Origin of the sequence: Nocardiopsis sp. NPDC007018 (genome assembly GCF_040635075.1) — a bacterium.
GTDB lineage: Bacteria > Actinomycetota > Actinomycetes > Streptosporangiales > Streptosporangiaceae > Nocardiopsis.
In genome coordinates, this window is sequence record NZ_JBEYHA010000041.1 from 1 (window position 1) to 48,198 (window position 48,198).

A 48,198-nucleotide genomic window follows, 5' to 3' on the forward strand; every position below is an offset into this window, starting at 1 on the left:
CTTGGGCGAGGGAGTTCAGGTGTTGCGTCACAACAAGACCATGGGCTCCCTCGCCTCATGCTCAGACCACGCACCCCTGGGAATTACTCATCTAGTGCGCGCCCTCGTAGGTGTGGAGCGACTCGCTGATCTTCTCGGCGGCGGACACCACGGCCTGGGAGTGCATGCGGCCCGGGGAGCGGGTGAGGCGTTCTATCGGTCCGGAGACGGACACGGCGGCGATCACGCGGCCGCCGGGTCCGGACACCGGGGCCGACACCGAGGCCACCCCCTGTTCGCGCTCGGCGACGCTCTGGGCCCAGCGGCGGCGGCGCACCTGCGCGAGGCTGGCGGCCGTGAAACGCGCGCCCACGAGAGAGCGCCGGATGCGGTCGGAGTCCTCCCAGGCCAGCAGGACCTGGGCGGCCGATCCGGCGTTCATCGGGAGTTCGCTGCCCACGGGGACGGTGTCGCGCAGGCCGCTGCTGCGTTCGGAGGCGGCCACGCACACCCGGAGATCGCCCTGGCGGCGGTAGAGCTGGGCGCTCTCGCCGGTGAGGTCGCGCAGCTGCACCAGGACCGGAGCGGCCACGGCCAGCAGGCGGTCCTCGCCCGTGGCGATCGACAGCTCTCCCAGGCGCGGTCCGAGTACGAACCTGCCCTGGCTGTCCCTGGTGACCATGCGGTGCCGTTCCAGGGCGACGGCGAGACGGTGGGCGGTGGGGCGGGCCAGACCGGTGATCTGGACCAGCTGGGCCAGCGACGCGGGCCCCGACTCCAGGGCGTCGAGGACGGACATCGTCTTGTCCAGGACACCGACACCGCTGGATGAGCTAGAGTTGTCCATGGCTTGATATTGCCGTCTCGAAATATGGAATGCAAGTCGGCCGCACATCCGTGCGCGAGGCCCGCGGCCCAGGCGAAGCACCCCGTGACGAGGCGAGCACGAGACGCGACACACGAGAGGGGCGATCGCCCATGGCACGCACGATGGCCGAGAAGGTCTGGGAGGAGCACGTCGTCAGGCGTGCCGACGGCGAGCCGGACCTGCTCTACATCGACCTCCACCTCGTCCACGAGGTGACCAGCCCGCAGGCCTTCGAGGGCCTGCGCCTGGCGGGTCGCGGCGTGCGCCGTCCGGACCTGACCATCGCCACCGAGGACCACAACGTCCCCACCACGGACCTCCTGGCCCCGATCGCCGACCCGGTCTCCCGCAAGCAGGTCGAGACCCTGCGCAAGAACTGCTCCGACTTCGGCGTGCGCCTGCACCCCATGGGCGACATCGACCAGGGCGTCGTGCACGTGGTCGGCCCGCAGCTCGGCCTCACCCAGCCCGGTATGACCGTGGTCTGCGGCGACAGCCACACGAGCACCCACGGCGCGTTCGGCGCGCTGGCCTTCGGTATCGGCACCAGCCAGGTCGAGCACGTCCTGGCCACCCAGACCCTGCCGATGCAGCCGTTCAAGACCATGGCCGTCACCGTCAACGGAACGCTCCGGCCCGGGGTGTCAGCCAAGGACATCATCCTCGCCGTGATCGCGAAGATCGGTACCGGCGGGGGCCAGGGCTACGTCATCGAGTACCGGGGCGAGGCCATCGAGGCCCTGTCTATGGAGGCGCGTATGACGGTGTGCAACATGTCGATCGAGGCGGGCGCCCGAGCCGGGATGATCGCCCCGGACCAGACCACCTTCGACTACGTCCAGGGCCGCCCGCACGCACCCCGGGGTGCCGACTTCGACGCCGCGGTCGAACACTGGAAGGGCCTGCGCACCGACGAGGGCGCCGAGTTCGACGCGGAGGTGGTCCTGGACGCCGACGAGCTCAGCCCGTTCGTCACCTGGGGCACCAACCCGGGCCAGGGAGTGCCGCTGGACGCATCCGTGCCCGACCCCGCGTCCTACGAGGACCCCTCGGCGCGCGCCGCCGCCGAGAAGGCCCTCGCGTACATGGACCTGCGCGCCGGCACGCCCATGCGCGAGGTGCGGGTGGACACCGTCTTCCTCGGCTCCTGCACCAACGGACGGATCGAGGACCTGCGCGCCGCCGCCGAGGTCGTGCGCGGCCGCAGGGTCGCCGACGGCGTCCGGATGCTCGTGGTCCCCGGTTCCATGCGGGTCAAGGAGCAGGCCAACGAGGAGGGCCTGGGGCAGGTCTTCCTGGACGCGGGCGCCGAGTGGCGCGAGGCGGGCTGCTCCATGTGCCTGGGCATGAACCCCGACCAGCTCAAGCCGGGCGAGCGCAGCGCCTCCACCTCCAACCGCAACTTCGAGGGCCGTCAGGGCCGGGGCGGCCGTACGCACCTGGTCTCGCCGCAGGTCGCCGCCGCCACCGCCGTGCGCGGCACCCTGTCCTCGCCCGCCGACCTGGACCCGCAGTAGTCCCCGACCCCGTCAGGAGAGTCCTCCCATGGAGAAGTTCGACGTCCACACCGGTCGGGCCGTCCCGCTGCGCGCCAGCAACGTCGACACCGACCAGATCATCCCCGCCGTCTACCTCAAGCGGGTCAGCCGCACCGGGTTCGAGGACGGCCTGTTCGCCGAGTGGCGCAGGAACGACCCCGACTTCGTGCTCAACCGCCCCGAGTACCAGGGTGCGTCCGTCCTGGTGGCCGGGCCCGACTTCGGTACCGGCTCCTCCCGCGAGCACGCGGTGTGGGCGCTCCAGGACTACGGCTTCAGGGCGGTGCTGTCCCCGCGCTTCGCCGACATCTTCCGGGGCAACTCGCTCAAGGGCGGTCTGCTGACGGTCCTGCTGCCGCAGGAGGTCATCGACCGCGTGTGGGCGGCGGTCGAGGCCGACCCTTCGGTCGAGGTGACCGTGGACCTGGTGGCCCGCGAGGTGCGGGTTCCGGCTATCGACGTGCGGGAGCCGTTCGAGCTCGACGACTACACCCGGTGGAGGTTGTTGGAGGGTCTGGACGACATCGCCCTGACGCTCCGTCACACGGACGAGATCGGTGCGTTCGAGGCCACCCGCGAGCCCTGGAAGCCGGTCACGCTCTAGCTCCGCAACGCCGCTCCGACACGGGATCGGGGGTCGCTGTGACTCAGCGCACCCCCGGTCCCGAATAATTTTACCTTTACTTGACGTGAGCGCTCGCTTACCGGCTTTGTGCCCTTAAGCTCGGCGCGTCCGAAGCCCGGAATCCGGTTATACGTAGGCTTTTGAGGGCCGCAGAAGGGGGCAAAAGGGGCCGGTTCGCCACCCCCGTCCCTTGCGTACCGTTCGTCGCGGAGGGTGACCTCGCAGGTAGGAAGGGGCCCGACACGCCTTGCCCGTGGGCGTTTGTATTTGTGTAAGGGCCTCTGCTTCCCCTAATTTCGTGCGAGCAAGGGGGAACCGGAGGAACCTTATGAACAAGCGTGACCTGATCGACGCGATCTCCGACCGTCTCGGAGACAAGAAGACCGCGACCGAAGCGGTCAACGCTGTGCTTGAGACCATTCAGGCCACCGTGGCGTCGGGCGACAAGGTCGCCATCACGGGCTTCGGCGTTTTCGAGAAGTCCGAGCGTGCGGCTCGCACCGCCCGCAACCCCGCCACTGGCGCCACGATCAACGTCCCCGCGAGCTTCGTTCCGAAGTTCCGCGCTGGCGCTGACTTCAAGGCTCTCGTCAACGGCGACAAGAAGTAGCCTCGCCGCCGTCAGGCGGACAGGCCGTACCCGCCCGGGCTCCCCAGAGGGGGTCCGGGCGGAGTGCTGTCCGCTCCAGCAGCGCGTGCGTGCGGGGTCCCACCCCCAGCGCCCGCGCGGCCGCCAGGTCCTCGGGGGTGTCCACGTCCCGCCGCACCGTGTCGGAGCCGGGGACGACGAGCTCCCGCGCCCCGCCCGCCAGATGGCGGGCGCGCGAGGCCCCCTCGAACGCGGGGGCCAGCCGACTCCCGGGCGCCGCGGCCAGGAGCGTGGTGCCCACGCCGGGCGTGTCCGGCAGGAACGACCGCCCGTGGGCCGAGGCGGCCGCCAGGACGCGCTCCAGCTCCTCGGGGCGCAGCGCGGGCAGGTCGGCCGAGAGGGCGCACACTCCCAGACCCGGCGTCCGCTCCGCCGCCACCCGGGCCCCGTGCTCCAGGGCGGGGTTGAGGCCGCCGCCCGGTTCGCCGCCGACCACCACCGCGCCCAGGGGCGCCAGCTCGGCCCGCGCTCGGGGGTCCTCGGTCACCACGAACACGGCCGCCACGTCCGCGCACGACCGCGCTGCGGCCACCGTGTCGCAGGCGATGGCCAGCGCCAGTTCCTCCCGCCGATCCCCAGCGGCCCGGGTCAGTCGTGTCTTGGCGGCGCCGAGGTGCTTGACTGGGACGATCAGGGACCAGCGCGACCCGGCGCGCATGCCCCCGTCACGCTCTCCTGAGCCGGTCACGGTTCCCCCGGGACGTAGATGCGGCCACGACAGTGACGAGGGTAGGCGTTCGGGGTACGGCGCGGCGCGGGAACCCTGGCCGTGTCCGACGGGACCGGAAACGGCGTCACCCGGAACCTCGGTACACGTCCTAGACTGAGTCGGTTGTGCTTCCGTGGTCCGGACCGGGCCGGGAGCGAGAAGTGAGGAGTCCCCCGTGGCCAAGCAACGAGAATCGCGATGGGTCAAGTGGGTCGTGTCCCGCATCGTCCGGTTCGTCCTGTGGTTCGTGACCAAGCCCGAATGGAGGGGCACCGAGAACGTGCCCGCCCAGGGCGGGGTGATCATCGCGGCCAACCACCTGTCCGTGACCGACCCCCTCACCGTCGCGCACTTCCTCTACATCGGTGCCCGCCGCTGGCCGACCTTCACCATGAAGGACGGGGTTATGAAGATCCCCGTGGTCCGCTCGGTGGCCCGGAGCACCGGCCAGATCCCGATCAAGCGCGGCAGCGCCGACGCGGTCAAGGCCCTGGGCGAGGCCGAGAAGGCGCTGGTCCAGGACGGATCGTCGGTGATCTTCTACCCCGAGGGCACCTGCACCCGCGACCCGCAGCTGTGGCCGATGACCGCCAAGAACGGCGTGGCCCGGCTGGCCCTGACCACCGGTGTCCCCGTCGTCCCGGTCGCGCACTGGGGAGAGCAGGACATCCTCCCCTACGGCGAGAAGAAGCCGCGGCTGCTGCCCCCGCGCAAGCGAATCCAGTTCAACGCCGGTCCGCCGGTGGACCTGTCCGCCTTCCAGGGGCAGCCGCTCACCGCGACCGTCCTCGACGGCGCCACCCGCGCGATCATGGCCGACATCACCGCGCTCCAGGCGCAGATCCGGGGCGAGCGCCCGCCGGCCGAGCCCTTCGACTACCGCAAGGCCCGCCAGGAGCAGGCCGAGGCCAGGCGCGCGGAGCGCGGCGAGGGCACCGGAGAGGCGGAGACCGGGGGCGACGAGAGCCCTGGGGGCACCGCCGACAGCGACAACGGCAAGAACAGCACGGGGGCATGACCGACCAGATGGGCGCTGACAACGTGAAGGTCGCGGTTCTGGGCAGCGGGTCCTGGGGGACCGCGTTCGCGAACATCGTCGCCGACGCCGCGGACCTCGCGCGCAAGAACGGTGAGGGACCCGTGGCCGACGTGGTCCTGTGGGGCCGCCGGGCCGAGGTGGTCGACACGATCAACGAGTCCTCGGAGAACCCCGACTACTTCCCGGGGATCACGCTCAACGGGGGGCTGCGGGCCACCACCGACCCGGCGGAGGCGCTGAGCGGCGCCCGGGTCGTGGTGCTGGCCGTCCCCTCGCAGACCCTGCGGGGGAACCTCGCCTCCTGGCGCGAGCACATCGCGGAGGACGCCGTGGTCGTCAGCCTCATGAAGGGTGTCGAGCTCGGCACCCTCATGCGGATGAGCCAGGTCGTCGGTGAGGTGCTGGACCTGCCCCGTGAGCGGATCGCCGTGGTGTCCGGGCCCAACCTGGCCCGGGAGATCATGGAGCGCCAGCCCGCCACCGCCGTGGTCGCCTGCCCGCACGAGGAGACGGCCGTGCTCCTTCAGGGGCTGTGCCGGTCCGCCTACTTCCGCCCCTACACCAGCACGGACCTGGTGGGCGTGGAGATCGGCGGCGCCATGAAGAACGTGATCGGCCTGGCGGTCGGCGTCGCCGAGGGCATGGGCTTCGGCGACAACACCAAGGCCTCGCTGATCACCCGGGGCCTGGCCGAGACCACGCGTCTGGCGGTCACCCTCGGCGCGGACGAGCACACCCTGTCCGGACTGGCCGGGATGGGCGACCTGGTGGCGACGTGCTCGTCCCCGCTGTCGCGGAACCGGACCTTCGGTGAGAAACTGGGCGCGGGCAAGACCCTCGAACAGGTCGTCGCGGAGACCAGGCAGACGGCGGAGGGGGTCAAGTCCTCCGAGTCGATCCTCGAACTCGGGTGGACCCACGGGGTCGACATGCCCATCACCGAGGCCGTCGTCAAGATGATGCACCACGACATGAGCCCGGCGCAGGCGCTGCTGGCGTTCATGTCACGCAGCACCAAGCCGGAGCGCTACGGCGTCTGAGAGCGAGCACGATGACACACACACCCGGTCCCGGGAGCGCGGGGGAGCACACGCGGGCGGTACGGGCCCCGGAGGCCCCCGTCCCCACCGAACGCCCCATGCGGATGCCCGTCCACCGTGCCACCACCTACGCGTTCGAGACCTCGCAGGGGTTCGCGGACGTGCTGGCCGGTACGCGTGACGGCTACTCCTACGCCCGCATCGACAGCCCCACCGTGGACGCCTTCGCCGACGCGGTCGCGGCGCTGGAGGGCGCGGGACTCCCGGGCCGGGTGCGCGGCCAGGCCTTCTCCTCCGGCATGGCGGCCATCAGCACCGTGCTGATGGCCTTCACGGAGGCCGGCGCGCACGTGGTGGCCTCCCGCTCGATCTACGGCAACACGTACTCGCTGCTGGACCGGCTGCTGCGCCGGTTCGGCGTGCGGACCGACTTCGTGGACGTCACCGACCTGGACGCCGTGCGCGCGGCGGTCACCCCCGAGACCCGGGTGGTGTTCACCGAGACGCTCTCCAACCCGTCCATGACCGTCTCCGACCTGCCCGGCCTGGCGCGCGTCGCCCGTGAGGCGGGGGCCGCGCTGGTGGTGGACTCCACGTTCGCCTCCCCTGCGGTCTGCCGTCCCCTGGAGCACGGCGCGGACGTGGTCGTGCACTCGGCCACCAAGTACCTGGGCGGGCACAGCGACACCACCGGCGGTGTCGCTGTGGCCGCGCCGGAGCTGATCGACCGCGTCCGTTCGGCGCGGATTGACCTCGGTCCGTGCCTGGCACCGGACGAGGCCTACCTGCTGCACCGGGGCCTGGAGACCCTTCCGCTGCGGGTCGAGCGCCAGTGCGCGACCGCCGCGGTCTTCGCCGAGGCCCTGGAGGGGCACCCGCTGGTGGAGCGGGTCGACCACCCCTCGCTGGCCTCGCACCGCGGGCACGCGCTGGCACGGGAACTGTTCGACGCCGGGCGCCACGGCGCGGTCGTCACCGTCCACCCGCGCGGCGGCCGCGACGAGGGCATGGCCTTCGCCGACCGGCTGAGGGTGGCCACCATCGCCGCCTCACTGGGCGGCACGCACACACTGGCCGGACACGTGGCCTCCACCTCGCACCGGAACATGAGCGCGGACGAACTGGCCGCCGCCGGCGTCACCCCGGGCGCCGTCCGGTTCTCCATCGGTCTGGAGGACCCCCACGACCTCGTCGAGGACGCCCTCGCGGCGCTCGACGGGACAACGTGACACACGGGTGCAATCCACCCGTACCGGATTCATCAGCAGGCGAGATAGGGTCAGGCAGCATGTCGTCCGAGCAGCGCAAGATTCGGGTCGCCGTCGTCTTCGGCGGTCGTAGTTCCGAGCACGAGATCTCCTGCGTCACGGCGGGCAGCGTCCTGTCCGTGATCGACCAGGACCGTTACGAGGTCGTTCCCGTGGGCATCACGCCCACCGGAAACTGGGTCCTGGCCTCGGGCGATCCCGAGAGCCTGCGCATCGACGCGGCGACCAAGACCCTGCCGACCGTCTCGGAGGAGGGCACGGACATCGCCCTGCCCTTCGACACGGCGGGCCAGCTCATGACCGTCAGCCCCGACCAGGGCACGCGGCGGCTGGCGGAGGTCGACGTGGTCCTGCCGCTGCTCCACGGCCCCTTCGGCGAGGACGGCACCATTCAGGGCCTCTTCGAGATGATGGGCGTGCGCTACGCGGGCGCCGGGGTGTTCTCCAGCGCCGCCGCCATGGACAAGGTCTTCATGAAGGCCCTGCTGGTCGGCAACTCCATTCCCACCAGCGACTACGTCGCCATCACCGACCGCAGCTGGCGCACCGAGCGCAAGAAGGTCCTGGACGACGTCGCGGAGCTGGGCCGGACGGTGTTCGTCAAGCCCGCCCGCGCCGGGAGCAGCGTCGGCATCAGCAAGGTGAGGGACTCCTCGGACACCGACGCCGTGGTCGCCGCCGTCGAGGCCGCCCGCGAGCACGACCCCAAGGTGCTGGTCGAGGCGCAGGTCATCGGCCGCGAGATCGAGTGCGGGGTGCTGGAGTCCGAGGACGGCGGCACCCCCGACGTCTCGTTCCCCGCCGAGGTGCACGTGGCCGAGGGCTTCGACTTCTACGACTTCGAGGCCAAGTACCTGTCCACGAGCGGCCTCACCATCCCCGCCGAGATCCCCGAGGAGGCCACCGCCCGCCTGCGCGCGATGGCCGCCGACGTCTTCGAGGCCATGGGCTGCGAGGGGCTGGCCCGGGTGGACTTCTTCTACACCGAGGACGGCCGAATCCTCGTCAACGAGCTCAACACGATGCCCGGTTTCACGCCATCGTCGGCCTTCCCGCAGATGTGGGGCGCCACCGGCCTGGACTACGCAGCCCTCGTCGAGCGCATGATCACCACGGCGCTGCGCCGTGACCCCGGCCTGCGCTGACCGCACGGGAACGAGAGGAGGGGGCGGACGACCCGGAGTCGTCCGCCCCCTCGTGTGTCGAGGTCCCACGGAGGCCTGAGGTGGCTACTGGGGCTTCTGCGGTGTCTCGGGCAGGTTCGGGTCGGAGTCCGGCGACGTGCTCGGCTCCTGGGGCGTCTCGGGCAGCAGCTCGCGCGCGAGGATGGTGCCGCCGGCGGTCGCCGCCGGGAACACCGCCACGGCGACGAACGGGATCGCGAGCAGGAAGTAGGTGGGGACCGCGAAGCCCAGGGCGCGCCAGCGCCGGGTCCCCATGAAGCGGCGCCGGTCGCGGACGAGCAGCAGGCCACGGCGGTCGAAGGCGCTGGCAGTCAGTTCGATGCACAGGAGCCAGCCGCCCATCACGGCGGTCAGGACCGGTCCGATCAGCCAGCCGACCAGCGGGATCAGGCCCAGCAGGAACGCGCAGACGGTCACCACGAGGGAGACCAGCACGATCCCCAGGGACTGCCGGATCGCCCGGGCCACCCCGGCGGCCAGGGACTCGTCCTGCGCCTCGGGCGCCCCGCCCAGCTCCTGTTCGACCAGCTCCGCGATCCGGTCGTAGACGGGCGCGCCCAGGGTCAGGGTGACGGTCGTGAACGCCACCACCATGACCAGGACCGCCCCGGCGAGCAGACCCACGGACAGGGCGCCGCGCAGCAGCCCCTGCCAGACGGTGTCCCACTCCCGGGCGAACGGCGTCGCCCACGCGACCAGGTCCGTCAGGTTCACCGCGAGCGTGATCAGCGCCGCCAGGAACAGCAGGGACGTCACGAGCGCGGGCAGCGCGCCCAACAGGAACAGGCGTGGTTTGCGCAGCACGATCGCCAGACCGCGCAGCAGAACGCCGAAACCACCGAAGACCTCACGTACGGGATTCACGGGCGAACACTAGCGCTCCGGAAGGACCGGTTCCACCCGTTGCCCGCCACCGCCCTCAACGGAGGCTGGCGGCGCGGTACCGCCCGCCCGTCGCCCGCCACCACCCTCAACGGACGCCTACGGCGCGATACCACCCTTCTTGCTCCATCAGCTCCGCGTGCGTTCCGGACTGGATCACCCGGCCGTCGCGGATCACGTACACGCGGTCCACCCGGTCCAGCCCGGTGAGGTCGTGGGTGATGAGCAGGGTCGAGAACCCCTCTGCCGCGTCGAGCAGGTCGTCCACCACCGCGTCGCGGGTGTCCGGGTCCAGGTGCGCGGTCGGCTCGTCCAACACCAGCACGCGCGGCGCGGCCAGCACCGCGCGGGCGAGCGCCAGCCGCTGCCGCATCCCGCCGCTCAGGCCCATGCCGTGCGACCCCACCTGGGTGTCCAGGCCCTTGGGCATCGCCTCGACCTCACCGGCCAGCCGCACCCTGCGCAGCGCCGCCCACAGCTCCTCGTCCCCGGCTCCCGGGCTCGCCAGGCGCAGGTTCTCCCGGAGCGTGGAAGCGAACACGTGCGGGTCCTGCGGGACCCCGCTCACCAACCGGCGGACCTCGTCGGCCGGGTAGTCGGTCACGTCCACCCCGCCGATCTCCACGCGGCCGCCGTCCGGGTCCCGGAAGCGCAGCAGCACCGACGCGAGCGTGCTCTTGCCCGCGCCGCTCGGCCCCACCACCGCCACCGTCGCCCCTGCGGGAATCTCCAGGTCCACACCGTCCAGCGCCCACGGTTCGTCGGGACCGTAGCGCACGCGCAGTCCGCGAACGCGCACGGTCGCGTCGTCGTCCGGGTCGATCTCCAGCCCCTCCCGAGCGGGAGGGGCCACGCCGGGAGGTGTGTCCAGAACCCCGAACAGCCGCTCGCCACTGGCCCGGATCGCACCCAGCCGGGCCGCGACGGCGGGCAGCGGGGCGACGATCTCGAAGGCGGCCAGCGTCGTCAGCACCAGCACCGCCAGCGCGGTCGGGCCGATCGTCCCCTCCTCCACGGCGAGCACGCCCAAGAACAGCGCGCCCCACACGGTCAGCCCGGTGATGAGGGTGGTGGCCCCGGCACTCAGCCCCAGCGTGGCCGCGTCGCGCCGGGCCACCCGGGTGAGTTCGGCGTCCGCCGCGTTCACCCGGGCCACCTGACGCTCCATGGCCCCGTAGGCGACCAGGTCCGGAGCACCCTGGAGGGTGTCCACCAGGGTCGTGGAGAGTCGGCCCCGGGCGCGGGCCTCCCGCCGTCCGGGGCCGCGCCCCAGCGCTGCGGCGGCGAGCGGCACCGCGAGTCCGGCCAGCAGCAGGCCCCCGGCGAGCAGCAGGCCCCCGGGGACGTACACCACGGTCAGGAACAGCACCGTGGCCCCACCGGTGACCACCGACACCAACGGCGGGGTGAGGCCGCGCACCAGCAGGTCGAGGGTGGCCTCGGTGTCGTTGACCAGGCGCGAGACCAGGTCGCCAGAGCGGAACCGACCGAACGGTTCGGTCCGCGCCAGCCGCTCGTACACCCGGACCCGCACCTCGGCGAGGGTGCGGAACGCGGCGTCGTGCGTGACCAGCCGCTCCAGGTAGCGCGTCACCCCCTTACTCACTCCGAGCGCCCGGGTGGCGACCACGGCCACGCTGAGGGCGGTGATGGAGGGGTGGTTCGCGGCGGTGGCCAGCATCCACGCGGCCACTCCCAGCAGCGCCACGCCCGAACCGGTGGCGGCGGCGCCGAGCAGCACGCCCAGGGCGAACCGCGCGCTCCGGGGCCGGGCCAGACCGATCATCCGGCGCAGCGGGTCCCGGCGCCGTTCCCGCTCACTGACCTCCGGCGGGGCCGTCCCGGTGCTCATCGGCGGGCCTCCCCGGTGAGCAGGGGAAGCGCGGCGGTCCGAAGGTGCGCGCCGAGCGCGGACTCGGCCCATCCGGTGTCATGCGCGACGATCACGGCGGTGCGTCCCTCCAGCAGGCGGGCCACGGCGGTGCGTACCGCCCTGGCGTTCTCGGGGTCGAGGTGCGCGGTGGGCTCGTCCAGCAGGACCAGCGGCGCGTCCCGGCACAGCGCCCGGGCCAGGGCGATCCGCTGGCGCTGTCCGGCGGACAGGCGCGCGCCCCGCTCGCCCAGCCGGGTCCCGTACCCCTCGGGGAGCGCGGACACGAACGCGTCGGCCTCGGCCATGCGGGCGGCCTCCCGCACGCGTTCCATGTCGGCGTCGGGGGCGCCCAGCCGGATGTTGTCGGCGACGGACACGTCGAACAGGTACGGGTGCTGAGGGACCCAGGCGAGGCCCAGCCGCCAGTCGTCGGCGGGGACCCGGTCCATCGGGGTCCACCCGCCGCCGGGGGCCCGGACGCTGATCCGTCCCGAGGTGGGTTCGGTGAGCCGTAGCAGGAGCGAGAGCAGGGTGGTCTTGCCGCTACCGCTCGGGCCGGTGAGCAGCAGGTGTTCACCGGAGCGGACGGTCAGGTCCAGCCCGGACAGGGCGGGGACGTCCCTGCCGGGGTAGAGCAGCCCCACCCCCTCGAAGCGGATGTCGCCCGAGGCGGCGGGCGCGGGCGAGCCGGTCGGGGTGGGGGTCGGCCGCTCCTCGCCGTCCCCGTCCGGAGGCGGCGACCCTCGTCGGCGGTCGAGTTCGGTGAACACCTGGTCGGCGGCGGCCACGCCCTCCATGCTCGCGTGGAACCGGGCGCCCACCTCACGCAGCGGAAGATAGGCCTCGGGCGCCAGGATCAGCACCAGAAGGGCGGTCTGGTAGTCCATGTGCCCGCCCAACAGACGCAGCCCGACCTCGACGGCGACCAGCGCGACCGCGAGGGTCGCCAGGAGTTCCAGGGCGAACGCGGACAGGAACGCGATCCGCAGGGTCCCCATGGTGGCGGCCCGGTGGTCCTCGCCGACCTTGCGGATGATGGCGGCCTGCGCCTTGGCCCGGCGGAACACCGCCAGGGTGGGCAGCCCCTCCACCACGTCGAGGAAGTGCCCGCCCAACCTGCTCAGGAGCCGCCACTGGCGTTCGGTCCGCTGCTGCGTGTGCATGCCGATCAGGGCCATGAAGACCGGGATGAGCGGCAGGGTCACCAGGATGACGATTCCGGAGATCCAGTCCGCCCAGAAGACCACGGCCAGCACCGCGACCGGCACGATACAGGCCAACACCAGCTGGGGCAGGTAGCGGGAGAAGTACTCGTCGAGGGCGTCCAGGCCGCGGGTGGCCAGGGTCACCAGCTCACCGGCCCTCGGCGACCCGTCCTCGCGGTCGCCTCCCTCGGCGAGCCACACGCGGCCCCGGCCGGTCACGTGGGCGACGAGCCTTCGGCGCAGCTGCGACTTCGTGCGGGCGGCGCTGTGCAGGGCGGATGCCTCGGCGAGGTAGGAGAGCAGGGCGCGGGCGATCGCGACCCCGGCCACGGCGGCGATCATCCAGCCGAGGACGTCCATGCCCTGACCGGCCCACGCTCCGGTGATGACCCGGGAGAGCAGCCAGGCCTGCGTGAGGATGAGGCCGGTGATCAGCACGCCGCTGGCGACGGTGACGGCCAGGTGGGTCCGGACCGCGCCCGCGGTGCGGACCAGGCGCGGATCGAGCGGTTTCATGTGCGTGATCCTCGTGGCGTCGGAGACCGGCCGGGCGGGGAGGCCGGTGCGGCGGATGTGTCGGGGCGGACACGGGGCACGGTGCGGTCCGCGTCCAGTATCCAGCGCCGGTTCCAGGTGGCGCGGTACCCCCCGCCTCCCCGGGTGGTGCGGGAGGCGGGGGTGGCCGGTTCAGGAGACCCGTTCCGGTTTCCGCTCGGCCGGGGGTGTCGACAGGCTGACCTGGTCGCCGGTCACCCGCTTGCGGAACACCCAGTAGCTCCAGGCCTGGTAGCCGATCACCAGCGGGAGGAACACCAGGGCGACCCACGACATCACGGTGAGCGTGTAGTCGGCGGAGGAGGCGTTGTGGACGGTGAGGCTGAACGCCGGGTCGGTGGTGGAGGGGAGCACGTTCGGGAACAACGACCCGAACAGCGCGGTCACGGCGGCCAGGATGGTCACCGCGGTGGCCGCGAACGACCAGCCCTCACGGCGGAACCAGGCCGCCGTGACCCCCGCCGCCAGGGCCAGGACGGCGACCAGTACGAGCGGCAGCGTCCACGGTTTGCCGTACGCGAGCTGGGTCCACAGCAGGAACCCCGCCCCGGCCGGGACCGCGACGCACGCGGTCAGCAGGACGGCGCGGTGGGCGCGGACGCGGACCGGGCCGTCCGTCTTCAGGGTCAGGAAGACGGCTCCGTGCAGGGTGAACAGGGACAGCGTCGTGACCCCGCCGAGCAGGGCGTAGGGGTTGAGCAGGTCCAAGAGGGAGGCGGTGACGATGTGGTCGGAGTCCATCGCCACCCCCCGCACGATGTTGGCGAAGGCCACGCCCCACAGGAACGCGGGAACGGAGCTGCCGAAGAAGATCGCCCGGTCCCACCAGTCCTGCCAGCGCGGGTCGTCGCGCTTGCCCCGGTACTCGAAGGCCACGCCGCGCAGGATGAGCGCGATGAGGATGAGGAACAGGGGCACGTAGAACCCGCTGAACAGGGACGCGTACCAGGCGGGGAAGGCGGCGAACATGGCGCCGCCCGCGGTGAGCAGCCACACCTCGTTGGCGTCCCAGACCGGGCCGATGGAGTTGATGGCGACGCGCCGGTCGACGGAGTTGCGCCTGCCCATGAAGGGCAGCAGGGTGCCCACCCCGAAGTCGAATCCCTCCAGGACGAAGTACCCGATCCACAGGACCGCGATGGCGACGAACCAGATGACGGCCAGTTCCATGGTCGTTGGCTCCTAGTAGCTGAAGTGGGGGATCTGGGACTCGTCCTCGTCGTTCTCCAGATCCGGGACCAGGTGTGAGGGGCCCTTCTTGACGTACTTCCAGAGCAGGCCGACCTCGATGACGAACAGCAGCCCGTACACGGCGGTGAAGACGCCCAGGCTCATGGCGACCGTCCCGAGGCTGACTCCGGGGGAGACGCTGTTCGCGGTGAGCAGTTCGCCGTGGACGGTCCAGGGCTGGCGCCCCATCTCGGTGAGCACCCAGCCGAAGATGTTGGCGAGCAGGGCGGCGGGCAGCGCGGCGATCGCGGCGTAGTAGAACCACCGGGTCCTGGGCAGCCGCTTCCGCCCGCGGGTGAGCCACAGCCCCAGGGCGGCCACGGCCACCCCGAAGATCCCGAAGCCCATCATGAGGCGGAAGGCCCAGTAGACGACGAACACGTTGGGGATGTAGTCCCCCGGTCCGTAGTACTCCTCGTAGGCCTCCTGGAGGTTGTTCATCCCGTGTACCTCGCCGTCGAAGTGCCCGGTGGCCAGGAAGCTGAGGATGTTGGGGACGCCGACGTCGATCGGGTTGTACCGGGCCTCGGTGTCGCCGACCGCGAAGGTGGAGAAGGGAGCGCCCTCCTCCGTCTCCCACAGGGCCTCGGCGGCGGCGAGCTTCATGGGCTCGTACTCGGCGGCGAGCTTGGCCTGGTGGTCGCCGGAGACGAACGTGAGCGCCCCGGCCAGCAGGGTGAAGACCAGTCCGACCCTGAGGGTGGAGCGGAAGAGCGCGAGGTCCCGTCGGGGCGGTGTGACTCCGGCCTCGCCGGTGTCGCCGTGCCGGGTGTTGCGCCACAGCTTGAACGCGCTGACGGCCACCACGAAGAGACCTGCCGTGACGAAGGCGGCCGAGACGGTGTGCAGGTAGGTGGACCAGGCCTGGTCGTTGCTGAGCACGGCCCAGATGTCGTTGAGCTCGGCGCGGCCGTTCTCCGGGTTGACCTCGTAGCCGACCGGGCGGCGCATCCAGGCGTTGGCGGCCAGGATGAAGTACGCCGACAGGTTGGTGCCGACGGCGACCACCCAGATGCAGGCCAGGTGGACGCCGCGCGGCAGCCGGTGCCAGCCGAAGATCCACAGCCCGATGAAGGTGGACTCCAGGAAGAAGGCGAGCAGGGCCTCCATGGCCAGGGGCGCTCCGAAGACGTCGCCGACGAAGCGCGAGTACTCGCTCCAGTTCATGCCGAACTGGAACTCCTGCACGATCCCGGTGACCACGCCCATGGCGAAGTTGATCAGGAACAGCTTGCCGAAGAACTGGGTGGCCTGGAGGTACTCGTGTCTTCCGGTGCGGTACCAGAAGGTCTGGAGCACGGCCACGATGAACGAGAGCCCGATCGTCAGGGGGACGAAGAGGAAGTGGTAGATCGTGGTGACACCGAACTGCCACCTCGCCAGGTCTAGAGCTTCCATGCCAGCCTCTCAGTTACCGACCGCCGGTAGTACTACGAACTGTAGTGCTACTTGCTGTCGTACTTCGGGGTACCCCCCTGAGAGACCGGACACGTCGGGGCCGCGCCCCGACGAACGACGGCGGCGCGCCCCCGGTACGAGGGCGCGCCGCCGTGCTGTCGCTGGTGGGTCCGCTCCGACGTGCCGCCCGGTCGGAGCTGGTTCAGGGGAGGGGGACTACCGGCGCGACTCCAGCATGCGCTCCATGTTGTCCACCTCGGACTGCTGGGCGTCGACCATTCCCTGGGCGAAGGTGGTGACCAGCTCCTCGTCGCCCAGCTCCACCTCGGCCTCGGCCATCTCGATCCCGCCGAGGTGGTGGGCGATCATCAGCTCCAGGAACAGGACCTCCGCCTCCTGGCCCTCGGCGTCGGCCAGCCGCACGAGCTCCTCCTCGGAGGCCCACCCCGGCATGGTCTCGGGCACCTCGCCCTCACCGCCGCCGTGGTCGTGGTCGGCCATCCAGGTCATCGGAGGTTCGGAGGCGCGCGCGTTGAGCCCCCACGCGCTCAGCCAGCCCTGCATCATGCCGATCTGCGCCTGCTGGGTCCGCGCCATGTCCGTGGAGATGGTCAGCATCTCGACGTCGTCGGTCTTCTCCATGATGACCAGCGACATGTCCACGGCCTGGGCGTGGTGCGTGCTCATGTCACGCAGGAAACCGGCGTCGGCGCTGGTGTCCAGCGGGTACGACGGGCGCCCCACGAGCAGACCCCCGGCCAGGGCCAGGATGACCAGTGTCACGGTCAACCAGAGCGGCACGGAGCGGCCGGGGGCGGAGGGTGCCTCGGCACCGCCGCCGTCCTCCGGAACCGCGTCGGGCGCGGCCGACTCGTCCTCGTACGACCCCTCGTCGGAACGGTCGGAGTCTGCCCCGGTCACATGCCCCATCAGAACCACCCTGGTCAAATCGCACCACTCTGATGCCAAAGTAGAGGATAGGAAAGTCCCATTCGACCACATCCAGCCCAGGAGACCCAGTGGCCAAGAAGACGAAGGCGGAGGAGCGTCGCGCTCGCGCCGCCGCCCTGCGGGAAGAGCAGCGCAAGAAGGAACGCCGCGCCAAGATCCTCAAGATCGCCGGGATCAGCGTAGCCTCCGCGGCGGTCCTGGGTCTCCTGGGAACCGCGGTCTTCATGGAGTTCCGCTCCCGCAACATCGACGGCGTACAGGAGTACGCCATCGACGAGTACAACCACGTGCCGGACGGGCAGCGCGTGGACTACGCCCAGTCCCCGCCGGTCGGCGGCCAGCACTGGAACAGATGGCAGAACTGCGGCGTGTACACCGAGCCGCTGATGTCGGAGTTCGCGGTCCACTCCCTGGAGCACGGCGCGGTCTGGATCACCTACGAGCCCGACCTCGCCGAGGACCAGATCGAGGCGCTCCAGGGCTTCTACAACCCCGGCGACTACCTGGTCATCAGCCCCTACGAGGGTGACATGCCCGCCCCGATCGTGGCCTCCAGCTGGGGCCGCCAGATCACCGCCGACCGCGCCGACGACGAGAACCTGGCCCGCTACGTCCAGTTCTACGAGCGCGGCGGGGACGTCCCCGAGCCCGGGGCCGCCTGCTCCGGCTCCATCTCGTTCACCGCGGCCGAGATCGAGGCCGAACTGGCCGAGGACGGGCCGGACGCCGAGTCCCTCCAGGGCGCGGACAGCGACGAGTCCGGCTCCGACACCGACAACGAGGACACCGACACCGAGGGTGCCGACGAGGCCCGCGAGGACGAGGACGGCGGGGAGTAGGGTCCCGGCGACACGAGTCCGGACGTCCCACCGACACACCGAAGCGGGGCCGGCAGGCGCACACCGCCCCGGCCCCGTACGTGTTGCGGACGCCGCCCGCGCGGTCACCGCGGGCTGTCGGCCCGCTCCTCCAGGTGCTCGGCGATCAGGTCGCTCAGTGTGGAGAGCGCAGGGGCGGGCGCTCCGTAGGAGGGCGGCACGGTCAGTTCGACGTACGCCTCGCGTTCGACCGCCGTGTACATGGTGGGGGCGTCCTCGGGCTGGGGGAGCCACGCCACACCGTTGACCTCCTCCAGGACCGAGTCCATCTCCAGGGAGGAGGGGCGGGGCACGCCGCACCGCAGGCCGATGGGCGGGTCGCCCCAGGCCGCCATCACCTGCGACTCGGGCTGGACCGTCGCGCGCCGCGCGTCGAGCAGGGTGTCGGGCAGGTCGGCGACCAGGGCCGCACAGGCCTCCGTCGTCACGCCGTCCGTCTCGGGCGGCTGCATCTGCACGGTCTGCCCTCCGCATCCGGCCGTCACCAGGACCACGGCCAGGGCCGCTCCGAAGTAGCGCTTGGGCACGGGCAACCTCGCTCCGTCGACTCGGTCGACCTCAGATGTTGACGATGGGACAGGTAAGGGTACGGGCGATACCGTCCAGGCGCTGGATGCGCGCGACCACCAGGGACCCCAGGGAGTCCATGTCCTCGGCTCGCGCCTGCACGATCACATCGTAGGGACCCGTGACGTCGTTGGCCTGGTCGACCCCCGCGATCCCGCGCACACGCTCGGCGACCTCGGCGGACTGGCCCACCTCGGTCTGGATCAGGATGTATGCCTGCACCATGATGACTTCTCCTTCGTGCCGAGCCGGGGGGCGCCGAACGGACGCGGCCCGGCCGGAGGGCACAGCCGATGACGGACGGGTGACGAACGTGGGGGCCTGACCACGGGGTCTAGACCACTGCGCCGGAGCGTCACCGTACCCTGATCTGTGTGTTGAGCACCATTGGGGGTCTTGGCGAGTTCGCTCTCATCACGCGCGTGACGAGCCAATTCCCCAGGACGGACGACGTAATCCTCGGACCCGGCGACGACGCCGCGGTCGTGGCCGCGCCCGACGGGCGTACGGTCGCGACCACGGACCTCCTGGTCGAGGGCCGCCACTTCCGAAGGGACTGGTCCAGCGCCCGCGACGTCGGGCACCGCGCGGTGGCGCAGAACTACGCCGACGTGGCGGCCATGGGCGCGCGCCCCACGGGACTGCTCATCGGTTTCGCCGCGCCCCCCGAACTCCCGGTGGCGTGGGCCGAGGAGTTCACCGCCGGTGTGCGCGACGAGTGCGCGCTGGCCGGCGGCGCGGTGGTCGGCGGGGACACGGTGGGGTCGCGGACCCTCACGATCGCGGTCACGGCCCTGGGCGACCTCGAAGGACGGGCTCCGGTCCGCCGCGACGGGGCCCGGCCCGGTGACGTCGTCGCCTACACGGGACACCTGGGCCTGTCCGCCGCCGGACTCGCCCTGCTGGAGCGGGGGTTGGACGGGCCGGCGCTGTGCCTGTCCGAGCACCGGCGCCCGAGCCCGCCCTACGTCGCGGGGCCGGAGGCGGCCCGGCTCGGGGCGACCGCCATGCTCGACGTCAGTGACGGACTGGCCCAGGACCTGGGGCACGTCTGCCGGGCCAGCGGCGTGAGCGTCCGGCTGGAGGCCGAGGCGCTGCGCCCCGAGCCGGAACTCCTCGAGGCCGTCCGTGTACTCGGGGCTCCCACGGGGAAGGCTGTGGACGCCGCCCGCCGCCTGATGGTGGGCGGCGGTGAGGACCACGCGCTCGCGGCGGTCTTCCCGCCCGAGGTCGTGCTCCCGGAGCACTGGCACCGCGTGGGGACCGTGGGCGAGACCCCGGAGACCGGCACGCGCTCCACCGTCACGGTCGACGGGAACGCGGTCGAACACGGGGGGTGGGATCATTTCCGGCGGGACTGACCCCGTTTTGGATTTGTCCTGTTTGGTGATCACGCTAGGCTTTGCCATCGCGGTCAGCGTCGGCCTCCGGGCGAGAATCCGCCCACGCGGGGCGCGGACCCGTGGCGGTCCACCCGAGGCGAGACCCCCGGTCGGCACGGCCGTCGGCCCGGGGCGGGCACGGCCAGCGGAACAACGTCGGAAGGCGGCACATGGGGCGGCATGGCTAGGCGGCACGGCCATCGTCGTGGAGCACACCGCAGCGAACCGGAGAACGCCGGCGCGCTGCGGAGGATCGGTGGACTCCTGGAGAGCACGGTCCCCAAACGGGTCGAACCGCCGAGGCTGCTCAACGTCCTCGTCGTCTCCGGGGTGATCCTGGGGCTGCTCCTGTTCGGCTACAGCACCACCCAGATCTACCTCCAGTTCGGCGGACCGCCCGGCGCGACGCAGGCCCCCGGGCCCGACGACGCCGCCCCCACCCAGGACGCCTCCCCGCGGCCGGATCACGGCGGAGCCTCGTCGGGGGAGGGCGCGGGCGGCCCGCAGACCCAGGCCGGGTCGGAGCCCACCGCCGTCTCCTACCAGGTCATGGACGTGACGTCGGTCGGTTTCACCGGGAGGGTGACCGTCACCAACACCTCCCGGACCCGACTGGACGCGTGGGAGCTGGCGCTCGCCTTCCGCAGCGCCGACGTCACCGAGGTGCACGACGCAGACTGGGAACCGCTGGAGGACGGCATCCTCGCCCGCCAGTCCGGGACCGAGGGCCACCTGGAGCCCGGGGAGTCGGCCACGCTCACCTTCGACGCGATCGGTGCCTCCCAGAGCCCGGTCCGGTGCTCCCTGAACGGGCACGTGTGCGACCTGTAGGCCGGCGGCCCGGGAGCTTTCCTTCAGCCCGCCGCTCGCTCCGCACACCCCGCCCCGAGCAGCACGAAGGCCCCCCGACGGAGTCGGAGGGCCCTTCGAGGACTACGGGTGGGAGGGACCCTAGCGGGTCACCTTGCCAGCCTTGATGCACGAGGTGCACGCGTTCACGCGCTTGGGCGTGCCGCCCACGCGGGTGCGAACGGTCTGGATGTTGGGGTTCCAGCGGCGGCGGGTGCGACGGTGCGAGTGGGAAACACTGTTACCGAACCCTGGTCCCTTGCCGCAGACGTCGCAGACGGAAGCCACGGTAACTCCATTCAAGTGCTCGGGATCGCGCACGTCGCCGCACGCGAGAGGTCATCCGGCCGGAGGAGGCCGGGTGGGCAGGTTGGCGAGGACGCCAACCGTGGAAGAGTACACGAGGGACATGCCCGAAGGTGGAATCAGACCACTGGCGGGCGTCCGTACGCGCAACGGCGAGAAGAGGCGCGGCCGAGGCCGCACACACCCACCGGAGCATCGAGATCAGCCACGCGGGCATGGCGAAAACGCGATGAACTCTGACGAGTATACCCCGGGTGCAACGTTCCGTTGCCCATGCTCAGCCTGACGCCGGTCGTCGCACCGGAGGTCTACGGTGACAGTGACGGTCGACCCCACGCAACCGGGACGGGAACCACAGTGAGCACCTGGGACGAGCCGCTGCGCAAAGGACCGCTCGGCGGCAGGACGGCGAAGGCACTCGCCGACAAACTCGACCTGCACACCCTCGGCGACCTGCTGCGCTACTATCCGCGCCGCTATGACCGCCGGGGCGAACTCACCGACCTCGCGCTGTTGCGGGAGGGCGAGGACGTCACCGTGCAGGCCAAGGTCCTGGACGCCCGGCGGCGCACCATCCCCGCCCGCCAGGGGCGGCGCCGCATGGACATGTTGGAGGCCACCGTCACGGACGGCACCGGCCGCCTCCACCTGACCTTCTTCAACCGGGGCTCCCACCACCAGAACACCCTCGTCCCCGGGCGGCTGGCCATGTTCTCCGGCCGGGTCTCCACCTTCAAGGGTCGCCGCCAGCTCGACCACCCCGAGTACGTGCTGTTGGAAGACGAGGGCCTGGAGGGCGAGGCGGCCCGCGCCTACGCCAACGAGCTCATCCCCGTCTACCCGGCGGTCAAGGGGCTGGACTCCGCCACCATCGCCCGGTCGGTCGGGGTGGCCCTCGACTACGCGGTGGACCTCCCCGACCCCCTCCCCCCGGAACTGCGCGAGAGCAGGGGGCTGCTGGGTGTCCACGAGGCCCTGGTGCGCGTGCACCGGCCCGCCGAGTGGTCCGAGGTCGCGGCCGCACGGCGCCGCCTGAAGTGGGACGAGGCCTTCGTGCTCCAGCTCGCCCTGGCCCAGCGGCGCCAGCAGGCGCAGGAGCTGCCCGCCCGTCCCCGGCCAGGCGCGGACGGAGGCCTCCTGGACGCCTTCGACGCCCAGCTGCCGTTCACACTCACCGACGGCCAGCGGGAGGTGGGCGAACGGCTGGCCGAGCGACTCGACGCCACCCACCCCATGCACTGCCTGCTCCAGGGCGACGTCGGCGCGGGCAAGACCCTGGTGGCCCTGCGCGCCATGCTGCGGGTGGTCGACTCCGGCGGCCAGGCGGTCATGCTCGCTCCCACCGAGGTCCTGGCCCAGCAGCACCACCGGTCCATCGGCGCGATGCTCGGGGCGCTCGGCCGGGCCGGGCAGATCGACGGCGCCGACACCGCCACCCGTGTCGCGCTGCTCACCGGGTCCATGAACACCGCCGCCCGGCGCGAGGCCCTGCTGGAGGCCGCGTCGGGCCAGGCGGGGATCGTCGTCGGCACCCACGCCCTGCTCCAGGAACACGTCTCCTTCGCCGACCTGGGCCTGGTCGTCGTGGATGAGCAGCACCGCTTCGGCGTGGAGCAGCGCGACGCCCTGCGCGAGAAGGCCAGGGACGGTCGCCCCCACGTGCTGGTGATGACCGCCACACCCATCCCGAGGACCGTCGCGATGACCGTCTACGGCGACCTGGACGTGGTGGCCCTCACCCAGCTGCCCCAGGGGCGCGCGCCGATCTCCACCCACGTGGTCCCCGCCCACGAGAAGCCGCACTTCCTCACCCGTGCCTGGGAACGCGTCCGTGAGGAGGTGGGCCGGGGGCGGCAGGCCTTCGTGGTCTGCCCCCGGATCGGGGACGGTTCCGGCGGCACGGAGGCCGGTGACGAGGTCGACACCCCACCCGAGGACGCGCCTGCGGGCGACCGGCCCCCGTTGGCGGTGCTGGACGTGCTGGCCCGTCTCCGGGAGGGGCCGCTGGCGGACGTGCGGGTGGAGGCGCTGCACGGGCGGATGGCCCCGGACGACAAGGACGCCGTGATGCGCCGCCTGACCTCCGGCCAGACCGACGTGGTCGTCTCCACGACCGTCATCGAGGTCGGTGTGGACGTGCCCAACGCCACGGTCATGGCGATCATGGACGCTGACCGGTTCGGGATCTCGCAGCTGCACCAGCTGCGCGGACGGGTCGGTCGGGGGACCCTGCCGGGGCTGTGCCTGCTGGTCACCGAGGCCGAGGAGGGCAGCCCCGCTCGCGAGCGCCTGGCCGCCGTGGCCTCGACCACGGACGGGTTCGAGCTGTCCCGCGCCGACCTGGAGATGCGCCGGGAGGGCGACGTGCTCGGCGACGCCCAGTCCGGCTCCCGTTCGAGTCTGCGGATGCTCACGCTGGTCAAGGACGAGGAACTCATCGGTGAGGCGCGTGAGGAGGCCACCCGCCTGGTGGAGCGGGACCCCGGTCTGACCGGGCACCCGCCGCTGGCGCGGGCCCTGGAGGCCCTGCTGCCGGAGGAGCGCGCCGAGTACCTCGACAAGACCTGACGCCCCGCGCCGGCGTGCCCCGGAGCGCACTACCGTGGGGCCATGACCCGCATCATCGCCGGGGCGGCGGGCGGACGGCGCATCTGCGCCCCCGACGGCCGCACCACCCGACCCACCAGCGACCGCGCCCGCGAGGCCCTGTTCGCCTCCGTCCAGTCCGACCTCGGCTCGCTCGACGGACTCCGTGTGATGGACCTCTACGCGGGGTCCGGGGCGATCGGCCTGGAGGCCCTGTCGCGCGGCGCCGCGCACGCGCTGCTCGTCGAGGCGGACGCCAGGGCGGCCCGGGTGGTGAGGGAGAACATCGCCACACTCAGGCTCCCCGGGGCGCGGCTCGCGGCCGACCGGGTGGAACGGGTGCTGGCGCGCGGCAACACCGATGCCCCCTACGACCTGGTGGTGGCCGACCCCCCGTACGCGGTCACCGACGAGGAGGTGGCCTCGGTGTTGTCGGCCCTGGTCGAGCAGGGGTGGTTGGCCGAGGACGCGGTGCTCGTGGTGGAGCGGTCCAAGCGCGGTCCCGAACCCCTCTGGCCCGAGGGCGTCGAGTGGGACCGCAGCCGCAAGTACGGCGAGGCGATCCTCTGGTACGCCCGCGTCACCGGGTAGATACCGGGTGAAAGGGACGTTTTTCGGCGCTTTCCGGGGGAAGGTTCACACGACCTGGCGGAGGAGAGGTCCGTTGCCGGGTCGTGTGAAAGCGGACACGGGGGACCACTAAGTGGGAGTTGCCCGAAATCGGGCGGATAGGAGCCCCTACGATCGCTGTACCCGTGAGTAGTACCTGAGAGGGGCGATCCACCGTGCGCCGAGTCGTCTGTCCGGGCTCCTTCGACCCGGTCACCTACGGACACATCGACATCATCGGGCGAGCAGCCAAGCAGTACGACGAGGTCATCGCCGCCGTACTCAACAACGTCAACAAGCGTGGGCTCTTCACCGTCCCCGAGAAGCTCGACATGCTCACCGAGGGCACCGCCGAGTTCGACAACGTCCGGGTCACCGAGTTCGACGGGCTCCTCGTCGACTTCTGCCGGGAGAACGGGGTCGAGACCATCGTGCGCAGCCTGCGCTCGGTCAGCGACTTCGACTACGAACTCCAGATCGCGCAGATGAACTACCGGCTCTCCGGTGTGGAGACCGTCTTCATGACGGCCAACCCGCAGTACTCCTTCCTGTCGTCCAGCCTGGTCCGCGAGATCGCCCAGCACAGGGGAGACGTCTCCAGCCTGGTCACCCCGTACGTCCAGGGGCGCCTCCGCGAGAAGTACGCCGAGCGCGAGCGCGGATAGCCCCCGCACCCCGCCCGGGGGGCGGCTTCGGGGGCCTGATTTGGGTGGTCGGGGACATGGTAGGTAGAATCTGGGTTCGACCATGGGCGTCGCCGGTCCTCGGCGTGCGCTCTGGCCGGTCAGCACCACCGCGTCAGCCCGACGCCCACCATGTCGGCGGCCGTGTGCCCGGCACCCGGAACTCTCCTGAAAGCGCGATCACCCTGTCTCGTCTAGATGCCCGCGACCCGTACGTGGTCGACACCCGCCAGCTGGGCCGCCAGCCGGGTTCGATGCGTACCGTCAACCGAATCGTGACCGTCCCCGAGGCGCTCGAGACGGCGATGGCCAGCGTGCCCAAGGGCCAGGAGATCGAGCTGGACCTTCGCCTGGAGGCGGTGATGGAGGGCGTTCTCGTCACCGGGACCGTCACCGGCGGCCTCACGGCGGAGTGCTCCCGCTGCCTCGACCCCCTCTCCGAGGAGCTGGAGGCGAACTTCCAGGAGATGTACCGCTACGCCGCCGACGACGAAGTGAGCGTCGGAAGCGACGAGGACGCGGGCGACGACGATGAGGACTACTATCTAGAGGGCGATCTGCTCGACCTCGAACCGGTGGTCCGAGACGCCGTCGTGCTCGCGCTCCCACTCTCACCGCTGTGCGGCCCGGACTGCCCCGGCCTGTGCGCCGAGTGCGGTGTCAAACTCGCCGACGCCGGACCCGATCACGGTCACGGCGACGGTGTCGACCCGCGTTGGGAAGCGCTCCGCGACATCGCGGAGAAGCCCGACCAGCAGTGAGTCAGTGATCCGATCGCGCGCGGTACCCGCAGGGGCCGCCGACGACCGGGACACACCCTCCCCGCCACAGCGCGCGGGGTGACCAGATAAGCGACCTCCCGCGCACGCGGGGGTGACCCAGGAGGATTGAAGTGGCCGTCCCGAAGCGGAAGATGTCGCGGAGCAACACCCGGACCCGCCGTTCCCAGTGGAAGGCGTCGCGCCCGGTGCTGGTCAACTGCCCGCGCTGCCGTGACCCGAAGCAGCCCCACATCGCGTGCCCGACCTGCGGCACCTACAACAACCGCCAGGTCACCAACCCGGCCTAACCCGGACGTGCCAGGCTTCGGGCCCCGTGCCCGATCCCGTACACCCGGACATCATCGGGGCGGAACCCTCAGAGGGCTCCGCCCCGAAGTGCTGTCCGGGAACGGCCGTACCGTGGGCCTGTGTCCCCAGGGCTTTGTAGAGTGAACCCCACGGGCCCCGGAGACACCGCGGCCCGTGGTGTCCGACACCGGTGGTCCCGGTCCCACAGGGGCTCCCGAGATCGTGGTGGCCGCCGGGGGAGCACGCTCCCGCGACGATCACCTCGTTTTCGAGCGTCCTGGTCGGGTCGGGGATCACCTCCACCTTCGCGCGCCGTCCGTCGGCGCGCCCAACCGGGAAGCGAACCCGCGTGGCCAGTCAACTCTCCGTCTCCGAGACCAGGTCCTTCCAGCGCGCGATCGGGGTTGAGGTGGACGCCAAGATCCTGCTCCGGGCCCTGACCCACCGCTCCTACGCCTACGAGAAGGGCGGGCTGCCCACCAACGAGCGCCTGGAGTTCCTCGGCGACTCCGTGCTCGGCCTGGTGGTCACCGACACCCTTTTCCGTAAGCACCCCGACCTTCCGGAGGGGCAGCTCGCCAAGCTGCGCGCCGCCGTCGTCAACATGCGGGCCCTGGCCGACGTCGCCCGGGGGCTGGGCATCGGCGAGTACATCCGCCTCGGCCGGGGCGAGGAGGGCACCGGGGGTCGCGACAAGTCGTCGATCCTGGCGGACACCCTGGAGGCGATCATCGGCGCCGTGTACCTGGACCGCGGCCTGGACGTGGCCTCGGAGTTCGTGCACCGGCTGTTCGACCCGCTGATCGCCACCGCCTCCGGCCTGGGCGCCGGTCTGGACTGGAAGACCTCCCTCCAGGAACTCACCGCCGCCGAGATGCTCGGTGTGCCCGAGTACCACGTGGACGAGAGCGGCCCCGACCACCAGAAGACCTTCCGCGCGACCGTCCGGGTGGCGGGGGAGAGCTACGGCCTCGGCGAGGGGCGCAGCAAGAAGGAAGCCGAGCAGCAGGCCGCCGAGTCCGCGTGGAAGGCCATCCGGGCCCGCGCGGACCGCGCCGCCGAGCAGGCCAAGGGCAAGTCGAGCCCCAGCGGGCAGGGCTGAGGCGTGCCCGAACTCCCCGAGGTGGAGGTGGTCCGGCGGGGCCTGGCCGAGCACGCGGTGGGGCGCCGGATCGGCGCCGTCGAGGTGCTGCACACGCGGTCGGTCCGCCGTCACGAACCCGGTCCCGCCGACTTCGCGGCGCGCCTGGGCGGCCAGACCCCCACGGCGGTACGGCGCCGAGGCAAGTACATGTGGCTGGTGCTGGACGGCGGCGACCTGCTCCTGACCCATCTGGGCATGAGCGGGCAGATGCTGGTGCAGCCGCAGGGCAAGCCGGACGAGCGTCACCTGCGGGTGCGGATGCCGCTGGCGGACGGCAACGAGCTGCGCTTCGTCGACCAGCGCACCTTCGGTCACCTGCTGCTGGACCGTGAGGGCGAGCGGCCCGAGGTGCCGTCGTCGGTGGACCACATCGCCCTGGACCCGTTGGACTCCGCCTTCGTCCCGGAGGCGTTCGTCCGCGCGCTGCGGGCCAAGCGCACCGAGGTGAAGCGGGCGCTGCTGGACCAGACGCTGATCAGCGGGGTCGGCAACATCTACGCGGACGAGGCGCTGTGGCGTTCGCGGCTGCACTGGGCCCGTTCCACGCGGGGTCTGTCCAACGCCCGGGCCCTGGAACTGCTGGGCCACGTCACCGACGTGATGACCGAGGCGCTGGACGTCGGCGGGACCACGTTCGACGGGCTGTACGTCAACGTCAACGGCGAGAGCGGCTACTTCGCACGCGGGCTCAACGCCTACGGCAGGCGCGACGAGCCCTGCGGGCGCTGCGGCACGCCGATGGTGCGGGAGGCGTTCATGAACCGCTCCTCGTTCAGCTGCCCGCACTGCCAGCGCAGACCCTAGCCGCGAGGGCGCTCGGGGTGGGTTTCCTCGCCGATGATGCGGAGCCCCTCTCGGAAGGTCGTCACCTCGAAGTCCGAGAATCGGTCGCGGAACTTCGTCGCGTCGAAGACGTTGTCGTGCGCGTAGCGCGGCAGCAGCTCGCGGATCTCGCGAGCCTGCGGCGAGACGGTCCCGGCGGCGCGGAGAGCCCATGTCGGCACCACGGTGTACTCGGCGTCCGTGCGGAGCTCGGTGGCGGCCATGGTGACGAACTGCCGGTAGGTGGGGTGGTCGGTGTCGACGGGCAGGTGCCAGGTTTGTCCGTAGGCGTCGGGCGCGGTGCCGAGAGCCGCGAGGCCGCGGCTGGCATCGGGCGTCCAGATGAGGGTGCGTCGCCGGTCGGCGCGCACCGGTACGAGTGCTCGCCTCCCGCTCTTCATCCGGTCGATGACGAGTGCGTTGGTGAATCCCTGGGTCCGGCCGGGGCCGTAGAACTCCGGGGCGCGGGCGATGAGGACGGGGATGTCGCCGCGGTCCATCTCTTCGAGCACCATCGTGGCCATCTCGGCGCGCACCCTGCCCTTGCGCCCGACGGGTGCGAAGGCGGTGTCCTCGGTCTGGACGCGGTCGTCCTGCGGGTACATGTAGGTGTTGTCGAAGTAGGCGAACCTCGCCCCGGCCGCCCTGCTCGCGTCCAGGGCATGGCGGAGCATGGTCGGGAACCGCGCCTCCCACAGCGAGGACTTCGCCGGCAGGCCCGCGGTGAAGTAGACGATCTCGCTGCCGGCGACCGCGGCCCGCGTCTGTTCGGCGTCGAGGAGGTCAGCACGGGCGAGGACGTCGTCGTCGTTGACGGTGCGCGGGTCGCGGCTGACGAGTCGCAGTTCGTCGGTGGTCGTGCGGCCGAGCTCGCGGGCGAGCTCGACGGCGATCTGTCCGGTCGCGCCCAGGATGGTTTGAGTCGACATGGGAGCCCTTCCTCTTTCGTCGTGACCCCGCCCCGGTGAGGCGAGGGGAGTTCCTCTGGCCGTAAGGAGGACGGCGGCGTCTCCGCCAGAGATCCCCCCTGGGAATGGCTCGTCTAGTGTTCGTGCACGCGGACCGTCCGTGCGTTCCGGGGGTACCCGTACGCGACCGGTGGGCGTGTCGGTGAGAAAAGTATCTCCGTGAGGTAAGGGAGGATGTGGGGTCGTGGGGATGGAGGGAGAGCCCGTTCGTCTGACCGCGTGGGTGCGCGGACGGGTCCAGGGTGTGGGTTTTCGCTGGTGGACGCGGGCTCGCGGGTTGGAGCTCGGGCTCACCGGAGCCGCCACCAACCTCGACGACGGTCGGGTGGAGGTGGTCGCCGAGGGGGCACGGGAGAGCTGCGAGAGGCTCCTGGGGCAGCTGAGAAGCGGCGAGACCCCGGGAAGGGTCGATTCCGTGGTGGAACGCTGGGCTCGGCCGGGGGGTTCCTTCGACGGTTTTGTCGAGCGGTGAGTATGCTGGAGGCGTAACGCGGTTCGAGCATCGACCGTGGGGCGGCTCGACCGGGCAGCAGACGGGTGCCGCGACACACGGAGACCACCGCGCCAGCCGTTCGAGGGCGGCGCGTACCGGCGTCAGTGCCGGGGGTGGGTCACGTTCTGACCGTGCGGTGCCACGTTCCCTGGCTGTTCCTGCCTGGTGTGTGGTCGTTACGGACTGTTGTAATCCAATCTTGACCAGTCGCGCGCGGAGTGAGACTCTGGAAGACACACCGCGCAACTTCCGACCGTGGAGTCGTCCCGCGACAACCCGGGGCTACGGGTACACACGGGGACACGTATGCGCGCATCCCAACTGGTCACTCAGTGTGGAGGACCCACATCATGGCGAAGGCTCTGTTCGGCCACGTCGGCGGCTCCGACCCTCGTATGGTCTCGGAGATGCGACGGCTTCAGAAGCGGGTACGCGACCTCGAAGACGAGATCGGCCGTCTTCAGTCACAGAACGACCAGCTCAGCATGGCCGTTACCGACGTCGCCTCCGGTGCGACAGACCGCGAGCCCGCGCTCGCCTGACACCGTGACGCCGTGAGGGCCGTGCACCACGGCCCATGGGCGGCGCACGAACGATGATCCACTGACGGGGACGCCGCAGCCACACTGGCGTCCCTGGCCGGTCATCCCGGACCGTGGAGACGACACCGATCGGTCCGTGCCTTCGGGTGTCCCGAACGGGACCCGAAACCGCACTCGCTTTCCCTTCCCTTGCGGTTACCTTTACCGTTGTACCCGGCGGCACCCCACGCAACCCTCCGTGTTCACGCGGGGCGCGCGCGTTCGCCGTACCACCGGTCGGCCGCCCCTCCCGGGGCTGCCGAAACCGGGTTCCACACCCGCTTGTCTCCCAACGTCGCACGTCACACGCGGCTTCATGGCACCCTTGGTGTCGGCCCCGTGACGAACGCACGTGGCGAGGACGGTGAACGTCGTGGGAGGCGTGGGTGTACCTGAAGAATCTGACGCTGCGCGGCTTCAAGTCGTTCGCGTCGGCCACCACCCTGCGCTTCGAACCCGGCATCACCTGCGTCGTGGGGCCCAACGGCTCCGGTAAGTCCAACGTCGTGGACGCCCTCTCCTGGGTGATGGGCGAGCAGGGAGCCAAGTCCCTGCGCGGCGGCAAGATGGAGGACGTGATCTTCGCGGGCACCTCCACCCGCCAGGCCCTGGGCCGAGCCGAGGTCAGCCTCACCATCGACAACACCGACGGCGCGCTGCCGATCGACTACACCGAGGTCACCATCAAGCGGACGATGTTCCGCAACGGCGGCTCCGAATACGCGATCAACGGCGACACCTGCCGTCTGCTCGACATCCAGGACCTGCTCAGCGACTCCGGCATCGGCCGGGAGATGCACGTCATCGTCGGCCAGGGGCAGCTGGACACCGTCCTGCACGCCGGGCCCGAGGACCGCCGCGCCCTCATCGAGGAGGCCGCCGGCATCCTCAAGCACCGCAAGCGCAAAGAGCGGGCGATCCGCAAGCTCAACGCGATGCAGGGCAACCTGGACCGCGTCACCGACCTCACCGCCGAGCTCCGCCGTCAGCTCAAACCCCTGGGCCGACAGGCCGAGCTGGCCCGCCGGGCCGCCGTCATCCAGGCCGACCTGCGCGACGCCCGGCTCCGCCTGCTCGCGGACGACATCGTCACCCTCACCGACCAGCTGGCCAAGGAGGAGGCGGACGAGAAGGAGGTCCTGACCCGGCGCGGAGCCGCCGAGACCGCCCTCAACCAGGCGCAGGCGCGCGAGGCCGAACTGGAGGAGCGGGCCACCGCCGCGGCCCCCGCCCTGACCCGGGCCACCGAGACCTACCACGCGCTCTCCCGCCTCACCGAACGCCTCGACGGCGTGCGCGGCCTGGCCACCGAACGCCACCAGAACCTGGTCGCCGTCCAGGGTGAGGTCGTCCAGCGCCGCGACCCCGAGGAACTGGAGATGGAGGCCGAGGAGGCCGCCGCCCAGGAGGAGGAGCTCCAGACCCGGCTGGAGGAGGCCCGCGAGGTCCTGGAGACCAGTGTCGCCGAGCGCGCCGCCGCCGAGGACGCCCTGCACCGGGAGGAACGCCGACTGGAGGCCGCCTCCCGCGCGGCCGCCGAACGCCGTGAGGGCATCGTCCGGCTGTCCGCCCGGGTGGAGGGCCTGCGCGGACGGCTGACCTCCAACGAGGCCGAGATCACCCGGCTGGAGGAGGCCGCCCGGCAGGCCGCGGAGCGCGCCACCGCCGCCCAGGACGAGTACGAGATGGCCGCCGAGGAGTCCGCCGGACTCGACGAGGGGGACGCCGAACTCGACGAGAGCCAGGAGCGCTTCGCCCAGCGGCTCTCCGCGGTGGAGTCCGAGCTCAACCAGCTCCGCGACACCGAGCGCTCCGCCGAGGGCGAGCGCGCCGCCCTGGCCGCCCGCAAGGAGGCCCTCGAACTCGGCCTCGCGCACAAGGACGGGGCCGGCACCCTCCTGGAGGCGGGGCTCCCGGGCATGCTCGGCGGCCTGGCCGCACTCGTCCAGGTCGAACCCGGACACGAGACCGCTGTGGCGGCCGCCTTCGGGGTGGCCGCGGGGGCGGTCGCGGTCCGCGACGAGGACAGCGCCGCCGCCGCCCTGGAACTGCTCAAGTCCGAGGACGCCGGTCGGGCCGGGATCGTCGTGGCCCGCGCCGTGCCGTCCGCCGACCGCGCCGACTGGCCAGACCTGCCCGGTGACGGGCGCTACGCCGCCGACGCCGTCACCGCGCCCGACCACCTGCGCGACGCGGTCACCGCGCTCCTGGACCGGGTCGCCCTGGTCCCCGACACGGCGCGGGCCCGGGCCCTGGTCTCAGCGCTGCCGAAGGTCCGCGCGGTCACTCCCGAGGGTGACGTGTTCGCCGCCGCCATGGTCCACGGCGGAACCGCCGCCGCGCCCAGCCTCCTGGAGGTCCAGGCGGCGGTGGACGAGGCCGCCGAACGTCTGGAGGCCGCCACCGAGGCGGCCAAGCGCGTCGCCGTGGAGCTGGAGGAGAAGAAGCGCGAGCGGGCCGAGGTCGCGGCGGCCGCCGAGGAGGTCACCGCCCGGCGCCGCCAGAGCGACCGCAGACGCAACGAGTCCGCGCAGCGTCTGGGCAAGCTGGGCGGGCAGGCCCGTTCCGCCGAGGCCGAGTCCGAGCGGTACGCGGCCGCCGCGGCCAAGGCGGCCGCCGCCCGGGGCGAGGACGCCCAGAAGCTGGAGCGGCTGGAGGAGGAGCTGGCGGAGGCCGAGGAGATCTCCGCCGCAGTGGAGGAGGAGGCGCCCGACGCCGACCACCGCGACGAGCTCTCCGCCCTGGCCTCCCGGGCCCGCGCCGCCGAGATGGAGCGACGACTGGCCGTGCGCACCGCCGAGGAGCGGGCGCGCTCCATCGCGGGCCGTGCCGACTCCCTGCTGGCCCAGGCCGCCGAGGAGCGTCGGGCGGTGGAGCGCGAGGCCGAGCGGCGCCGCGACCGGGCCGCCCAGGCCACGGTCGCGCGGGCCGTCGTGGAGAGTGCCCGGCTCACACTGGAGCGGATCGCCGTGTCGCTGGCCGCCGCCGAGACCGAACGGGTCGCGGCCGAGGCCGAGCGCGAGGCCCGCGACGGCGAGCTGAAGACCGTGCGGGCCCGGGTCCGCGAGCTCTCCGTGGAGCTGGAGAAGCTCACCAGCTCCGCGCACAGCGGCGAGGTGGCGCGTGCCGAGCGCCGCATGCGCCTGGAGCAGCTGGAGACCAGGGCGTTGGAGGAGCTGGGCGTGGACGTGCCCACCCTGATCGCCGAGTACGGTCCCCGCGTTCCGGTGCCCCCGGCGGCCGACGCCGACGAGGACGCGATCCCGCTGCCGTACGTTCGTGAGGTGCAGGCCAAGCGGCTCAAGGTCGCCGAGCGGCAGCTCAACCAGCTGGGCAAGATCAACCCGCTGGCGCTGGAGGAGTTCGCGGCCCTGGAGGAGCGCCACGCGTTCCTGAACGCGCAGCTGGAGGATCTGAAGAAGACCCGCCGCGACCTGATGGAGATCGTCGCCGAGGTGGACGCCCGGGTCCAGGAGGTGTTCTCGTCCGCCTACCTGGACGTGGAGCGCGAGTTCGCGGCGATCTTCGGGCGCCTGTTCCCCGGAGGTGAGGGGCGGCTGGTGCTGACCACCCCCGAGGACATGCTCACCACGGGTATCGAGGTTGAGGCCCGGCCGCCGGGTAAGAAGGTCAAGCGGCTGTCCCTGCTGTCCGGCGGCGAGCGCTCGCTCACGGCGGTGGCGTTCCTCGCGGCCATCTTCAAGGCCCGCCCGTCGCCCTTCTACGTGATGGACGAGGTCGAGGCCGCCCTGGACGACACCAACCTCCAGCGCCTGCTGGTGATCTTCGAGGAGCTGAGGGAGTCCTCGCAGCTCATCGTGATCACGCACCAGAAGCGCACCATGGAGGCGGCCGACGCCCTGTACGGCGTCACCATGCAGGGTGACGGGATCTCCCAGGTGATCAGCCAGAAGCTCGACCGCCCCGCCTCGTGACGGTCCGCGACGGATCGGTACCCTGCCTCCGTCGTGCCGGATCGCCGTGAGGAGTGGACCGTGGAGCCCCAGGACGCCTTCAACCTGACGGGCGCGGTCCTGCTGACCGTGCTCCTGGTGGGCTTCCTCTGCTGGCCGAAGAAGGTGGAGCGGCCGAAGGGGGACCGGCGGTCGCTGATCCCGCTCAGAGCGGCCGTGTGGGTGGCGTACGGGGTCATGGTGCTCCTGCTGACGACCGACGTGGCCTGGCCACAGTTCCTGACGGGGGTCTCCTCACAGTCCGAGGGACCGGACTGCCCTCCGGTGCTCGGCCGAGCCGCGTGGGTGCTGACGCCGCAGGGGGTCAGTGAGGCCACCTGCGCGGGGTTGGCCAATGCCCGGGTGGGTTGGGCACTGCTGTTCGGGGTCGTCGGCACCCTCTTCTTGGCGGCCCTCACCCGGGCGCGCGTCCTGGCCGACGTCGCCGCCTCGGCCGGGAGCCCCGCCGCCGGGCGTTCGGTCGGCGACGAGCCTCCGCGCTCGCCCTGACCCCTTCGGGTCCCGGTGGTGGTCGGCCGGTGCGCGGCGGTCGGGTGGCGGAGGTCACTCTGACACCGGTGCCCCGGCGCGGCTCCCGGCGTGCCGTGGGCCCTAGCCTGGCGGTTGCAGTGCCAGCACCAACCCCAACCTTCAGGTCGAAACGGACGCCGTGTTCTTCATCCCCCTCGTGCTGTGGGCCCGACAGCGGATGCGCCACTTCCCCGGCGCGGTCCGCGCCAGTGTGGCGGTCGGGGGCACCGGCGTGTTCACCATGATGCTGCTCCTGGGCACTTCGTACCGCGTGCAGCCGCCGCCGGGCGAGGAGGGGCGCCTGCGCTGCTCTCCGGTCGTGTGGGTGGGGCCCGCCCTGTGGGACGACCGCCGCGACTGGGGCGAGGACATGGAGCAGATGATCCGACAGGAGTGGGTGGACTCCTCCTGCTCGGAGCGGCAGAAGAGCCGCGCCATTCTGTCGTTGGCGCTGGCCCTGCCCTCCAGCCTGTGCTTCGCCTACGCTCTGGTGAAGCTCCCGCGGCCCAAGGACGGCGAGTCCTAGCCGGGGTCTGGAGCCAGACCCCGGCTCTGTGGCCGTTCCCTGGTCGAGGGCCGGAGCCGTGCCTCCGTCAGGGCTGGTCGAGGCTGCCTGTGCAGCGGGCCTCGTCTTCGGCCATCCTGCTCTCTTCGTCCTCGCGTTCCAACAGCTCCCGGACCAGGTCGGCGAAGCCCCGGCCCGGGTCGGGTACCGGGGTCCAGCGGCCCGTCTCAATGGCCTCGGCGAGTTTCCTGGCTCTGACCAGGCCCAACCCGGTGAGTTCCCGGATGCGCATGATGGCCTGGACCTTGCGGTTGGTCAGCGTGAGGTGCAGGATCTCCTCGTACTCGGCTCGGTTGAGCGCCGCGGGCACGGGTCAGTGCCTACGGAAGAAGTCGCGAAATCCCGACATGGCTGGGTGTGTCCCTTCGGATGGGGGGTGGGCGCTCGCAGTGTACGCCCGGTCTCCCACGACCCCGGTACGTCGGCGGGGCCGCCCTCCCGGAGGGGAGGACGGCCCCGCGACGACCACGAGCGCTCCGGATCAGCCCCGGTCGATGGTGATGACCGGCGAGGTCCAGGTCTCCCAGTGGTCCGGGTTGTCCGGGTCGCCGAGCGCCTTCAGCGCCCGGGCCCGCAGACGGTAGTCACCGTCGCGGACGTCGGTCACCCGGTCGCGGGAGTCCACCACGGTGCCGTCCCAGACGTAGCTGAAGAACGACGTGCTGGTGGCGCTCCGGTTGACGTGGTCGACACTGATCGCCAGGTTGCGGTCCGGGTGGACCGGACGGCCGGTGCGTTCGTCGACCACGGTCATCTCCAGCCGGGTGACGTGGTGGTCGAAGTGGGCGATGACGTACGGCACGTCCGGTAGGCCGTCCACCCAGTCCATCGTGTAGGTGGCCCCGTCCGGCTGGTTCCGGAACGCGCCGCCATTGCTGTCCGCGCACTCCAGGCCCGTGAAGACCGAGCACTCGGTGATGCGGGTCAGCCAGGGCAGCTCGTGGACGTTCCCGTTGGCGTCGGTGATCGGGGTCATCGCCTCGATCTCCTGGTAGTCGCCGTTGTAGGCGGCGTAGGGAACGCGGACGGTCGCGTCCGTGCCGGTCTCGGTGACCTCGACGTAGCCGCCGTAGACCATCTGCGCGTGGTCGCGGGCGGGCGGAGTGACGGTCACGTCGACGTCGGCGGAGGCGCCGGGGGCGAGGGTCACCTCGTCGGTGCTGAAGGCGACTCCGGCGTAGGCGTCGTTGAAGGACGGCGCGTAGGTGTCGCCGTGCGTGCCCAGCGCGGGGGCGTGCGCGATCGCGTAGGTGGCCGTCTCCTCACCGTCGTTGGTGATGGTGACGCTCTCGGTCACCGGTCCCTCGGTGGCGCCCAGCGGCAGCTTCGCGGGGGTCAGCGCGGTGGTGGTCAGGATCGAGCCGGGGACGTCGAGCATGCCCGCGCCCTGGCGGTGGACGTTGTCCAGGACACCCAGGTCCGGGTTGCCCCACCACGCCGTGGGGTCGGCGGTGTTCTGGAGGACGCCGCGCACGTCGTGGGCGGCGAGGTCGGGACGTGCCTCCAGCAGCAGGGCGACGCCGCCCGCGACGTGCGGGGACGACATCGAGGTGCCGCTGACGGTCGCGTAGCCGCCCTTGGCCATCGGGTAGGTGGAGTTGATCAGTCCGCCGGGCGCTCCCAGGTCCGGCTTGATGTCCAGGTCGGGGGACATGCCGTAGGAGCTGAAGCTGCTGATCAGGCCGCCGGTCGGGTTGGGGATGGTGGTCTCCTCGCCGGTCCAGGTCAGGGTCACGGGGCCGCCGCCCTCCAGGAGTTCGCGCAGGTGCGCCCCGGCCTCGTCGGAGACTCCCACGGCGAACGCGCCCTGGTCGACGATGCCGCCGCCCGCGAACATGCCCGGCAGGTTGTTGTGGATGACGACACCGGTGGCCCCGGCGGCCAGCGCGGCGTCGTACTTCTCGCCGAAGGTGCACTCGCCCCGGACCATGAGGGCGGTGCGGCCCTCGGGGTCCCCTTCGAGCTCGTCGCCCGCTGCCAGGCAGCCCCGGCCCACGTACACGAGTTCGTCGGTCTCGCCGGACGTCGGCGGCAGCACCGCGTCGTCCATCTCCATGTAGGCGATGGTCTCGCCGCTCTGGGTGACCTCGGCGCCACTGGCGCGGATGTGGGTGTTGTCGTAGGCGGCGACGCCGATCACGTCGGCGCCCAGACCCGGGGCTCCGGCGGAGTAGAGCCCGGAGGCGCCCTCGTTGCCGATGGAGGCCACGACCACCATGCCCTCGTCGACGAGGTTGTTCGAGGCGACGGCGGTGGGGTACTGCGGCCAGGAGTGGGCGGAGCCCACGCTCATGTTGAGCACGTCCATGTCGTCGGCGAGCGCCCGCTCCATGGCGGCGATCATGACGTCGGAGGTGGTGGAACCGGTGCACCCGAACACCTTGTAGGCGCCGAAGGTGACGTCGGGCGCGACCCCGGTGACCTCTCCCTGGGCACCGATGATGCCCGCGACGTGGGTGCCGTGGCCGTTGCAGTCCTGCGGGTCGTCGTCGGGGACGGGGGTGCTCTTGGCCGGGTCACTGGCGTTGAAGTCGTCGCCGACGAAGTCGTATCCGGTGACGACGCGGCCGGTCGGGAAGCCGCCCGGGCCGCCCAGGTCGGGGTGGGTGTAGTCGACGCCCGTGTCCATGACGGCCACGCGCAGGCCCTCGCCGGTCAGGCCGAGCTCGCTCTGGACGACGTCCGCGCCGGTCATGCCCAGGGCGGTGTCCATGTCGGGTGAGCTGTCGTCGTGGTCGGGGATCTCGTGGCGGACGACGGGGTGGATCGCGGCGACGCCGGGGATCTCCCGAGCCGTGGTCACCTGGGCGTCGTCCATCTCCACGGAGAGGCCGTTCCACAGTTCGCCGAACGAGAGCCGTTCGGTGTACTGGAGGCCGATCTCCTCGGCCTCGGCGCGGAACTCCTCGTGCTCGTCCTCGACGAGCGCGGAAGCCGTTCCCTCGGAGGTGGGAGGGCTCGCCAGTTCGATGAACCACAGGTCCTGGACCTGGTGGGTGAGTTCGCCGTTCCCGGACGTGGGGGCCGGGTGGAGGGGCGCGAGTTCCGAGCCCTCGTCGGCGTGGGCGGGTGTGACCGCGACCAGGCCGGCGAGCAGTGCCAGCCCGGCGATCGGTGCCAGGCGTGACGGGTTGGGTGCCACCTTGTCAACACTTCCCTTCTCGTGCGCGCCTCAGGACATGGGGGAACGGCATCCGCCGGGTGCGGAGGTACGCGCACGGGGGATACGCCGTCTGTCGTCCGTGATTCGGATAATCGGCGCGCATGGCAACGAGATCATTGCCGTGTGCGATACAGGTGTCAATGTGCTTTGAGGATCAATATGGCCACGTAGGAGATCCAAGTGGCACGTATTTCCCCTTGGGTCACACAAGCAATAAAGGGGACATAAAGCGCTTGGTCGGATAAAAGTGAACAGAAATCCGGGGCGTGGGCCTCGGTACCGCGCTCCGGAGTACCGCTCCCAGCGGCGTTCTCCCGGGGAAGCCACAGGTCGCGGCGCTGCCGAGCGTCCGGCCCCGCGGTGTGGAGGCGCCCCGGGGCCCGGCCGGGCCGCCGAGTAGAGTGGAGGGGTTGTGCCGCCCGTCGGTGGCACGACGGGTGTCGAACGAGCGAAGTCCGGTACCGCGGCCGACCCGGCCCGCGAAATCCGGCGCTGCCCCGCAACTGTGACGCCCCGCGCCCGCGCGGGGACGAGCCAGGTCGCCTCCTCGGCACCGACGAACCCCGTCCTCGTGGGAAGGACCGGCCGTCCCCGACCGGGTCGTGCTCTTTCCCCTGTTCACCGAAGGAGCACCGCACCGTGCGGATCGCCCGTCACCTCCCCGTCGCACTCCTGGGCGCCACCCTCGCCCTCACCGCCTGCGGCACCACCGACGCCGAACCCGAGTCCGAGCCCGCGCAGGACAACGGGACCGCCTCCGCCGGGTGCGGGGCCCCCGAGCCCGCGGCCGACCGCGCCTCCGTCGGCGACGGCACCTTCCCCGTGACCGTGACCGACGTGGTCGGCGACGTCACCGTGGAGGCCGCGCCCGAGCGCATCGTCTCGCTCTCGCCGAGCAACACCGAGATGCTGTTCTCCATCGGCGCGGGCGACCAGGTCGAGGCGGTCGACGACTACTCCGACTACCCGGCCGAGGCCCCCACCACGGACCTCAGCGGATTCACGCCCAACGTCGAGGCGATCAGCGAGTACGACCCCGACCTCGTGATCCTCGCCGACAGCGCCGTCGACACCGCCGACCAGCTCGAAGCCGTCGACATCCCCGTGCTGGTCCTGCCCGGTGCCACCGGGCTGGAGGACGTCTACGCGCAGATCCGACTGCTCGGCGACGTCACCGGCCGCACCGATGAGGCCGACACCGAGGCCGACCGGATCGAGTCCGAGTTCGGGGAGATCGTCGAGGCCGCCTGCGCCGAGATCGGCGGCACCGAACTGACCTTCTACCAGGAGCTCGACGACACCCTGTTCTCCGCCACCTCCGGCACCTTCGTCGGCCAGGTCTACGACGCCTTCGGCCTCGTCAACATCGCCGACCAGGCCGACGACGGAGAGAGCGGCGGCTACCCGCAGCTGTCCGCCGAGTTCGTGGTCGAGGAGGACCCCGACCTCATCTTCCTGTCCTACGGCGACGAGTCGTCCGTGGACGCGGTCGCCGAGCGCCCGGCCTTCGACACCGTCTCCGCGGTCGAGAACGGCTCGGTGTACCTCCTGGACGCCGACACCTCCTCCCGCTGGGGTCCGCGCGTGGTCGACTTCGCACGCTCCGTGGGCGAGGCGGTCACCGAGTCCGCGAACCAGTAGGACCGACACCGCCCGCCGGACCCGGGAGCCTCCGGGCCCGGCGGGCGACGGGGGAGAGAGCGAGGAGGGCGGGACGTGAAGGGCTTCGGGGTTCCCCTGGGCTGGGTCCTGGGCGGTGCGGCCGCCCTGTTCGCCGCCGGGGTCCTCGGCGTCGCGGCGGGAGCCGCGTCGATCTCCGCGGCCGACATCCTGCGCCACCTGCTCAGCCTCCTGCCGTTCGGTGTCGAGACACCGCTCACCGAGAGGCAGGAGGCGCTGCTCATGGAGCTGCGCCTGCCCCGTGTGGTGATGGGCGCCGTCGTCGGCGCCCTGCTGGCCACGGCGGGCGGCGCCTACCAGGGCGTCTTCCGCAACCCCCTGGCCGACCCCTTCCTGCTCGGCGCCGCGGCCGGCGCGGGGCTGGGCGCCACGATGGTCATGGTCTTCGGCCACGAGGTGCTCGCCGACCCGCGGGCCCTCGTCCCCGTGGCGGCCTTCGTCGGGGCACTGGCCGGGGTGGCCGCCGCCTACCTGCTCGGCTCCACCGCCGGGGGAGGGGGAACCGCCGCCCTCGTCCTGGCCGGGGTCGCCGTCTCCTCGTTCCTGTCGGCCGCCCAGACCCTCGTCCAGCAGATGGGCGTGGACCAGCTGCAACGCATCTACGCGTGGCTCCTGGGCGGTCTCGGCCGGGGCGGCTGGGACGACGTCCGCCTCATCGCCCCCTACGCCGTCGTCGGCCTCGTGGTCCTGCTGCTGTCCGGCTACCTGCTCGACATGCTCGCACTGGGCGACGACAAGGCCGTCAGCCTCGGCCTCAACCCCGTCGTCGTGCGGATGGTCGTGATCGCCGCCGCCTCCCTCGCCACGGCGGCCGCCGTCTCCGTCAGCGGGCTCATCGGCTTCGTCGGCATCGTCGTCCCGCACATCGTGCGCCGCCTGGTCGGTTCCAACTACCGGGCGATCCTGCCCGTCACCGTCCTCATGGGCGGGGCCTTCCTCGTCCTGGTGGACATCGTGGCGCGCACGGTGGTCGCCCCCGCCGAACTCCCCATCGGTGTGGTCACCGCCTTCCTCGGGGCCCCCTTCTTCATCCTCATCCTGCGCACCACGCGCCACCGCGGCACCTGACACCACCGACACCGCCCCCGACCGTTCCCGGCACGCCACCGGGGCGTGACACGAACGCGTCGGACACTCTGGGAGACTGGTGAACGCTATGGACATCACCTTGCTCGTCAGCATCATCGTCGTCGTCGCCCTCCTGGCGGTTGGTGGGTTCTTCCTGGTCAGGGCCGGACGCTCGGTCAAGCCGAGTGAGGAAGAAGCCAAGCCCGAGGTCACCGGGGAGCCCGGTGCCGCCGCCCCAGAAGAAGACCGTGAGAGGGACGGGGAAGCGGCCCAGCGGCCCCCCGCCCACGCCCCTCCGGCAGAGGAGGCCGCGGCTCCCGCCCCGGCCGAGCCCGCCGCCCCCGAGATCGAGACCCCGCCGCCGTCGGCCGGGCGCATGGTTCGCCTGCGCGCCCGCCTGGCCCGCTCGCAGAGCTCCTTCGGTCAGGGTCTGCTCAGCCTGCTCTCCGCCAAGAACCTGGACGAGGACACCTGGGAGGAGATCGAGGACACCCTGATCACCGCCGACATCGGTGTCACCTCGGCCACCCAGATCGTCGAGAACCTGCGCACCCGGGTCAAGGTGCTCGGCACCCGCGAGACCGGCGAGGTCCGCGCCCTGCTCCGCGAGGAACTCCTCAAGCAGATCACCACCGACGCCGACCGCGCCGTGCGCACCGAACCCCACGGCGACAACCCGGCCGTCATCATGATCGTCGGCGTCAACGGCACCGGGAAGACCACCACCACCGGCAAGCTCGCCCGCGTCCTGGTCGGTGACGGGCGCAGCGTCGTGCTCGGCGCCGCCGACACCTTCCGCGCCGCCGCCAGCGAACAGCTCCAGACCTGGGGCAGCAGGGTCGGCGCGCCGGTCGTCCGCAAGGAGGAGGGCGCCGACCCCGCCAGCGTGGCCTTCGACGCCGTCGCCCGGGGTATCGACGACGGCGCCGACACCGTGATCATCGACACCGCGGGACGCCTGCACACCAAGACCGGCCTGATGGACGAGCTGGGCAAGGTCAAGCGCGTCGTGGAGAAGAAGTCCCGGGTCGACGAGGTCCTGCTCGTCCTGGACGCCACCACCGGCCAGAACGGCCTGCGCCAGGCGCGCGTGTTCGCCGAGGTCGTCAACGTCACCGGCATCGCCCTGACCAAGCTCGACGGCACCGCCAAGGGCGGCATCATCGTCCAGGTCCAGCGCGAGCTGGGCGTGCCCGTCAAGCTCGTCGGGCTCGGCGAGGGCCCCGACGACCTCGCGCCCTTCGACCCCGAGGTCTTCGTGGACGCCATCCTCGGCTGAGCCGAGGCCACCGCCCGCCGCGCCCCTCGCGGCCCCAGCGGCCGGACCCCCAGAGACGGGGTCCGGCCGTTCGTCGTCTCCGGGAGCACACCCCGTTCACATCGGCTTAACACCCCCGCCCGTGCTTTTACGGACGCGCAACACGTCGGGCCCGGCCGGGAAACACCCCGGTCGGAGAGTGGTCGCCGTGGCCGGCGCACCGGACCCGAGGACGTGCCCGGCGTCCGCCGCCACCCACGACCATCCCCCGTCCGTGCAACGGAGGCGACGACATGATCGACACCGGCAACACCGCGTGGCTGCTGATGAGCGCCGCGCTGGTGATGCTCATGACCCCGGGCCTGGCCTTCTTCTACGGAGGCATGTCACGGGCCAAGAGCGTCCTCAACATGATGCTGATGAGCTTCGGCAGTATCGCCGTTGTCAGCGTCCTGTGGGTCCTGGTCGGCCACTCACTGACCTACGCGCCGGGCTACGGCGCCCTCGACCTGTTCGTCGGCGGACTCGACCACGTGGGCCTCACCTCGCTCCTGACCGAGGTGGAGCCGGTGGACGGCACCGACGGCGGGTACCCGCTGCTGGTCGACGCGGGCTTCCAGCTGATGTTCGCGGTCATCACCGTGGCCCTGATCAGCGGTGCCATCGCCGACCGCGCCAAGTTCGGCGCGTGGCTGCTGTTCGCTCCGGTCTGGGCGCTCCTGGTCTACTTCCCCGTGGCCCACTGGGTGTGGGGCGGCGGTTGGATCGCCCGGATGCACGAGTTCACCGGGCTGCCCGAGGTGATCGACTTCGCGGGCGGCACGGCCGTGCACATCAACGCCGGCGCCGCCGCCCTGGCGCTGGTGCTGGTCCTCGGACGCCGCAAGGGCTTCGGCGCCGAGTCGATGCGCCCGCACAACCTGCCGTTCGTGCTGCTCGGCGCGGCCCTGCTCTGGTTCGGCTGGTTCGGCTTCAACGGTGGCTCCGCCTACGCGGCCAACGAGCAGGCCGCTCTGGCCCTGGTCAACACCCAGGTCGCCACCGCCGCCGCGACTGCCGCCTGGATGCTGGTCGAACGCCTGCGCCAGGGCCGGGTCAGCGCCCTCGGCTTCGCCTCGGGAGCCATCGCCGGGCTGGTGGCCATCACGCCCGCCGCCGCCAACGTCACCCCGGTCGGGGCCATCGCCGTCGGCGCCCTGTCCGGCGCGGTGTGCGCCTACGCCATCAGCTGGAAGTTCCGCTTCCGGTACGACGACGCCCTGGACGTCGTGGGCGTCCACATGGTCGGCGGCGTCGTCGGCTGCCTCGCGCTCGGGTTCCTCGCCTCCCCCGCCGTCCCCGGCGGTGGCGACGCGGGCCTGTTCCTCGGCGGAGGCCTCGGCCTCCTCGCCGCCCAGACCGTCTCGGTCCTCGGCGTCATGATCTACACGTTCGTCGTCACCTGGGTCCTGGCCAAGGTCATCGACCTGCTCATCGGCTTCCGGACCACCGAGGAGGTCGAGACCAACGGTCTGGACCACGAGCTCCACGCGGAGTCGGCGTACGCCTTCGACGAGCTCGACGAAAGGGAGGGAGAGACCGCCTCCCCGCCGACGCCTCCGGGCGGGGAGACGGCCCCATCGGGAGCCGGGACCTAGCACTCAACGGTGAGGAGCCCGGTCCCGGACCACCGGCACGGTGGGGCGGAACACAGGGGCCGACGGGGGATTTCTCCCCGTCGGCCCCGTTCGCGTTCTGGCTGCTCCTTCGCCCGTGGCCCGCGGATTCCGCTGATATGCGCGTGTTCATGGAGTGGTGTTGGCAGAGGTGCGCGCTCGTGTTCGGTACCCTTTCCGGGCGGCGCGGCGGCCAGCCCGGTTTCGGGGGAACGGCGGCAAACGCCGGGTCGGGCCGACCCACGGGCCCACCGGACGCGACCGGCGGGGGCCGCGCACGCATCCCATGTCGCGGAGAGGCGGGGCGGTGACACCGCCCGGGGACCTCCCGACGACCTTTCTTCACGCGCATTCGAATCAGCACCCCACAGGTCGGGGTCAGGAGGCAAGATGGCGCCGGTTACTCACAACAGGGGTCGCGCGGGCGGACGGCTCGCCCTCGCCGCGGTGGGCACGATCACCGCTCTGGGACTGGCCGGATGCGGTTTCGGCGGCGGTGACGACGAGCCCGCTCCCACCGAGGAGACGGCGGCCCCGGTCGACGCCGCGCCCCTGCTGGAGAAGGCCCTCACGGACCTGGCCGACTACCCCGCGCTCACCGCGGACGGGCAGGTCGCCCCCTCCGTGGGCGGTGACGTCCAGGAGGCCACCATGACCGTCGCGGACGGCGGTGCGACCAACGGCACCGTTCGCGCCAACGGGGTCGAGGCGGAGCTGGTCGCCGCCGACAGCAAGATCTTCCTGCGGGCCGGTGAGGAGTTCTGGCTCGACAAGAACGTCTTCGGGCCCGACAGCGACCAGTTCGACGGCACCTGGGTCCGCTCCTCCACGGCGCAGGCCGGGATCAACCCGCAGAACACGCTCGCCCCGCCCGCGCTCTCCGCGATCCTCCAGGAGATCGGACTGGAGGGAGAGGACGCCGTCGAGGAGACCCTGGACGACACCCGCGCCTACCGGCTCGACCTCAACGGTGAGCGCAACCAGGTGTGGATCGACGCCGAGACCGAGCAGCTCCTGCGCATCGAGATCGAGGAGCTGGTCCCCGAGGGCGCCGAGAAGGGCCCCCAGGTCAGGTTGGACATCGCGCGGGCCGACGAGGCCGCCGCCGAGGAGCTCTACGACACCCTCACCACCCTCACCGAGGAGGAGCTCACCGACTCCCGTGACGCGCGTATCGAGGTGAGCTGGGACGGTCAGCCGCAGATGGAGTGCGCCGACGGCCCGCACTGCACGTGGTCCGGCACCGTGCACGACGCTGGAGCCTCGGGCAGCGGCACCGTCCTGGTCCGCATGGACGTCACCTTCACCCAGGAGCAGATCGGCGACGAGACCTGCACCGACAGCGGCTCCCTCGAAGCGGGCGGCACGCTCGCCCTGTCCTGTGACGCCAACTACAACATCGTCACCGCCGAGCCCAAGACCTACGAGGACATCCAGGGCGAGGCCCGCCTGTCCACGCGTGGTCTGAGCGGAGGCCAGCAGGAGGAGATGCTGGCCGCCCTGACCGAGCAGCGCGAGGCCACCCTCTCGGGCGACGCCGAGGAGTCCGAGGGCGCGGAGGCGAGCGAGGGCACCGAGGCCGAGGAGACCGAGGGCGAGTAGTGCCCGCACGGCCTCGCCGGTCCTCACGAACCGGCCTCGGGGCACGACGGACGGGGGCGGGGACCCGGGTCCCCGCCCCCGTCGCGCGGGGACGGGCCCCGGCCGGACCTGGGCCTCGTGCCCGGTCACGGCGGGGCGGTACGCTAGGAAGTCAAACCCGACGACGAAGGACTGGCCACACTCGTGTTCGAGACGCTTTCCGACCGGCTGACATCGGTCTTCTCCTCGCTGCGCGGCAAGGGGCGGCTGTCCGAGGAGGACATCAACGCGACCGCGCGCGAGATCCGTCTCGCGCTGCTCGAGGCGGACGTGGCGCTGCCCGTGGTCCGCGAGTTCATCTCGCGGATCAAGGAGCGCGCCCGGGGCGAGGAGGTCTCCAAGGCCCTCAACCCCGCCCAGCAGGTCATCAAGATCGTCAACGAGGAACTGGTCGAGATCCTCGGTGGCGAGACCCGGCAGATCCGCTACGGCAAGACGCCGCCCACCGTGATCATGCTCGCGGGTCTCCAGGGCGCCGGTAAGACCACCCTCGCGGGCAAGCTCGCCAAGTGGCTGACGGCCGAGCGCAACACGCCGCTGCTGGTCGCCGCCGACCTCCAGCGCCCCAACGCCGTCACCCAGCTCCAGGTGGTCGGCGAGCGCGCGGGCACGCCCGTGTTCGCCCCCGAGCCGGGCAACGGCGTGGGCGACCCCGTCGACGTGGCCCGTGAGTCCATCGAGCACGCGCGGCGCAACAACCACAACGTGGTCATCATCGACACCGCCGGGCGCCTCGGTGTGGACACCGAGATGATGCGGCAGGCCGCGGACATCCGCGACGCGGTCAACCCGGACGAGATCCTCTTCGTCGTCGACGCGATGATCGGCCAGGACGCGGTCAACACCGCCCAGGCCTTCCTCGACGGGGTCGGCTACGACGCGGTCGCGCTCACCAAGCTCGACGGCGACGCGCGCGGCGGCGCGGCCCTGTCCATCCGGCACCTCACCGGCCGCCCGATCATGTTCGCCTCCACCGGCGAGAAGCTCGAGGACTTCGACCTCTTCCACCCGGACCGGATGGCCTCGCGCATCCTGGACATGGGCGACGTCCTCACCCTCATCGAACAGGCCCAGCGCACGTTCGACGAGGCCGAGGTCGAGAAGATGGCCTCGACCATGGCCTCGGACGACGACTTCACGCTGGACGACTTCCTCCAGCAGATGTCGATGGTCCGCAAGCTCGGCCCGATCGGCAACCTGCTCGGCATGATGCCCGGCATGGGGCAGATGCGCGAGCAGATCGACAACATCGACGACAAGGACCTGGACCGCATCCAGGCCATCATCCAGTCGATGACCCCGGGCGAGCGCGCCAACCCGAAGACGATCAACGGCTCCCGCCGTCTGCGCATCGCCAACGGTTCCGGAACGCAGGTCAGTGACGTCAACGGCCTGGTCACCCGGTTCTTCGAGGCGCAGAAGATGATGCGCAAGATGAAGAGCGGCGGCGGCATGCCGGGAATGCCCGGGATGCCGGGCATGGGCGGCAACAAGAAGAAGGCCAAGGCCCAGGCCAAGAAGGCGAAGAAGGGCAAGCAGCGCAGCGGCAACCCGATGAAGGCCCGCCAGCAGGAGGCCGACCGCGCGGCCGAGCGCAAGCGGCGCCAGGAGGAGGGCGGCCAGGAGACGCCCCAGCTGCCCCCCGGCCTCGGCGGCGGTGGCGGTGGCCAGCCCACCCTCCCGCCCGGCTTCGGCGGCCCGAACATGCCGGACCTGTCCAACTTCAAGCTGCCGAAGCAGTAGCCGACGCGGTACGGCGACGGTGAGAACCGCCACGCGGCCCGCCCGGGTCTTCCCGGGCGGGCCGTCGTCGCCCGGGAACCGGGCCGCGCGCACGGTGGTGTCCTGTCCAAGGAACACGTCGGCGTCTGGCACAATGAGTAGTCGACTAACGGTGGCCGGGTCAGCCCTCTAACTAACCCGCCGCCCACGTCCTGCCTCGACGGGTTCCACAACCCCACGTGGGCCGCCCATCAGGCGCTAACACCGTTATACGGGAGAAGACCACTCCAGTGGCTGTCAAACTGAAGCTCAAGCGTATGGGCAAGATCCGTACGCCCCAGTACCGTGTCATCGTCGCCGACGCCCGCAACAAGCGTGACGGCAAGGCGATCGAGGAGATCGGCAAGTACCACCCCAAGGAGCACCCGAGCCTCATCGAGGTCGACTCCGAGCGGGCCCAGTACTGGCTGTCCGTCGGCGCCCAGCCGACCGACGCGGTGAAGGTCCTCCTGCGCAAGACCGGTGACTGGCAGAAGTTCAAGGGCCTGGCCGCCCCGGCTCCGCTCCAGGTCGCCGAGGCCAAGGACCCCGAGGCCAAGGAAGCCGCCTTCCAGGCCGCGCTGAAGGAGCTCGTCCTTCCCGGTCAGGAGAAGAAGACCAAGAAGGCCGAGAAGAAGACGGACAAGGCGGCCGACAAGCCCGCCGAGACCGCCGAGGCTGAGAAGAAGTCCGAGGGCGAGGCCTAATCGTGCTGGAAGAGGCGCTTGAGCACCTCGTGAAGGGGATTGTCGCGAACTCCGACGACGTCCAGGTGAGAGCCAAGCGGCTCCGCAAGGGCAAGGTCTTGGAGGTCCGGGTCCACCCGGACGACCTCGGCAAGGTCATCGGCCGCAACGGCCGGACCGCCAAGGCACTGCGGACCGTCGTCGGCTCTCTCGCCGGTGGCCGGTACGTCCGCGTGGACCTGTTGGACCTGAACGAAGTGCGCTGACGCGCCTCTGGGGGCGCCGACCGCTGACGGTCGGCGCCCC

44 protein-coding genes are annotated in these 48,198 nt (G+C 71.5%); 30 read left to right on the top strand and 14 right to left on the bottom strand.

Annotation, left to right across the window (positions count from 1 at the left end; genetic code table 11):
* Positions 1-91 precede the first annotated feature (91 nt).
* Complete coding sequence (locus tag ABZ635_RS20010) at positions 92-826, bottom strand: IclR family transcriptional regulator (protein WP_357767231.1); 735 nt, start codon at positions 824-826, stop codon at positions 92-94.
* Positions 827-957: 131 nt separating this feature from the next.
* Between ABZ635_RS20010 and leuC the strand changes: the two genes are divergently transcribed.
* The 3 genes from leuC (at position 958) to ABZ635_RS20025 (ending at position 3,620) form a co-directional block, all read left to right on the top strand.
* Positions 958-2,364, top strand: coding sequence for a 3-isopropylmalate dehydratase large subunit (gene leuC, locus ABZ635_RS20015; protein ID WP_357767233.1), 1,407 nt, complete (start codon positions 958-960; stop codon positions 2,362-2,364).
* 28 nt (positions 2,365-2,392) lie between these two features.
* Complete coding sequence (gene leuD / locus ABZ635_RS20020; RefSeq protein WP_357767236.1) at positions 2,393-2,989, top strand: 3-isopropylmalate dehydratase small subunit; 597 nt, start codon at positions 2,393-2,395, stop codon at positions 2,987-2,989.
* 349 nt (positions 2,990-3,338) lie between these two features.
* Positions 3,339-3,620: an HU family DNA-binding protein gene (locus ABZ635_RS20025; RefSeq protein WP_014910144.1), complete on the top strand. Its 282-nt coding sequence runs from the start codon at positions 3,339-3,341 to the stop codon at positions 3,618-3,620.
* Here the strand turns inward: ABZ635_RS20025 and cofC are convergent.
* Positions 3,601-4,317, bottom strand: coding sequence for a 2-phospho-L-lactate guanylyltransferase (cofC, locus tag ABZ635_RS20030; protein WP_357767336.1), 717 nt, complete (start codon positions 4,315-4,317; stop codon positions 3,601-3,603). The two genes, ABZ635_RS20025 and cofC, sit on opposite strands and share 20 nt — an antisense overlap.
* A gap of 226 nt (positions 4,318-4,543) precedes the next feature.
* Between cofC and ABZ635_RS20035 the strand changes: the two genes are divergently transcribed.
* Genes ABZ635_RS20035 through ABZ635_RS20050 form a run of 4 tightly spaced genes read left to right on the top strand, consistent with a single transcriptional unit; the run spans position 4,544 to position 8,860 of the window.
* Positions 4,544-5,386 carry a lysophospholipid acyltransferase family protein gene (locus ABZ635_RS20035; RefSeq protein WP_357767239.1) on the top strand — a complete coding sequence of 281 codons (843 nt, stop codon included), beginning with the start codon at positions 4,544-4,546 and terminating at the stop codon, positions 5,384-5,386.
* A complete protein-coding gene (locus tag ABZ635_RS20040; RefSeq protein ID WP_357767242.1) occupies positions 5,383-6,447 on the top strand; it encodes an NAD(P)H-dependent glycerol-3-phosphate dehydrogenase in 1,065 nt (354 codons plus the stop codon). The genes ABZ635_RS20035 and ABZ635_RS20040 overlap by 4 nt, the downstream gene beginning before the upstream one ends.
* A gap of 11 nt (positions 6,448-6,458) precedes the next feature.
* A complete protein-coding gene (locus ABZ635_RS20045; protein WP_357767245.1) occupies positions 6,459-7,676 on the top strand; it encodes an aminotransferase class I/II-fold pyridoxal phosphate-dependent enzyme in 1,218 nt (405 codons plus the stop codon).
* Between the two features lie 59 nt (positions 7,677-7,735).
* Positions 7,736-8,860 carry a D-alanine--D-alanine ligase family protein gene (locus tag ABZ635_RS20050; RefSeq protein WP_357767248.1) on the top strand — a complete coding sequence of 375 codons (1,125 nt, stop codon included), beginning with the start codon at positions 7,736-7,738 and terminating at the stop codon, positions 8,858-8,860.
* Positions 8,861-8,944: 84 nt separating this feature from the next.
* Here ABZ635_RS20050 and ABZ635_RS20055 read toward each other — a convergent pair whose 3' ends face one another.
* From ABZ635_RS20055 to ABZ635_RS20080, 6 genes are all read right to left on the bottom strand, one after another.
* Entirely contained in the window at positions 8,945-9,763 is an 819-nt protein-coding gene (locus ABZ635_RS20055) for an EI24 domain-containing protein (protein ID WP_357767251.1), read from the bottom strand.
* 106 nt (positions 9,764-9,869) lie between these two features.
* Positions 9,870-11,633, bottom strand: a complete 1,764-nt coding sequence (gene cydC / locus ABZ635_RS20060) for a thiol reductant ABC exporter subunit CydC (protein WP_357767253.1) — start codon at positions 11,631-11,633, stop codon at positions 9,870-9,872.
* Positions 11,630-13,375 (bottom strand): thiol reductant ABC exporter subunit CydD, encoded by a 1,746-nt coding sequence (gene cydD / locus ABZ635_RS20065; RefSeq protein WP_357767256.1) that lies wholly within the window; start codon positions 13,373-13,375, stop codon positions 11,630-11,632. Before cydD ends, cydC begins: the two co-directional genes overlap by 4 nt.
* A 171-nt stretch (positions 13,376-13,546) precedes the next feature.
* Positions 13,547-14,584 (bottom strand): cytochrome d ubiquinol oxidase subunit II, encoded by a 1,038-nt coding sequence (cydB, locus tag ABZ635_RS20070; RefSeq protein WP_357767259.1) that lies wholly within the window; start codon positions 14,582-14,584, stop codon positions 13,547-13,549.
* A 12-nt stretch (positions 14,585-14,596) separates the two neighbouring features.
* Positions 14,597-16,042 carry a cytochrome ubiquinol oxidase subunit I gene (locus ABZ635_RS20075; protein ID WP_357767262.1) on the bottom strand — a complete coding sequence of 482 codons (1,446 nt, stop codon included), beginning with the start codon at positions 16,040-16,042 and terminating at the stop codon, positions 14,597-14,599.
* Positions 16,043-16,258: 216 nt separating this feature from the next.
* Positions 16,259-16,972, bottom strand: coding sequence for a DUF305 domain-containing protein (locus tag ABZ635_RS20080; RefSeq protein ID WP_357767265.1), 714 nt, complete (start codon positions 16,970-16,972; stop codon positions 16,259-16,261).
* A gap of 89 nt (positions 16,973-17,061) precedes the next feature.
* Between ABZ635_RS20080 and ABZ635_RS20085 the strand changes: the two genes are divergently transcribed.
* Positions 17,062-17,832 (top strand): DUF3105 domain-containing protein, encoded by a 771-nt coding sequence (locus ABZ635_RS20085; protein ID WP_357767268.1) that lies wholly within the window; start codon positions 17,062-17,064, stop codon positions 17,830-17,832.
* Between the two features lie 104 nt (positions 17,833-17,936).
* Here ABZ635_RS20085 and ABZ635_RS20090 read toward each other — a convergent pair whose 3' ends face one another.
* Positions 17,937-18,398, bottom strand: coding sequence for a DUF3515 domain-containing protein (locus tag ABZ635_RS20090; protein WP_357767338.1), 462 nt, complete (start codon positions 18,396-18,398; stop codon positions 17,937-17,939).
* A 31-nt stretch (positions 18,399-18,429) separates the two neighbouring features.
* Positions 18,430-18,663 carry an Lrp/AsnC ligand binding domain-containing protein gene (locus tag ABZ635_RS20095; protein WP_357767271.1) on the bottom strand — a complete coding sequence of 78 codons (234 nt, stop codon included), beginning with the start codon at positions 18,661-18,663 and terminating at the stop codon, positions 18,430-18,432.
* 149 nt (positions 18,664-18,812) lie between these two features.
* Between ABZ635_RS20095 and ABZ635_RS20100 the strand changes: the two genes are divergently transcribed.
* Positions 18,813-19,799 (top strand): thiamine-phosphate kinase, encoded by a 987-nt coding sequence (locus ABZ635_RS20100; RefSeq protein WP_357767274.1) that lies wholly within the window; start codon positions 18,813-18,815, stop codon positions 19,797-19,799.
* Between the two features lie 201 nt (positions 19,800-20,000).
* A complete protein-coding gene (locus ABZ635_RS20105) occupies positions 20,001-20,651 on the top strand; it encodes a cellulose binding domain-containing protein (RefSeq protein WP_357767277.1) in 651 nt (216 codons plus the stop codon).
* A gap of 120 nt (positions 20,652-20,771) precedes the next feature.
* Here ABZ635_RS20105 and rpmB read toward each other — a convergent pair whose 3' ends face one another.
* Positions 20,772-20,957, bottom strand: a complete 186-nt coding sequence (gene rpmB, locus ABZ635_RS20110) for a 50S ribosomal protein L28 (RefSeq protein ID WP_013151263.1) — start codon at positions 20,955-20,957, stop codon at positions 20,772-20,774.
* A 375-nt stretch (positions 20,958-21,332) separates the two neighbouring features.
* On the opposite strand from rpmB, the gene recG reads away from it, so the two are divergent.
* The 7 genes from recG (at position 21,333) to mutM (ending at position 27,871) form a co-directional block, all read left to right on the top strand.
* Positions 21,333-23,543, top strand: coding sequence for an ATP-dependent DNA helicase RecG (gene recG, locus ABZ635_RS20115; RefSeq protein WP_357767280.1), 2,211 nt, complete (start codon positions 21,333-21,335; stop codon positions 23,541-23,543).
* A gap of 42 nt (positions 23,544-23,585) precedes the next feature.
* Entirely contained in the window at positions 23,586-24,152 is a 567-nt protein-coding gene (rsmD, locus tag ABZ635_RS20120) for a 16S rRNA (guanine(966)-N(2))-methyltransferase RsmD (RefSeq protein ID WP_357767283.1), read from the top strand.
* 194 nt (positions 24,153-24,346) lie between these two features.
* Positions 24,347-24,835: a pantetheine-phosphate adenylyltransferase gene (gene coaD, locus ABZ635_RS20125; protein ID WP_357767286.1), complete on the top strand. Its 489-nt coding sequence runs from the start codon at positions 24,347-24,349 to the stop codon at positions 24,833-24,835.
* Positions 24,836-25,068: 233 nt separating this feature from the next.
* The gene (locus ABZ635_RS20130; RefSeq protein ID WP_357767341.1) at positions 25,069-25,614 is read left to right on the top strand and encodes a DUF177 domain-containing protein; all 546 of its coding nucleotides are present in this window, start codon (positions 25,069-25,071) and stop codon (positions 25,612-25,614) included.
* Between the two features lie 131 nt (positions 25,615-25,745).
* Positions 25,746-25,922 carry a 50S ribosomal protein L32 gene (rpmF, locus tag ABZ635_RS20135; RefSeq protein ID WP_013151268.1) on the top strand — a complete coding sequence of 59 codons (177 nt, stop codon included), beginning with the start codon at positions 25,746-25,748 and terminating at the stop codon, positions 25,920-25,922.
* Positions 25,923-26,272: 350 nt separating this feature from the next.
* Positions 26,273-27,025 (top strand): ribonuclease III, encoded by a 753-nt coding sequence (gene rnc, locus ABZ635_RS20140; RefSeq protein ID WP_357767288.1) that lies wholly within the window; start codon positions 26,273-26,275, stop codon positions 27,023-27,025.
* Positions 27,026-27,028: 3 nt separating this feature from the next.
* Positions 27,029-27,871 carry a bifunctional DNA-formamidopyrimidine glycosylase/DNA-(apurinic or apyrimidinic site) lyase gene (mutM, locus tag ABZ635_RS20145; protein WP_357767291.1) on the top strand — a complete coding sequence of 281 codons (843 nt, stop codon included), beginning with the start codon at positions 27,029-27,031 and terminating at the stop codon, positions 27,869-27,871.
* Here mutM and ABZ635_RS20150 read toward each other — a convergent pair.
* Positions 27,868-28,818, bottom strand: a complete 951-nt coding sequence (locus tag ABZ635_RS20150) for an NAD-dependent epimerase/dehydratase family protein (RefSeq protein ID WP_357767295.1) — start codon at positions 28,816-28,818, stop codon at positions 27,868-27,870. The genes mutM and ABZ635_RS20150 overlap by 4 nt on opposite strands.
* 229 nt (positions 28,819-29,047) lie before the next feature.
* Here ABZ635_RS20150 and ABZ635_RS20155 point away from each other — a divergent pair, with 229 nt between their 5' ends.
* From ABZ635_RS20155 to ABZ635_RS20175, 5 genes are all read left to right on the top strand, one after another.
* Positions 29,048-29,329, top strand: a complete 282-nt coding sequence (locus tag ABZ635_RS20155; RefSeq protein WP_357767344.1) for an acylphosphatase — start codon at positions 29,048-29,050, stop codon at positions 29,327-29,329.
* A gap of 371 nt (positions 29,330-29,700) precedes the next feature.
* Positions 29,701-29,892 carry a hypothetical protein gene (locus tag ABZ635_RS20160; RefSeq protein WP_357767298.1) on the top strand — a complete coding sequence of 64 codons (192 nt, stop codon included), beginning with the start codon at positions 29,701-29,703 and terminating at the stop codon, positions 29,890-29,892.
* A 425-nt stretch (positions 29,893-30,317) separates the two neighbouring features.
* A complete protein-coding gene (smc, locus tag ABZ635_RS20165; RefSeq protein ID WP_357767301.1) occupies positions 30,318-33,866 on the top strand; it encodes a chromosome segregation protein SMC in 3,549 nt (1,182 codons plus the stop codon).
* Between the two features lie 60 nt (positions 33,867-33,926).
* Complete coding sequence (locus tag ABZ635_RS20170; protein WP_357767304.1) at positions 33,927-34,394, top strand: hypothetical protein; 468 nt, start codon at positions 33,927-33,929, stop codon at positions 34,392-34,394.
* Positions 34,395-34,554: 160 nt separating this feature from the next.
* Positions 34,555-34,941: a hypothetical protein gene (locus ABZ635_RS20175; protein ID WP_357767306.1), complete on the top strand. Its 387-nt coding sequence runs from the start codon at positions 34,555-34,557 to the stop codon at positions 34,939-34,941.
* A gap of 67 nt (positions 34,942-35,008) precedes the next feature.
* On the opposite strand, the gene ABZ635_RS20180 is transcribed toward ABZ635_RS20175, so the two are convergent.
* Positions 35,009-35,290: a 50S ribosomal protein L7/L12 gene (locus ABZ635_RS20180; RefSeq protein WP_357767309.1), complete on the bottom strand. Its 282-nt coding sequence runs from the start codon at positions 35,288-35,290 to the stop codon at positions 35,009-35,011.
* A 171-nt stretch (positions 35,291-35,461) separates the two neighbouring features.
* A complete protein-coding gene (locus tag ABZ635_RS20185) occupies positions 35,462-38,122 on the bottom strand; it encodes a S8 family serine peptidase (RefSeq protein WP_357767312.1) in 2,661 nt (886 codons plus the stop codon).
* A 660-nt stretch (positions 38,123-38,782) separates the two neighbouring features.
* On the opposite strand from ABZ635_RS20185, the gene ABZ635_RS20190 reads away from it, so the two are divergent.
* From ABZ635_RS20190 to ABZ635_RS20225, 8 genes are all read left to right on the top strand, one after another.
* Positions 38,783-39,784, top strand: coding sequence for an ABC transporter substrate-binding protein (locus tag ABZ635_RS20190; protein WP_357767315.1), 1,002 nt, complete (start codon positions 38,783-38,785; stop codon positions 39,782-39,784).
* A gap of 75 nt (positions 39,785-39,859) precedes the next feature.
* A complete protein-coding gene (locus ABZ635_RS20195; protein ID WP_357767317.1) occupies positions 39,860-40,891 on the top strand; it encodes an iron ABC transporter permease in 1,032 nt (343 codons plus the stop codon).
* A gap of 88 nt (positions 40,892-40,979) precedes the next feature.
* Positions 40,980-42,170: a signal recognition particle-docking protein FtsY gene (ftsY, locus tag ABZ635_RS20200; protein WP_357767320.1), complete on the top strand. Its 1,191-nt coding sequence runs from the start codon at positions 40,980-40,982 to the stop codon at positions 42,168-42,170.
* A 272-nt stretch (positions 42,171-42,442) separates the two neighbouring features.
* Entirely contained in the window at positions 42,443-43,786 is a 1,344-nt protein-coding gene (locus ABZ635_RS20205) for an ammonium transporter (RefSeq protein WP_357767323.1), read from the top strand.
* Positions 43,787-44,194: 408 nt separating this feature from the next.
* Complete coding sequence (locus ABZ635_RS20210) at positions 44,195-45,406, top strand: hypothetical protein (protein WP_357767326.1); 1,212 nt, start codon at positions 44,195-44,197, stop codon at positions 45,404-45,406.
* A gap of 183 nt (positions 45,407-45,589) precedes the next feature.
* The gene (gene ffh, locus ABZ635_RS20215) at positions 45,590-47,188 is read left to right on the top strand and encodes a signal recognition particle protein (protein WP_357767329.1); all 1,599 of its coding nucleotides are present in this window, start codon (positions 45,590-45,592) and stop codon (positions 47,186-47,188) included.
* Positions 47,189-47,457: 269 nt separating this feature from the next.
* Positions 47,458-47,913, top strand: a complete 456-nt coding sequence (gene rpsP, locus ABZ635_RS20220) for a 30S ribosomal protein S16 (protein ID WP_357767332.1) — start codon at positions 47,458-47,460, stop codon at positions 47,911-47,913.
* 2 nt (positions 47,914-47,915) lie between these two features.
* The gene (locus ABZ635_RS20225; RefSeq protein WP_017580734.1) at positions 47,916-48,158 is read left to right on the top strand and encodes an RNA-binding protein; all 243 of its coding nucleotides are present in this window, start codon (positions 47,916-47,918) and stop codon (positions 48,156-48,158) included.
* The last annotated feature ends 40 nt before the right edge of the window (positions 48,159-48,198 follow it).

Bases quoted from the DNA above. Each gene is read 5' to 3' on its own strand.
- ABZ635_RS20010 (WP_357767231.1), bottom strand. From the start codon at position 826: ATGGACAACTCTAGCTCATCCAGCGGTGTCGGTGTCCTGGACAAGACG.
- leuC (WP_357767233.1), top strand. From the start codon at position 958: ATGGCACGCACGATGGCCGAGAAGGTCTGGGAGGAGCACGTCGTCAGG.
- leuD (WP_357767236.1), top strand. From the start codon at position 2,393: ATGGAGAAGTTCGACGTCCACACCGGTCGGGCCGTCCCGCTGCGCGCC.
- ABZ635_RS20025 (WP_014910144.1), top strand. From the start codon at position 3,339: ATGAACAAGCGTGACCTGATCGACGCGATCTCCGACCGTCTCGGAGAC.
- cofC (WP_357767336.1), bottom strand. From the start codon at position 4,317: ATGCGCGCCGGGTCGCGCTGGTCCCTGATCGTCCCAGTCAAGCACCTC.
- ABZ635_RS20040 (WP_357767242.1), top strand. From the start codon at position 5,383: ATGACCGACCAGATGGGCGCTGACAACGTGAAGGTCGCGGTTCTGGGC.
- ABZ635_RS20045 (WP_357767245.1), top strand. From the start codon at position 6,459: ATGACACACACACCCGGTCCCGGGAGCGCGGGGGAGCACACGCGGGCG.
- ABZ635_RS20050 (WP_357767248.1), top strand. From the start codon at position 7,736: ATGTCGTCCGAGCAGCGCAAGATTCGGGTCGCCGTCGTCTTCGGCGGT.
- cydC (WP_357767253.1), bottom strand. From the start codon at position 11,633: ATGAGCACCGGGACGGCCCCGCCGGAGGTCAGTGAGCGGGAACGGCGC.
- cydD (WP_357767256.1), bottom strand. From the start codon at position 13,375: ATGAAACCGCTCGATCCGCGCCTGGTCCGCACCGCGGGCGCGGTCCGG.
- cydB (WP_357767259.1), bottom strand. From the start codon at position 14,584: ATGGAACTGGCCGTCATCTGGTTCGTCGCCATCGCGGTCCTGTGGATC.
- ABZ635_RS20075 (WP_357767262.1), bottom strand. From the start codon at position 16,042: ATGGAAGCTCTAGACCTGGCGAGGTGGCAGTTCGGTGTCACCACGATC.
- ABZ635_RS20080 (WP_357767265.1), bottom strand. From the start codon at position 16,972: ATGGGGCATGTGACCGGGGCAGACTCCGACCGTTCCGACGAGGGGTCG.
- ABZ635_RS20095 (WP_357767271.1), bottom strand. From the start codon at position 18,663: ATGGTGCAGGCATACATCCTGATCCAGACCGAGGTGGGCCAGTCCGCC.
- ABZ635_RS20105 (WP_357767277.1), top strand. From the start codon at position 20,001: ATGGCTAGGCGGCACGGCCATCGTCGTGGAGCACACCGCAGCGAACCG.
- rsmD (WP_357767283.1), top strand. From the start codon at position 23,586: ATGACCCGCATCATCGCCGGGGCGGCGGGCGGACGGCGCATCTGCGCC.
- ABZ635_RS20150 (WP_357767295.1), bottom strand. From the start codon at position 28,818: ATGTCGACTCAAACCATCCTGGGCGCGACCGGACAGATCGCCGTCGAG.
- ABZ635_RS20155 (WP_357767344.1), top strand. From the start codon at position 29,048: ATGGAGGGAGAGCCCGTTCGTCTGACCGCGTGGGTGCGCGGACGGGTC.
- ABZ635_RS20160 (WP_357767298.1), top strand. From the start codon at position 29,701: ATGGCGAAGGCTCTGTTCGGCCACGTCGGCGGCTCCGACCCTCGTATG.
- ftsY (WP_357767320.1), top strand. From the start codon at position 40,980: ATGGACATCACCTTGCTCGTCAGCATCATCGTCGTCGTCGCCCTCCTG.
- ABZ635_RS20205 (WP_357767323.1), top strand. From the start codon at position 42,443: ATGATCGACACCGGCAACACCGCGTGGCTGCTGATGAGCGCCGCGCTG.
- ABZ635_RS20210 (WP_357767326.1), top strand. From the start codon at position 44,195: ATGGCGCCGGTTACTCACAACAGGGGTCGCGCGGGCGGACGGCTCGCC.